The organism is Pantoea hericii, assembly GCF_014155795.1.
Lineage (GTDB): Bacteria > Pseudomonadota > Gammaproteobacteria > Enterobacterales > Enterobacteriaceae > Pantoea > Pantoea eucalypti.
Genome location: NZ_SCKV01000008.1, coordinates 1 through 56,159 on the forward strand (window position 1 = coordinate 1; position 56,159 = coordinate 56,159).

Consider the following 56,159-nt stretch of genomic DNA (forward strand, 5'->3'; position numbering starts at 1 on the left):
ACCACGGCCAGAGATTGAGAATACGTCTTCGATTGGCAGCAGGAACGGCATGTCGATCGCACGCTGTGGTTCTGGGATGTAGTTATCCAGATGCTCAGCCAGTTCGATGATTTTCGCTTCCCACTCAGCTTCGCCTTCCAGCGCTTTCAGAGCAGAACCACGAACGATTGGAGTGTCGTCGCCTGGGAAGTCATATGCTGACAGCAGGTCACGAACTTCCATTTCTACCAGTTCCAGCAGCTCTTCATCATCAACCATGTCACACTTGTTCAGGAACACGATGATGTAAGGAACGCCAACCTGACGACCCAGCAGGATGTGCTCACGGGTCTGTGGCATTGGGCCATCAGTCGCAGCAACAACCAGGATCGCGCCGTCCATCTGCGCAGCACCGGTGATCATGTTTTTCACATAGTCGGCGTGGCCTGGGCAGTCAACGTGCGCATAGTGGCGGGTTGGGGTTTCATACTCAACGTGTGAAGTGTTGATGGTGATACCACGTGCTTTCTCTTCTGGTGCGTTATCGATCTGATCGAATGCACGAGCCTGGCCGCCGTAAGTTTTAGACAGTACGGTGGTGATAGCTGCAGTCAGGGTGGTTTTACCGTGGTCGACGTGACCGATGGTGCCCACGTTTACGTGCAGTTTGTTACGCTGAAATTGCTCTTTCGCCATGGCGATAATTCCTTACGTTGTGCCTTCACCCTTTAGGTGAAGGCATCAGTTCAAATTTAAACCGTAGCTTATTTGCTACGAGCTTCAATAACGGCCTGCGCTACGTTGTTCGGCGCATCGTCATACTTCAGGAACTCCATGGAGTAAGAAGCACGACCTTTGGTCAGAGAACGCAGCTGAGTTGCGTATCCGAACATCTCAGACAACGGAACTTCAGCGTGAATCTGAACGCCAGTAGCGTTAGATTCCTGCCCTTTAAGCATACCACGACGACGGCTAAGGTCACCGATGACATCACCCGTGTTCTCTTCTGGCGTTTCAACTTCAACCTTCATGATAGGCTCAAGCAGGACTGGTGTCGCTTGTTTAAAGCCTTGTTTGAAGGCAATAGACGCGGCCAGTTTGAACGCCAGTTCTGAGGAGTCAACATCGTGGTAAGAACCGAAGTGCAGACGCACGCCCAGATCCACAACCGGATAGCCGGCCAGAGGGCCTGATTTCAGCTGTTCCTGAATACCTTTGTCAACCGCAGGGATGTATTCACCAGGAATCACACCACCTTTGATATCGTTGACGAATTCGTAACCTTTCGGGTTAGAACCTGGCTCCAGTGGGTACATGTCGATAACAACATGACCGTACTGACCACGACCACCAGACTGCTTGGCGTGTTTACCTTCAACATCGGTAACTTTGTTACGAATCGCTTCACGATAAGCAACCTGTGGTTTACCCACGTTCGCTTCAACGTTGAACTCACGCTTCATACGGTCAACGATGATGTCGAGGTGCAATTCACCCATACCAGCGATGATGGTCTGGTTAGATTCTTCATCAGTCCATACGCGGAATGATGGGTCTTCTTTCGCCAGACGGCCCAGAGCCAGACCCATTTTTTCCTGGTCAGCTTTGGTTTTCGGTTCAACGGCGATAGAGATTACCGGCTCCGGGAACTCCATGCGCTCAAGGATGATGACGTTATCTGGGTCACACAGGGTGTCACCAGTGGTCACATCTTTCAGGCCGATCGCAGCTGCGATATCACCCGCACGAACTTCTTTAATCTCTTCACGCTTGTTAGCGTGCATCTGAACGATACGGCCCAGACGCTCACGGTTTGATTTAACCGGGTTGAATACGGTATCACCCGTGTTAACAACACCAGAGTAAACGCGGAAGAACGTCAGGTTACCCACGAATGGGTCGGTAGCGATTTTGAACGCCAGTGCAGCAAACGGCTCGTTGTCATCAGAGTGACGAACAGCCGGCGTGTCTTTACCGTCGTCCAGCATACCGTTAATCGCGGTAACGTCAGTCGGTGCTGGCAGATATTCAACAACTGCATCCAGCATCGCCTGAACACCTTTGTTCTTAAATGCAGAACCACAGGTTACCAGGATGATTTCGTTGTTCAGAACACGCTTACGCAGAGATGTTTTGATCTCTTCTTCAGTCAGTTCTTCACCACCGAAGAATTTCTCCATCAGCTCATCAGAGCCTTCAGCAGCGGCTTCAACCAGCTTCGCATGCCATTCTTCAGCCAGTTCCTGCATATCAGCTGGGATATCTTCGTAGTCGAAGGTTACACCCTGATCTGCGTCGTTCCAGTTGATTGCTTTCATTTTCACCAGGTCAACAACACCGGTGAATTTCTCTTCTGCGCCGATAGCCAGCTGCAGAGGAACTGGAGTCGCGCCCAGACGAACTTCCATCTGTTTAACAACTTTCAGGAAGTTAGCACCCATGCGGTCCATTTTGTTAACGAACGCAATGCGTGGAACTTTATATTTGTTAGCCTGACGCCATACGGTCTCAGACTGTGGCTGAACGCCACCAACTGCACAGTAAACCATTACCGCGCCATCAAGCACACGCATAGAACGTTCAACTTCGATGGTGAAGTCAACGTGTCCTGGGGTGTCGATGATGTTGATGTGGTGTGGTTCGAACTGCTTTGCCATACCAGACCAGTAACAGGTGGTCGCAGCGGAAGTGATGGTAATACCACGTTCCTGTTCCTGCTCCATCCAGTCCATGGTTGCTGCGCCGTCATGTACTTCACCGATTTTGTGGTTTACACCGGTGTAGAACAGAACGCGTTCGGTAGTGGTAGTCTTACCGGCGTCGATGTGCGCACTGATACCGATGTTACGGTAGCGGGCAATGGGTGTTTTACGAGCCATTTGATTCCTCTGATTCTCGGGCGTTCAAGGTAAGTCGACCCCAGCGGGTTGGCTGATTGAGCGCCCGCTGGTTTAACTACGTGGTAATTACCAACGGTAGTGTGCGAACGCCTTGTTGGCTTCTGCCATGCGGTGAACGTCTTCACGTTTCTTCACTGCAGTACCTTTGTTCTCTGCAGCATCAGAAAGTTCGTTCGCCAGGCGAAGAGCCATTGATTTATCACCGCGTTTACGAGCAGCATCTACGATCCAGCGCATTGCCAGAGCATTACGACGAACCGGGCGGACTTCAACTGGTACCTGATAAGTAGAACCACCAACGCGACGTGACTTAACTTCGACAGTCGGACGCACGTTTTCCAGGGCTACTTCAAAAGATTCCAGTGCGTTTTTACCTGAACGCTGAGCCAGGGTCTCGAGCGCGGTATAAACGATTGATTCTGCAGTAGATTTTTTACCATCTACCATCAGGATATTTACAAATTTGGCCAGCAGCTCTGATCCGAACTTAGGATCTGGCAGAATTTTACGCTGACCAATGACGCGACGACGTGGCATGGAAATACTCCGTTGTTAATTCAGGATTGTCCAAAACTCTATGAGTTTATTATGACATTTAATTTAAAACGTTTGGCCTTACTTAACGGAGAACCATTAAGCCTTTGGCTTCTTCACGCCGTACTTGGAGCGAGCCTGCTTACGGTCTTTAACACCTGAGCAGTCAAGCGCGCCACGAACGGTGTGGTAACGCACACCTGGCAGGTCTTTTACACGACCGCCACGGATCAGGATCACGGAGTGTTCCTGCAGGTTATGACCTTCACCACCAATGTAGGAGGTAACTTCAAAACCGTTGGTCAAACGCACACGGCAGACTTTACGCAGTGCGGAGTTTGGTTTCTTAGGAGTGGTGGTGTACACACGAGTACAAACGCCACGTTTTTGCGGGCAAGCTTCCAGCGCCGGCACGTTGCTCTTTGCAACTTTGCGGACGCGTGGTTTGCGAACCAGCTGGTTAACTGTTGCCATTAAATAGCTCCTGGATTTGCTTTTGCTTCGTAAACACGTAATAAATCGCCTCGTAGAATTACGAGGAGGCAGAATTTTAGGGCTGAGTCAAAGGGGTGTCAAGAAATAACCAGGTTTTAGCCGATTACCACACGATTTGTTGCTGATGCCTGATCGTTAGCGTGACAAAGCCATTATAGTCTATTGACTGTACGCTGCTCGAAATTTGTCCAGCGAGACCGCGAGCCTGAACATCTTCGTCCAGCACCCACAGCGTCAGGCCGCTCTCTGAGAGCCGCATTAATGCACGGCTTCCGGTTAAGGCGGCCAGCACTCCATCCTGCAACAGCAGCAGGTCATCTCCGGCGCCCGCCATTAAAAGCAGAGTATCAAGATCACTGTAGGCCGGTGAGTGCATTAAAGTGTGCAGCATTAACGTCTCTTAGAAAGTAAGAATGCGATCGTAGCTGGCCAGCATCTGCCGCAGTGCCGGCGCGTCCAACAGGGTAACATCCAGCAACCGGTCAGCGTCAACCTTTAACCCTCGCGCAATCAGGGAGTCCTGGCAGAGATAGCACTGTTCAATGTCATACAGCGGCAGCACGCCAAAGGTCGCGGCATAGTGACGGCTCTTAATCGTCTCTGGTTGCTGATGAAGATTAAGCTGCAATACGCCATCACCAATAAAAAACAGGCCGATATCGTCACTGAGCGCGCCCGTGGCCAGCGCGGCATCCAGCCCTTCGCGCCCTGCACTGCTGCCGTGCGGCGCACGGGTAAAAACAAATGCGACACGATTCATCAGAACTGCACCATGCGTTCACAGCTCAGCGCGGCTTCCGCCAGCGCACCCAACCCACTCAGGGTAAAACCCGGCTGCAGGTTACTGCCCGCCAGCTGGAGCCGGTCCGCTTCCTGCGAATCGCTGACGCCGCGACGCAGCGCGGCCGCGACACAGATGTTCAATGCCACACCGTGCTCCTGATGCAAGGCCTGCCACGCACGTACAAGGTCAAATTCATCACTGGCAGGCGCGGTGAGCTGGTTAGCATTCAGCACCCCTTCGCGATAGAAGAACACGCTGTCGAGTTGATGGCCCGCCGTCAGCAGTGCACGGGCGAACAGGTATGCACTGGTCGCCTGTTGCGTCCCATAAGCCGGGCCGGTCACCATCAGGGTGTAGCGCATTACCGATCCTGTCCCACAAAGTCGCCATTTTTAAACTGACGGATGTAGAGATAGACAGTGTGTTTCGAAATGTTCAGCCGATCCGCAACCTGGTTGATGGCATCTTTGATGTCGAAGATCCCCTTCTCATACAGGTTCAGCACAATCTGACGATTCTTGGCGTTGTTCGATACATTGCGGTCAGCACTCACCTCTTCAATGGTGAACTCCAGCGTCTGCATCACCAGATCATCAACCGAACTGGCGAAGTTGACATTGGAGTCAACCTGCTGCATCTCGGGTGGCATAAAGGTCGACATGATTTGTGAAAACGGCACATCAAGGTTCATGTTGATGCAGAGCAGGCCAATGACCCGTTGCTGACGGTTGCGAATCGCAATGGTGACAGACTTCATCAGCACGCCGCTTTTGGCGCGCGTAAAATAGGCACGGGAGACATTGCTGTCCGCGCCATGCATGTCGTGCAGCATACGCAGGGCTAAATCAGTGATAGGCGAACCGACTTTACGACCGGTGTGTTCTCCATTGGCGATACGTACGGCCGAACACTTAAGATCTTCAAGCGAATGCAGGACAATTTCACAATGCGAGCCGATCAGCATCGCCAGGCCATCCACGACAGCCTCGTACGATTTCAGAATATCGTAATCGGATTGTTCGAACGGGCGCTGCTCCAGAAGATCGAAGTCGCTCAGTTCACCCGGATTGAATGGATTAGACATTGAAGAGTATCACCCTGAATGGCTGGAGCCTGTCACAGCGGCTTATGGGCAGACTCAATATTGGGATAATTAGGCAGGCATTAGTCTGGCAAATGTCGTCGGCTTATGCCAGAGGTTTGTCGTGAAGCTAAAATGAAACCGCCGCCCGGAGGCGGCGGTCAGCAGATTACTGCGCTTTTTCTGCCGCAACAGGCGCAGGCGCCTGTGCTTTTTCATCTGCTTTAGGCGCTGGTTTGATATCAAGCAGTTCAACATCAAATACCAGGGTGGAGTTAGCCGGGATGCCCGGAACGCCATTTTTGCCGTAAGCCAGATTTGGTGGGATCACCAGCTTGATCTTGCCGCCTTTCTTCACATGCTTCAGACCTTCGGTCCAGCCTGGGATAACACCATCCAGACGGAACGAGAGTGGCTCACCACGGGTATAAGAGTTGTCGAATTCAGTACCATCAATCAGCGTACCTTTGTAGTTCACCACTACGGTATCGCTGTCTTTAGGTGCGTCGCCGGTCCCTTCTTTCTCAACTTTATACAGCAGGCCGCTTTCGGTTTTCTTCACGCCACTCTCTTTAGCAAATTTGGTCGCGAACGCTTCACCCTTTTCAGAGTTCTCTTTCGCATCTTTTTCCATTTTCGCTGAGGCTGCGCCTTTCACGCGGCCTTCAAAGGATTGCAGCGTCTGCTCAATCTCTTCATCAGACAGTTTGCTCTTACCACCAAATGCATCCTGAACACCAGCAATCAGCTGCTGCTTATCCAGTTTGATGCCCAGTTTTTCCTGCTCCTTCAGGGAGTTGTCCATGTAGCGACCCAGTGAAGCACCCAGTGCGTAGGCAGACTGCTGGTCTTCATCTTTGAAAGCAGCATTCTTAGGTGCCTGTGGCGCGGACTGTGGCGCAGCAGCGGGTGCAGCCTGTGGGGCCGCAGCGGTATCTGCCGCCATTGCCAGCGGAGCATTCAGTGCAACAGCCATGGTGGTAGCTAACAATGTGACTTTAAACAGTGATTTCATCCATTCTCCAAAACCGAAGCGTCTAACCTCGGGAAACATTGCGGACTTCAGGGTCCACACTATAACTTTACGTGGCAGTGGCGAACACTCCCACAATGTAATTACCCGGTCTACCTCCGACCTTTATAACATCGGGAAGTTTCATCAGAGATGATGCCGCGCAGCCTTTTTTCAAGCGCAACGCTGGAGGTAGTGAAAAAAACAGGTGATTCCTGGCATTCAGGTCGTAGAATCACGCCCCGAGTCGCACCTTAACAGAGGAACAGGTCATGCAACAATCTGAGTGGGAACAGCGTCTGGAGACGTTAGAGAGTAAACTGGCCTTTCAGGAGATGACGATCGATCAGCTAAACAGCGCAGTGGTTCAGCATGAGCTTGAGATGAATAAAATGCGTGAACAGATGCGCATTTTAACTGACAAGCTCAAAGCGAATGCGCCCTCGATGGTCGCCTCACAGTCTGAAGAGACGCCGCCCCCGCACTACTGATCGCGGGCCATCTGGCCCCGGTTCAGCCGGGCTGAACCAGAGTAACGACCAAAAGAAAGGCCACCCGGAGGTGGCCTTTAAAGGACTGTTGAGACTTAGTGGCTGCAACCGCAACCGCCAGTTCCGCAACCGCCTTTACCGTGATCATGGTCGTGGTCGTGATCATGGCCGTGATCGTGGTCATGATGATGGCCATCTGCACCGTGAACATGGCCATGAGCCAGTTCTTCTGGTGTGGCTTCACGGATAGCAACCACTTCAACGTTGAAGTTCAGGTTCTGACCCGCCAGCATGTGGTTACCATCAACCACGACGTGTTCATCTTCAACTTCAGTGATTTCTACTGGCACCGGACCCTGATCGGTCTCTGCCAGGAAACGCATGCCAACCTGCAGTTCATCAACACCCATGAACACGTCTTTAGGAACGCGCTGCACCAGGTTGTCGTCATACTGACCGTAAGCATCGTTTGCCGGGATATGCACGTCAAACTTGTCGCCGGCAATGTGGTTTTCCAGCGCATTTTCCAGACCAGAAATCAGGGAACCATGACCGTGCAGGTAGTCTAACGGTGCACTCACCGGTGACTCGTCAACTAACACGCCGTCTTCTGTACGTACCTGATAGGCCAGGCTTACCACCAGGTCTTTTGCTACTTTCATGATATCTCCTAACCGTTGAGAGCTGAGATCCCGTCTCATTGGTCTATTCTTGCGTGCAATAACACCAACCAGAAAGGTTCGGGGCTGAGTACAAGAGGGATTTCACATTCTCTTGCGACTTAAGCCTTAATGGCGGTAATTGTAACGGAATTCAATCCCGCTGTAAGTTCAAGCGTAAAAAAAGCTGCCCGATTCCGCTACTCAGGATGGAAAATGCCAATAACCTGTTCATTTGAGCGAACCTGATCGCGCGCCTGCTTATCCGCCTCGCGCATCTGATGACCACACTTCACGCACTCCACCACATCAACATTATTTTCACGCCACATCGCCAGCGTGTCCTTTTCCTGACAGTGCGGGCATGTCGCACCGGCAATAAAACGTTTACGCATTAGCTTCTGCCTGTTTTAAGAGATTATTGGTCATCGTCCCAGCCGTCGAACTGCCGCTTCTCGTGCTGCATTTCGCGCTGGAAGATATCTTCCAGTTCACGCCGTGCTTCACGGACTCGTGAAGCCTGCGCCGCACTTTCAGAGAGATTAGGCATCAGCTCACGCAACATCCGCATATCAAGCCGGCGGAAATGTTGCTGGGCGCGGTGCGCCTGATGCGGATGCATCCCCAGCGTCATCAATGTTTTACGTCCCAGCTCCAGCGCACTGGAAAAGGTCTCGCGCGAGAACTGCGTGACGCCTGCCTGTAACAGCTCATGGGCTTCGACGCGGCCACGGGCGCGCGCCTGAATCTGCAGCTGCGGAAAATGCTGCTGGCACAGATGCACGATCGTCATCACATCTTCCGGTTCATTGCAGGTGATGACAATTGACTGCGCGTTGGCTGCACCGGCTGCCCGAAGTAACTCCAGTTCGGTCGCATCGCCGTAATAGACCTTATAGCCATATTTCCGCATCAGACTTACCACACTGATGTCGCGCTCCAGCACGGTGATGCGTTTATTGTTCGCCATCAACAAGCGTCCCACCACCTGACCGAAGCGACCAAAGCCCACCACAATCACCTGTGGCTGATCATCTTCAACAAAGTGTTTTTCTGCATCTTCATCCGTCTCGTTGAAGCGGCGTGCCAGCAGACGATCGACTCCCTTCATCAGCAGTGGCGTGGTCATCATCGACAGCGTCACCGTCACCAGCAGCATCGGCAGTTGCTCGCCTGAGAAGAGCTTTGCCGAGGATGCCGCTGAAAATAGCACAAAGGCGAACTCACCACCCTGACTCAGCACACCCGCGAACTGCTGTCGCTCTGAACTGCGCAGGCCATAAATGCGCGCCAGCACATAGAGCACCCCTGTTTTCACCGCCACCAGCGTCACCACACCCAGCAGGATGGTCACAATATGGGTATAGAGCACACCGAGATTGAGCGCCATGCCTACCGAAATAAAGAACAGGCCCAGCAGTAAACCTTTGAACGGGTCGATAGCCACTTCCAGCTCATGGCGGTATTCGCTCTCCGCCAGCAGGATCCCGGCAATAAACGTACCCAGCGCCATCGACAGGCCCAGCGCATCCATAAACAGCGCGGAACCCAGCACCAGCAGCAGCGACGCCGCGGTAAAGACCTCGCGCACGCCCGATGCGGCGATGTAACGGAAGATTGGTCGCAGCAGATAGCGTCCGCCTACCAGCATGCCGGCAAACGCCAGCACTTTCATGCCAACCTTCATCCAGTCGATATGGCCGCTGTCGGTCCCGGCCAGCAGCGGGATCAGCGCCAAGGCAGGAATAACCGCGATATCCTGGAACAGCAGCACCGAAAAGCCCAGCTGACCCGCTTCGCTGCGGTTCATGCCTTTATCCATCATCAGCTGCAGCGCCATGGCGGTCGAGGACATCGCCAGGCCAATCCCGCCGATGATCGCCGCCTGCCAGCTAAAATGGGTCAGCCACAATAAGCCGCCGAGAATGGCTGCGGAGAAGATGACCTGCGCCGCGCCAACCCCAAAAATGGAGCGGCGCAGCGCCCACAGCTTTGCCGGGTTCAGCTCCAGCCCGATAATAAACATCAGGAAAACCACGCCGAGCTCAGAGAAGTGAAGAATCTCGTCGACGTCGCTGATAAAACCTAATCCCCACGGGCCGATGGCGATACCCGCCACCAGATAACCCAGAACTGCACCAATACCGAGGCGAGCCGCCACCGGTACAATCAAGACCGCCGCGACCAGATAAATCACCCCCGCGGTCAGCAGCGTTTGCCCTTCCATCTATACCCCTCCATTCAGCAGCGGTGCCGCGAGCCAGTCACCATAAGCGCGGGCGTAATTTTTCAATAATTCAGGACTCTGACGACGTGCCATGTAAACAATCATCGGCGGCATCCAGTGCATACGGCACATCCGGGCGGTCAGCTCAAAAGGCCGCATAATGTCATTGAGCGAATAGCGGTTCAGACCCTGCTGCTTAAAGGCACTTTCCGGTTCGCCGGTCGTCACCACGCTGCGCCAGTATTTACCTTCAAGTGCATTGCCATCCACGCCATTGGCGAAGCCGCGGGACAGAACCCGATCCAGCCACTCTTTCAGCAATGCCGGACAGCTGTAGGTATAGAGCGGATGCTGAAAAATGATCACGTCATGTTCGCGCAGTAACTGTTGTTCATGATGAATATCGATAAAAAAATCCGGATAGGCCGCGTACAGATCGTGCACGGTGACGTGTTCCAGTGCCTGAGCCGGCTGTAACAAAATCCGATTCGCGATCGAATCCTGTGATTCCGGATGAGCATAAAGCAGCAAAACCCTGGGTGGCTGCGACATCCTTTCCCTCCAAAGCGTCGTCATTGGTGCGGTTTTCAGCTACCATGCACGACGCAGCAAAATCTCATTATGTTGCCAGTAAATTAACATATTCTGACGATACGGCGCTTACATGATTGTCTTCTCAGCCTTACAAATTCGCCGCGGCATCCGCGTCCTGCTCGACAATGCCACCGCCACCATTAATCCCGGTCAGAAGGTCGGGCTGGTGGGTAAAAACGGCTGTGGCAAATCCACGCTGCTGTCGCTGTTAAAAGGTGAAATCACCAGCGATGCCGGCACCGTCACGTTCCCCGCTCACTGGGCGCTGGCCTGGGTGAATCAGGAAACGCCAGCGCTGGATAAAGCCGCGCTGGAGTACGTGATTGATGGCGATCGCCAGTTTCGTCAGCTTGAAGCCGAGCTGGCGGACGCCAATCTGCGTGACGATGGCAATGCCATTGCGCTGCTGCATGGCCAGCTGGACGCGGTGCAGGCGTGGAGCATTCATGCGCGCGCCTCAAGCCTGTTGCACGGCCTGGGCTTCAGTCAGGAGCAGTTGCAACGACCGGTCAGCGACTTTTCTGGTGGCTGGCGCATGCGCCTCAATCTGGCACAGGCGCTGATTTGCCGTTCCGATCTGCTGTTGCTGGATGAACCGACCAACCATCTCGATCTCGATGCGGTGATCTGGCTGGAGCGCTGGCTGAAAAGTTATGAAGGCACACTGATCCTGATCTCGCACGATCGTGACTTCCTCGATCCGGTCATCGACAAAATTATTCATATCGAACAGGAGTCGATGTTCGAATATACCGGCAACTACAGCTCCTTTGAACGGCAGCGCGTCGCCAAGCTGGCTCAGCAGCAGGCGCTGTATGAGAGTCAGCAGGAGAAAGTCGCGCATTTGCACAGCTACATTGATCGCTTCCGCGCCCAGGCGACCAAGGCGAAGCAGGCACAGAGCCGCATCAAGATGCTGGAGCGCATGGAGATGATTGCGCCCGCCCATGTTGATAATCCATTCAGCTTCACCTTCCGCAAGCCGGAAAACCTGCCTAATCCACTGATGAAGATGGAGAAGGTCACCGCAGGTTATGGCGATCGCATCATTCTCGACGCGATCAAGCTCAACCTGGTGCCAGGCTCACGCATCGGCCTGCTGGGACGTAACGGAGCCGGTAAATCCACCCTGATTAAGCTGCTGGCAGGTGAGCTGGAGGCGATGCATGGCAAGATGGGGCTGGCGAAAGGGATCAAGCTTGGTTACTTCGCCCAGCATCAGCTGGAGTACCTGCGGGCCGATGAGTCACCGCTGCAGCATCTGTCGCGCATTGCGCCTGACGTGCTGGAACAGCAGCTGCGCGACTATCTGGGCGGCTTCGATTTCCGCGGCGACAAAGTCACGGAGAACACTGAGCGCTTCTCCGGCGGTGAGAAAGCGCGACTGGTGCTGGCGCTGATTGTCTGGCAACGCCCTAACCTGCTGTTGCTCGATGAACCAACCAACCACCTGGATCTTGATATGCGCCAGGCGCTGACCGAAGCGCTGATCGACTTCGAAGGTGCACTGGTGGTGGTCTCGCATGACCGTCACCTGCTGCGCGCGACCACGGACGATCTCTATCTGGTGCATGATGGCAAAGTGGATGTGTTTGAGGGCGACCTCGAAGATTATCAGCAGTGGCTGAGCGATCTGCAGAAACAGCAGGCGCAACAGGATGCCGCGCCGAAACTGGATAACGGTAACAGCGCCCAGGCGCGTAAAGATCAAAAGCGACGTGATGCCGAACTGCGCACCCAGACCCAGCCGCTGCGCAAAGAGATAGAGAAGCTGGAAAAGCAGATGAGCAAATGGCAGAGCCAGCTGGCCGATGCCGAAGCGCAGCTCGCAGACAGTGCGATTTATGATCAGAGCCGAAAAGCGGACCTGACCACTGCACTCAAGCGGCAGGCGGAAAGTAAATCTGCGCTGGAAGAGGTTGAGATGGCGTGGCTGGAAGCACAGGAACAGCTCGAACAGATTATGGCCTCATAAAAAATCTCCCCGCTTGCGGGGAGATGCTTTTTAACGGGGTTTGTCGCCCAGTACCGTTGCCCGCTGCATGATCCGACGGGCCGGATAATAGTCGGCATTGGCATAATGCTGCGTGACCCGATTATCCCAGATAGCCAGATCGTCTGGCTGCCAGCGCCAGCGCACCTGAAACTCCGGTTTGGTAGCGTGCGCAAACAGGAAGCCCAGCACCGCATCACTCTCCTTCTCGCTTAAATCCAGGATCCGCGTGGTAAAGCCTTCATTCACAAACAGCGCTTTTTTGCCGCTGACCGGATGCGTGCGGATTACCGGATGCTGCACGGGTGGATGTTTTGCCACCGCCTGCTGCCAGCGCAGATGTTCTTCCTCCGTTTTGCGGTACTTATACTCCTGGAATGATTTTTTAAAATCATGCTCGGCGCGGAGACCCTCCAGCAACTGCTTAAAAGGCACTGACAGCGCCTCGTAAGCGGCGATGCCACTGGTCCAGAGCGTGTCACCGCCCGCATCCGGTAAGACTTTGGAGGCCAGCAGCGCGACAGCCGGCGGTGTTTCGATAAAGGTGACATCGGTGTGCCAGTTGTCATTATCCGGCGGATTATCCTGATGGGTATCGAGCACGATAATCTCTTCGACGCCCTCCGCATGGGGATAGACCGGATGGATATGCAGGTCGCCAAAACGGATCGCCAGTGCGCGATGCTGTTCCGGCGTTATTTTCTGGTCCCGCAGAAACAGCACCTGATGACGCAGCAAGCCATGATACAGCTGCTCAAACTGCGCATCACTCAATGGCCGTGAGACATCCAGGTTTGAGACCTGCGCGCCTATGTAAGGGCCAAGCGGGGTAAAACTCAGACGTTCATTCATGATTGTTCTCCACTCCAGGGCGTCAGACGGCGCTGCAACGCACGAAGCCCGAGTTCTAAGCTAAAAGCGATAAAAGCAATCACGGCGATACCCGCCAGCACCACATCGGTGGCGAGGAATTCTCCCGCTGACTGCACCATAAAACCGAGGCCACGCGTGGCGGCAATCAGCTCCGCCGCCACCAGCGTTGACCAGCCCACCCCGAGCCCAATGCGCAGGCCGGTCAGAATCTCCGGCAGCGCGCCCGGCAGAATCACCCAGCGCAGCAGCTGCCAGCGGTTAGCTCCCAGCGAGCGCGCCGCACGAATCCGTACCTGCTGGGTGTTACGCACCCCGGCCAGCGTGGAGAGCGTCACCGGCGCGAAGATGGCCAGGGTGATCAGCAGGATTTTCGACGTCTCACCAATGCCAAACCAGATCACCATCAGCGGCAGATAGGCAAGTGGCGGAATCGGGCGATAAAGCTCAATAAGCGGATCAAGCAGACCGCGAGCTACCGGGCTGAGGCCCATCAGAATCCCCACCGGAATGCCGATGACGGCCGCCGCGGTCAGCGCAATCAGCATCCGCGTCAGGCTGGCGGCCAGATGCTGCCACAGCGTGGCATCCATAAAGCCCTGGGCGCTGGCAATCAGCAGCAGCTTGCTGAACACCTGCTGTGGCGACGGCAGGAACAGCGGAGCAATCAGGCCCAGCGCGGTCACGCCCCACCAGAGCAGCAACAGCAGAGAGAGACTCAGCATGCTCAGCGTGAACGTGGTTGAAAATGGCCAGCGCAAACGACGGCGCACCGGCAGAGACTTGTCGTGGATTAACGCGCTCATGCAAACGCCTCCCGCTGGTCAAATACGCGGCTCAGCACATATTCGCGCTGGGCGATAAACTGCGGATCGGATTTTATGCTGCGGCACGACTCACCTGCGGCAAAGCGCTGACCAAAGCCGGGCCGCAAGCGTTCCACGATGCGGCCGGGTCCTGGCGACAGCAGAATCAGTTCGCTGGCCAGGAAAATAGCCTCTTCTATATCGTGCGTAATCAGCAGGATCTGTTTACCGCTGTCGCGCCACAGCGTCAGCAGCAGGGTCTGCATCTGCTCGCGGGTAAAGGCATCCAGTGCGCCAAATGGCTCGTCAAGCAGCAGCAGTTGCGGATCGGTCGCCAGCGCGCGTGCAATGCCGACCCGCTGCCGCTGACCGCCTGACAACTGCCAGATGGCGCGCTTCTCCGCCCCTTCCAGCCCCACCTGCCTGATGAGCTTCCGTGCGATGGCCTCGCGCGCCGGGCGCGACATCCCCGCCAGCTGCAGACCAAAGGCAACGTTATCCAGCACGTTACGCCATGGCAGTAAGCCTTCATGCTGAAACACCACGCCGCGCTCCGCACCAGGCCCCGTCACTGGCTGGTTATCCAGCGTGATGCTGCCCGACTCCACCGGCAGAAATCCGGCAACCAGATTAAGCAGCGTGGTTTTGCCGCAGCCGGAGGGGCCGAGCACCACCAGCAGTTCATGGCTATCCAGCTGCAAATTGATATCCTGCAACACCGGTTGTCCGGCATAACGGGCATGAAGATGAGCGATACGCAGCATCGTGCCTCCTTAGGGTTTAACTAATGGTGCGACGAAACGGGAGGTCACATAGCTGCTGTAGTCGTTATCCGCCTGCGGCACCCGGCCCTGTGCTTTCAGAAACTGCGCAGTATCGACGATCGCTTTATTGACCGGTTTGCCCAGCTGCTCAACCTGCTGCTGCGCCGTGAGGTAGGTATTGCCCTTCACCAGATCCGGCACCTGCGCTTCCGGCACACCGCTAAGGCGGGAGAGTTTGCTGAGATTATCGGGCTGCTTCAGCCAGCTATCGGGGCTGTTAAGATAGGCCTGCTGCGCATCAAGCGCGCTGCGGGCAAATGCGGTCACGATCTCCGGATGCTGCTCAGCGAAATCTTTGCGGACCACCCAGACATCCAGCGTCGGCGATCCCCAGCTCCCCACTGCCGCCGAGTCGGTCAGCACTTTGCCCTGTTTTTCCAGTTCATTCACCGCAGGCGCCCAGACGTAAGCGCCATCAATGTCGCCACGCTGCCACGCCGCGATAATCGCAGGCGGCTGCAGATTAACCAGCTGTACCTGCGACGGCTTGATGCCCCAGTGTTTCAGTGCAGCAAGCAGGCTGTAGTGGGTGGTAGAGATGAACGGCACCGCGATGCGCTTGCCGATGAGATCGTTGGGAGTGATGATGTTCTTCTTTACAACCAGCGCTTCAGAGTTGCCCAGCTGTGAGGCAAGCAGAAAGGCTTCGATTGGCAGCTTTTGCGCCGCTGCGACCGCTAACGGACTGGAGCCGATATTGCCAATCTGGACGTCGCCGGACGCCAGCGCGCGCAATACGCCTGCACCGCTGTCAAACTTACGCCAGTCGACGCTGGCCCCGCTTTCTTTGGCAAAACTGTCATCAGCCTGTGCCACTTTCGCCGGTTCGGCAGAGGTCTGGTACGCGACGGTGACATTGACTGCATCAGCCCGAAACGCCAGCAGTGCCATCGCTGCGGCTAAGAAAGTTAAACGTGTTGCTGCCATGATCACTACCCCACCGGTTTTATCGTGGAGGCAGTGTCTCTGCACGCAATAGTTTCATAAAGGAATTAAAAATTATCCCTAATAGAAATAAGTTCTTAGATCACTATCTGCAAAACTAAGCTGAAAATCGCAAATGCTGAAAATAGCTAAAGTAAGCAAAAATGTCAGGCGCTCACATTGTGCCTGTGTTATTGATATGCGTTCCCAATTATTGCCTGTTAAGGTCTTTGAATCCGATGTCGATCGAGAAAGTCGCTCAGCTGGCTGGCGTTTCCAAAGCCACGGTATCGCGGGTTCTCAACGCGCATCCCGGCGTAAAGCCCGATACGCGTGAGAAAGTTCTGGCGGCAATCTCTGCCTGCGACTATCAGCCCAACTTACTGGCGCGTCAGCTGCGGACGGCGCAAAGCCACATGCTGCTGGTGCTGATCTCGGATATTACCAACCCCTTCTGTTCGCGCGTGGTTCAGGGCATTGAAGCCGAAGCAGAACTGCACGGCTATCACATTCTGCTTTGCAACTCCGCCTCGCAGCTTCAGCGTGAAGCCGCCTATCTTTCGCTGCTGACCGGAAAAGTGGTGGATGGCGTTATTACCATGGATGCTGCTTCAGGCTTACCGGATTTACAGGCGCTGATCGCCGGTGCGCCCTGGGTGCAGTGCTGTGAATTTGATCCGGATATCCCCGCCTCCTCAGTCAGCATTGATCACCAGGAGGCAGCCCGCGACACCGTCCATTATCTCGCCGGGAAAGGGCGTAAACGCATCGGGCTGGTCAATGGCGATATGCGTTACCTGTACTCACATCATCGGGAAAAGGGTTACCGGCAGGCAATTGAGGAGCTGGGATATGCATGGTCCGGCATCTCCTATACCTACGAGATCTCCTGTGAGGCGGGCAGCCAGGCACTGAGAGAACTCATGGCGCTACCGGAACCGCCGGACGCAGTGTTTGCGGTGTCAGACGTGCTGGCGGTGGGCGTGGTGCATGCGGCGCTGGAAGCCGGTCTGCGCGTGCCGGAAGATCTGGCGGTGGTCGGGTTTGATGGTGTGTCGTTTACCCGCAGCCTCAATCCGCCACTGACCACCATCGAGCAACCGATGAACCAACTGGGCGCGCGCAGTGTGCAGCTGCTGCTGCAGAAGATCCGCAACCCGAACGCGCCGGTGATGCGTGAGGTGCTGCCCTGGACGCGCGTTGAACGCGCATCCAGCTGACTCAGTGCCAGATTAATAGCACGCAGGCAGCGGTCAGCAGCCCCATGGCGAGGTTAAATATTCTCCAGGCGCGGCGACTGCGCAGAATGCGACCAATCATCGCGCCAAATCCCATCCAGATGACGCCCGACACCAGATTAACCAGAAACATACCGACGCTTATGGCCATCACGGAATGACGATACGCATCACCGGCCAGACTGAAGCTGGCGACCGCGCCCAGCGCCATCAGCCAGGCTTTGGGGTTGATCAGCTGTAGCAGCCCGCCCTGCCAGAACGGCATTGGCGCATCCGGTGCCTGGTCAGTTTCCAGCTTTGCATAGCTGGCGGTGGCTATCTTCCACGCCAGCCAGAGCAGATAGAGGCTACCGGCGATTTTCAGCATCAGATGCAGCGAGGGATAGAGCAGGATCAAACCGCCTACGCCAAAGGCCACCATCAGCAGCATCACCTGCATGCCGATCATGATGCCGATCATCAGCGGAATCGTGCGCAGAAAGCCAAAATTAGCGCCCGAGGCGGTGAGTAACATATTATTGGGGCCTGGCGTAATGGCCGCGACCCACAGAAATCCCAACATTGATAAGAAAAGACTCAGTTCCATGGCAATCGGGTACTCCTTACCCTGCAATAAAAAACTTATCGAAGCTAACAGTGTGATATGGAACAGACAAGCTTTTACCACATGAAATTTACCGGCCCGGAAAACGAGCAGTTCAGACCACCTGACACGCTGCGTAACGCGCATCTGCAGACGATGCTGCCGCGCCTGTTACGTCGCCGTATCACCTTCGCTCCTCACTGGCAGCGTCTCGATCTGCCCGATGGCGATTTCGTCGATCTCGCCTGGAGCGAAGATCCGCAGCTGGCGCAGCATAAACCGCGCGTGGTGCTGTTTCATGGACTGGAGGGCAGCTTTCAGAGTCCCTATATTCATGGCCTGATGGCGATCTGCCGCGCACGCGGCTGGCTGGCAGTAGTGATGCATTTTCGCGGCTGCAGCGGCGAACCTAACCGGCTGAACCGCATCTATCACTCCGGCGAAACTGAAGATGCCCGCTTCTTCCTGCGCTGGCTGCGCACCCGCTGGGGTCATGTGCCTACCGCCGCCGTGGGTTTCTCGCTGGGCGGCAACATGCTGGGCTGCCTGCTCGGCCAGCAGGGTGCCGCAGCGGAGGTAGATGCCGCCGTGATTGTCTCCGCCCCGCTGCTGCTGGAACCGTGCAGCGTGAAACTGGAACGCGGCTTCTCGCGCTTCTATCAGTACTACCTGCTGGCGCAGCTCAAGAAAAATGCCCGCCGCAAACTGCATGCCTGGCCGGACACCCTGCCGGTTAATCTGGCACAGCTCAAAGCGATGCGGCGACTGCGCGATTTTGATGATGCGATTACAGCCCGCGCCCACGGTTTTGTCGATGCAGCAGATTACTATCATCGTGCCAGCGCCATGCCCTGGCTGAAACACACAGAGAAACCGCTGCTGATTATCCACGCCAAAGACGATCCCTTTATGAGTGATGAGGTGATCCCGCACAGCAGCCAATTATCTGCCACTATTACTTATCAACTGACACCCTACGGCGGCCACGTCGGTTTTGTCGGCGGAACGCTACGCCAGCCTGAAATGTGGCTGGAACAGCGCATCCCGCAGTGGATCGCCCCTTTTCTGGATAACTGATCTTGTGATTATTCCCTGGCAACAGGTCTCACCTGAGACCCTTGAAAATCTGATTGAAACCTTTGTGCTGCGTGAAGGCACAGACTATGGCGAGCAGGAACGCAGCCTCCTGGACAAGGTAGCTGATGTGCGACGCCAGCTGGAAACCGGTGAAGTGGTGCTGGTGTGGTCGGAACTGCATGAATCGGTCAATATCATGCCGCGCAAAGAATTTCGTGGCTGATGCACCCGGCATCATTTCATGATAACAATGCTCATCGCCCGACCTCACAGGGAGCTTTTCTATGTCTGCACGTCATCCCATTATCGCGGTGACCGGTTCCAGCGGTGCAGGAACCACCACCACCAGCCTCGCGTTTCGTAAAATCTTTCAGCAGCTCGATCTTCATGCTGCTGAGCTTGAAGGCGACAGCTTTCACCGCTTTACCCGCCCTGAAATGGATATGGCGATTCGTAAGGCGCGCGATTTAGGACGTCATGTCAGCTACTTTGGCCCGGAAGCCAATGACTTTGGTCTGCTGGAGCAGAGCTTTAAAGAGTATGGTCAAAGCGGACAGGGCCAGTCGCGTAAATATCTGCACACCTACGATGAAGCCGTACCGTGGAATCAGGTGCCCGGCACCTTTACGCCCTGGCAGCCGCTGCCGCAGAACACTGACATTCTGTTCTATGAAGGACTGCACGGCGGCGTGGTGACGGCGCAGCATAACGTGGCGGAACAGGTTGATTTGCTGGTGGGCGTTGTGCCCATTGTTAACCTGGAGTGGATTCAGAAGCTGGTGCGCGACACCGGCGAGCGCGGTCATTCACGCGAAGCAGTGATGGATTCCGTGGTGCGTTCGATGGAAGATTACATCAATTTCATCACGCCACAGTTCTCGCGCACCCACATCAACTTTCAGCGCGTCCCGACCGTCGACACCTCAAACCCGTTCGCTGCCCGCGCCATTCCGTCACTGGATGAGAGCTTTGTGGTGATTCATTTCCAGGCGCTGGAAGATATCGACTTCCCCTACCTGCTGGCGATGCTGCAGGGTTCGTTTATCTCGCACATCAATACGCTGGTCGTGCCCGGCGGCAAAATGGGTCTGGCGATGGAGCTGATCATGGGTCCGCTGGTGAAGCGGCTGATGGAAGGTAAGCGGATAGAGTAAGAGGTCAGCAAAAAAAACGCAGAGAGCAGAGGCCTTTCGCAAAGATGTAAAACTGGCATTTCTGCGGGGAAAGGCTTACTGCTGAGCTGGCTTCAGGGAGCATACACCTTTCGCAAAGACGCAAAACCGCCATCCCTGGCAGGCTCAGCGCGGGCCATCCCTGGCCCGCTATGCTTTGCTACAGGCATATGCTCCCTTCGCTTCACGTCCGGCAACCACATCCGTTTTCAGAAAGGTCGCCACTGAAAAAACCTGGTGACAAAGAATCTGACAGCAACACCTAAGCTCAACACGCCGGGAACAGGGTCAGAAGAGGAAAGCGTCCCGCGACTGGGACAAAAACGCCGGGAGCGTTTTTGAACAACGCAAAGCGTTGGCCCGGTATGGGCGCACCTCAGGGATGAGGTGCGTAATAACGCGGGCACAGTCTTAAAGCGGACTCTCTATGCAGGAACGGCACGACACCAGACCGACTCCGAATTGGCCCGCGACTTTAAAATGCCCTTCAGCCTGTTACAGCTCAATCACTTCATAGCTATGCGTAATCGTCACACCTTTACCCAGCATGATGGCCACCGAACAATATTTTTCAGCAGAAAGATCCACCGCGCGTGAGACCGCTTTATCCTGGAGCGCTTTACCACTCACGATAAAATGCAGGTTGATGTGCGTAAAGATTCGCGGCGCCTCTTCACGACGTTCTGAGGTCAGTTTTACTTCACAATCAGCCACATCGTTACGGCCTTTTTGCAGAATTGATACCACGTCAATCGCGCTGCATCCGCCGGCCGCCATCAGCACCATCTCCATTGGGCTGGGCGCTTTATCGCCCGAATTTCCATCCATCAGTATCTGATGGCCGGATGAGGATTCTCCGAGGAATGTCAGTCCTTCTACCCACTTCACTCTTGCCTGCATGATTTTTGCTCCGGAATACGCTGTTTTGTCGCCAGAGTACGCTTTCGCCTGGTAAACAGCAATCCAGAGAAATCCGCCCGTAGCTGAAGCGAGACAACACAAGACAGTCGGCAAAAGCTGTGCTACAAACAGTGCTGAAAATATTTTTCGTCACCCGATGGCGAAGCCGGGAAGAATGATGCGCACTGCGCCTGATGCGGCCCGAATAATTTCCTGAAAGGGAAACGCTTGAAGCTTTCACCGCCTGACAGGGAAAACTGCCCCCTGTATTTTGGGCACGATTACAACAGAGGATAATAGCGAATGGTTCTCGGCAAACCGCAAACAGACCCTACACTCGAATGGTTCCTGTCCCATTGCCATATTCACAAGTATCCATCCAAAAGTACGCTGATTCACCAAGGTGAAAAAGCAGAAACGCTTTACTACATCGTGAAAGGTTCCGTCGCGGTTCTGATTAAAGATGAAGAAGGCAAAGAGATGATTCTTTCCTACCTGAATCAGGGCGATTTCATTGGTGAGCTTGGCCTGTTCGAAGAAGGCCAGGAGCGCAGCGCCTGGGTACGTGCGAAAAGCGCGTGCGAAGTGGCGGAGATTTCTTACAAGAAATTCCGTCAGCTGATTCAGGTTAATCCCGACATCCTGATGCGACTCTCCTCGCAGATGGCGCGTCGCCTGCAGGTCACGTCTGAAAAAGTGGGTAACCTCGCTTTCCTCAACGTCACCGGACGCATTGCACAGACCCTGCTCAACCTGGCGAAGCAGCCAGATGCCATGACGCATCCCGACGGCATGCAAATTAAAATCACTCGTCAGGAAATTGGCCAGATTGTGGGTTGTTCACGCGAAACCGTGGGCCGTATTTTGAAGATGCTGGAAGATCAGAACCTGATCTCCGCACACGGCAAAACCATCGTCGTTTACGGCACCCGCTAATTCCTGTCACCCACGGCGTGATGGCAACATCACGCCGTTATTGTTTGTGTTGGGCCGATGTGGCGTCGAATTATTTACCATCCTGAAGTCAACTACGCCTTGCGGCAAACGCTGGTGCTTTGTCTGCCCGTCGCGCTGGGCTGGCTGGCTGGCGACCTGCAAAAAGGTCTGCTGTTCTCGTTAGTGCCTGCCTGCTGCAATATTGCCGGTCTGGATACCCCGCATAAACGCTTTTTCAAACGCCTGATTGTGGGTGGCAGCCTGTTTGCCCTCGGCAGCTTCCTGATTCAGTGGCTCACACTGCATGCCATTCCGCTACCGCTCATCCTGTTCGCCATGCCCCTGCTGCTCGGCGTGACGGGTGAGATCAGCCCGCTGCATGGTCGTCTGCTGCCCGGCACGCTTATCGCCGCCATTTTTACCCTGAGCCTCATTGGCCGCATGCCCATCTATGTTACCCCGCTGCTCTACATCGGCGGCACGCTCTGGTATGGGCTGTTTAACTGGTTTTGGTTCTGGCTGTGGAAAGAGCAGCCGATGCGCGAAAGCCTCAGCCTGATCTACCGCGAGCTGGCTAACTACTGCGACGCCAAATACACCCTGCTGACGCAGCTGACCGACCCGGAAAAGGCACTGCCGCCGCTGCTGGCGCGTCAGCAGAAAGTGGTCGATCTGATTAACACCTGCTATCAGCAGATGCACATGCTGTCGGCAAGCCGCGATCACAGCCATAAGCGGCTGACGCGCGCCTTTCAGGTGGCGCTGGATCTGCAGGAACACATCTCGGTTAGTCTGCATCGGCCGGAAGAGGTGCAGAAGCTGGTCGAACAGAGCCATGCCGAAGCGGTGATCCGCTGGAATGCCAAAACCATTTCGGCCCGGCTACGGGTGCTGGCGGATAACATCCTTTATCACCAGCTACCCGATCGCTTTGCGATGGACAAACAGCTTGGCGCGCTGGAGAAGATCGCCCATCAGCATCCCGACAATCCGGTGGGTAACTTCTGTCTTTACCACTTCAACCGCATTGCGCGGGTGCTGCGCACGCAGAAACCGCTGTATCAGCGTGATCTGATGGCGGATCGTCAGCGCCGTCTGCCGCTGTTACCGGCGCTGCGCAGTTATCTCTCTTTTCGCTCGTCAGCGCTGCGCACCGCCGGACGCTTTGCGGTAATGCTGATGCTGGGCAGTGCACTGGCGCTGTTCTTCAACATCCCCAAACCTTACTGGATCCTGATGACCATCATGTTCGTCAGCCAGAACGGTTACAGCGCTACGCGTGTTCGCATCCAGCACCGTGCGCTGGGCACCTTTGCCGGTCTGGTGATTGCGGCCGCCACGCTGCGGCTGGCGGTGCCGGAGTCGCTGGTGCTGCTGATCATGCTGGCAATAACCTTTATCAGCTATCGCTTTACGCGCCAGTTCTATGGCTGGTCAATGATTGGCTTTACGGTCACGGCGGTTTACTCGCTGCAATTGCTGTCGCTGAATGGCGCGCAGTTTCTGCTGCCGCGACTGATGGATACGCTGATGGGCTGTCTGATCGCCTTTGGCGGGATGCTGTGGCTGTGGCCTCAGTGGCAGAGTGGCTTACTGCGACAGAACGCCCATGATGCGCTGGAAGCCGATCAGGACGCACTGAGATTGTTGCTGGGTAACGAACAGTCACCTGAGAAACTGGCGTATCAGCGCGTGAAGGTGAATCAGGCGCACAATGCGCTGTTTAACTCGCTGAATCAGGCGATGCAGGAACCCGCGTTTAACTCCCGCTATCTGAGTGATATGCGGCTCTGGGTCACGCACAGTCAGTTTATTGTTGAGCACATTAATGCCATAACGATTCTGGCGCGGGAGCACACTATGCTGACCGACTCGCTGGCAGAACGCTATCTGCAATCCTGTGAAATCGCGCTACAGCGGTGTCAGCAGCGGCTGGAATATGATGGTGAAAGCTCACAGGTTAATCTGCTGGATGATCTTGAGAACATCAGTGAGGGACCTGTCACGGTGGTGGAACAGCATGTGCGACGTATTCTTGACCATCTGAGCGTGATGTACACCATCTCCTCACTGGCATGGAACCAGCGACCACAACATGGCCGCTGGCTGATCAGACGCTTACGTAAAAACTAGCCTAGCCGTTAAGCACCTTGCCGACGGCGGTGGCGAAGCGGCGCATGCCCTCTTCGATATCGGCCGGTTCGATAATCAGTGACGGCGCAAAACGCATCACGTCGGTGCCGGCAACCAGCACCATCACGCCCTCAGCGGCGGCGGCATTCAGTATGTCGCGTGACTTCCCGGCATGCTGAGGTTTAAGCGCGGCGCCAATCAGCAACCCCTTGCCGCGAATGTCACTGAACAAGTCATACTTCGCATCAATGGCCTGCAGCGCTGTGACAAAGTGCTCACGCCGCATATCGACACCCGCCAGCACGTCCGGCGTATTGATAATATCCAGCGCCGTTTCAGCGATGGCGCAGGCCAGCGGATTGCCGCCATACGTGGTCCCATGCACGCCTGGTGCCATGGTCGAGGCGATCTCGTTAGTGGTCAGCATGGCGCTGACCGGGAAACCGCCGCCCAGCGCTTTGGCTGAGGTCAGAATATCGGGCTGGACGCCATAATGCTCATAGGCGAACAGTTTGCCGCTGCGTCCCATGCCACTCTGCACTTCATCCAGCACCAGCAGCGCCTGATGCTGATCGCAAAGCTCGCGCAGTCCCTGCATAAATTCCTGCGTCGCGGGCACTACGCCGCCTTCGCCCTGAATCGGTTCAACCACGATGGCGCAGGTGTGGTCGTCGATTACCGCTTTCACTGCATCAAGGTCATTAAACGGCACGTGGACGATATCCGCCGGTTTCGGCCCGAACCCGTCGGAATATTTTGGCTGTCCGCCGACCGTAACGGTAAACAGCGTCCGGCCATGAAAGGCGTTATGGAAGGCGATGATTTTACTTTTAAACGGGCTGTGACGTTTGCAGGCGTAGTAGCGCGCCAGCTTAAACGCGGCTTCGTTGGCTTCGGCACCGGAGTTGGCAAAGAAGACGCGATCGGCAAAGGTCGCCTGGATTAACTTACTGGCAAGGCGCAGCGCCGGTTCGTTGGTGAAGACGTTGCTGGTGTGCCACAGCGTCTCGCCCTGGCTTTTCAGCGTCTCCACCAGCGCAGGATGGCAGTGTCCAAGTGCGGTGACGGCGATACCACCCGAGAAATCGATATACTCTTTGCCCTGCTGATCCCATACACGGCTGCCCTTGCCTTTTACCGGCACGAACTGCGCAGGTGCATAAACAGGCAAAATAACGTTATCGAACGTCTCCCGCGTGACCGCAATTTTTTCCGCTGCCATTGATGACCCCATTTAAATGATTATTGTGCAAACATGAAATAATAATCACAAAATATGCATAAAAAATCACTCAAAGGCAACTTATTGCTCAAGGAAATTGCGCAGCAGCAGATGTCCCTGCTCGCTGAGAATGCTCTCGGGATGGAACTGTACGCCTTCCAGCGCCAGAGTTTTGTGGCGGAATCCCATAATTTCGTCAGGCTCGCCGTCACGCATCGTCCAGGCCGTCACCTCGAACGCCTCGGGCAGAGTATCGCGCTGCACAATCAGCGAGTGATAGCGGGTCACGGTAAGGGGATTATTGAGATTGCGAAACACGCCCTGGCCGGTGTGCTGAATGGCAGAGGTTTTGCCGTGCATCACCTGACGCGCACGTACCACCTGCGCGCCATACGCCTGCGCAATCGCCTGATGGCCCAGGCAGACGCCCAGCACCGGCAGCTGTCCGGCGAAGTGCCGGATTGCCGCCAGCGAGATGCCTGATTCCGACGGCGTGCAGGGGCCAGGCGAGATGACCAGATGGGTCAGTGGCAGCGCCGCCATCTGCTCCAGCGTGATGGCATCATTGCGCACCACCTGAACCTGCGCGCCCAGCTCGCAGAAATATTGATAGAGATTCCAGGTAAAGGAGTCGTAATTGTCGATAAGCAGCAGCATGACGTGTCCAGAATGATAAACCGCGCCGCTATTCTACGCGGTCAGGCCGCCTCACTCACCACTTTCGCAAAGACCTGCTCCAGCGGGACCAAATCTCCGGCTACACCGGCCTGATTCGCCGCTTTCCAGCTTTCAGCATCCGTCTCTTCCCAGTTCAGCAGATATCCGGCATGCAGTGCAAGCTGTTCAAAGAAAATCCGCTGCGCCCGACCATTTCCGTGGCGGAAAGGATGCAGCATATTGATTTCGCAATAGTAGTGAGCGAGGCGCTGAATAAATTCGTCACGCGGCAAATCAGCTAACCCCTTCTCTTCTTCCAGCGCGGCCATCAGGGCATTGCCTTCCTTTTCGATATATTCGAAATGACAGAACGGCGTCTCATCACGCCAGATATCAATGGTGCGCAGTTCCCCCGCCCAGCTGTAGACATCCTGGAACAGCGTGCGATGGATCTGGCGCAGGTAAGGCAGCCCGGGATTACGCGGGCCCAGCTCCAGCGTAGCGGCGCGTGCCGCACTAAAGCTCAGCTCTGCCTTGCGCAGCTGCGCAGCGTCATGAATATCGGGCAGGTTTTTCAGCACGTTGTCGTGCTGCCACAGGTAGGGATCCTGGCTGACGGCGGTATTAGAGTCCATATTGCCTCCTCAGTGACGCCAGACGTGCGGCTGCATCATCGCTGTTAACACTGGTTTCATTTGGCATGAAACCTTCCAGCCGACAGCTGGCCTGATAGCTGGCGCTACGTCGCTGTTGCCACAGGGTGACCTTCTGTTTTTCGGTGAGTTTGTTCGCCATGCCGCCTCCTGCTCAGGTTTTTGCCCTAAGTATAAGAGCAATTTCTGGCTTTGCCGGAGGCGACAGACGGTCGCCATCCGCAGATGGCGACGAAAAGCGTTAAGGCAGAACTTTAGCGGAGAGGATAACTACCGGTTTGGACGGAACATTCTGGTAAGGACCCACATCTTTGGTCGGAACCTGAGAAATTTTTTCAACCACATCCTGACCTTTCACAATCTTGCCAAATACGGCATAGCCAAAATCGCGCTGTCCGTGGTCGAGGAAGGCATTATCCGCGACGTTGAGGAAGAACTGGCTGGTCGCACTGTCTTTATCGGCGGTACGCGCCATAGAGATGGTGCCGCGCAGGTTACGCAGGCCATTGTCCGCTTCGTTTTTAATTGGCGCGTTGGTCTGCTTCTGCTGCATGTCTGTGGTGAAGCCCCCACCCTGCACCATAAAGCCCGGGATCACGCGGTGAAAAATGGTGTTGTTGTAAAAACCATTGTTGACGTAATCAACGAAGTTTTTCACAGAAACCGGCGCTTTTTGGTTATTCAGTTCGAGTTCAATATTGCCGGCGGAGGTGGTGAGCAGAACGTGGGTGTCACCTTTTGCGGCCAGCGCCTGGGCGGAAACGGAAGAGAGCGCTAACAGGGTGATGGCCGCTGTTAAAGTACGTTTAAACATGAAAGATTCCTTACCTGGGAGAGCGGGCACAAAAACGTGATTGATTGTAAAGAGACTCTATTCCATGAGCCAGCGTTTTACCTATATTTACGCTGTTGCAGCAAAAGGTCTGAGCAAACGTTAAACACCCGCAATTGCGTGATTAAAATCACACAATACATGAAATATGGATCTGTAGTTTCACTGCTTGTTTATTAAGATCACAGTTCCGTTTACACTTTCTGACACTTTTTGCCACCCGGTTCTCAACAGGTTCAGAACATGACAAACCGTAATCGTATTGGCCTCACCTGGATAAGCTTCTTCTCCTATGCACTGACCGGCGCGCTGGTGATCGTTACCGGCATGGTAATGGGCGATATCGCAAAAGATTTCCAGATCCCCATCTCCAGCATGAGTAATACCTTCACCTTCCTCAACAGCGGCATTTTAGCTGCGGTCTTCCTGAACGCCTGGCTGATGGTCATTGTGCCGCTGAAGCGCCAGCTTATTTTCGGCTTCGTCCTGATGGTGCTGGCGATAATCGGATTGATGACCAGCCGCGATCTCACTGTCTTCTCGCTCTGCATGTTTGTACTGGGTGTGGTGAGCGGCATTACCATGTCGATCGGCACCTTCCTGATTACCCACATGTATGAAGGTCGTCAGCGTGGTTCACGCCTGCTGTTCACCGACTCCTTCTTCAGCATGGCGGGCACACTGTTTCCGGTGCTGGCAGGGATTCTGCTGGCGCGTCAGTTGCCGTGGTACTGGGTCTACGTCTGCATCGGCTTTATCTACGTCGCCATCTTCATCATGACGCTGTTTGTTGAGTTCCCGGTGCTGCGTAAGCCTGAAAACAGCCCGACGGTTGAGAAAGAAAAATGGGGTGTGGGCGTGCTGCTGCTGGCAGTGGCGGCACTCTGCTACATTCTGGGCCAGCTCGGCTTTATCTCCTGGGTGCCGGAATATGCCACCAAAGTCATGGGCATGAACATCAATGACGCAGGACAACTGGTGGGCAGCTTCTGGACGGCGTATATGGTGGGTATGTGGGCCTTCAGCTTCCTGCTGCGTTTCTTCGATCTGCAACGCATTCTGATGGTGCTGGCAGGCCTGGCGACCGTGCTGATGTACTGGTTCGTCAGCAGCAGCGATGCTGGCATGCTGAAGTGGATCATCATGATTCTTGGTTTCAGCTCAAGTGCTATCTACACCACCATTATCACTCTGGGTTCACTACAGACCAAAGTGGCTTCACCGAAGCTGGTGAACTTCATCCTGACCTGCGGCACCGTCGGCACCATGCTGACCTTTGTGGTCACGGCACCTATCGTTGAGAAAAGTGGTGTGCATACCGCACTGGCGACGGCTAACGCGCTCTACGCCGTGGTGTTTGTAATGTGTGCCCTGCTCGGCTTTGTCAGCCGTCATCGTACTCACGGTCACGTCACGCATTAATCCTTCAGAGCGGCGAGTCATCGCCGCTCTGCTTTCTACCGCCGGAAGTCGATGCGCTCCCGTTCCCGCCAGTAAATCTCGCTTTCTGCGGGCTTTGTCTCTGCCACCACGACACCACGACGCAATGAATAGCGCACCGGCACCTGCCTTCTGACCGCATCAAAACCGCTTTCCGCTGGCAGAATGATCAGGCTGGCCTCGTTGCCGCTCTGAATGCCATAACCTGACAGCTGCATCGTCTTCGCGCTGTTATGCGTAATCAAATCCAGACCCGCATCAATCTGCTCATAGCCCATCAGCTGACAGACATGTAATCCCATATGCAACACCTGGAGCATATTGGCGGTGCCCAGCGGATACCAGGGATCAAACACATCGTCGTGGCCGAAGCAGACGTTAATCTCTGCCTCCAGCATCTCTTTTACGCGCGTTATCCCGCGCCGCTTAGGATAGGTGTCAAAGCGACCCTGCAGATGAATATTGACCAGCGGATTGGCAACAAAGTTAATGCCCGACAGTTTAAGCAGCCGGAACAGCCGTGAGGCGTACGCGCCATTGTAAGAGTGCATTGCGGTGGTATGACTGGCCGTCACACGTGCGCCGTTGCCATCGCGATGTGCCAGCGCCGCCACGGTTTCCACAAAACGCGACTGTTCATCATCAATCTCATCGCAGTGAACATCGATCAGCCGGTCGTAGCGGTTAGCCAGCGCAAAGGTTTTATGCAGCGACTCGACGCCATATTCGCGGGTGAATTCGTAGTGCGGAATGGCGCCGACCACATCCGCGCCCAGCCGTAACGCCTCCTCCAGCAATGCTTCGCCGTTGGGATAAGAGAGAATGCCCTCCTGAGGAAACGCGACAATCTGAAGGGTGATCCATGGGGCCATCTCCGCTTTCAGCTCCAGCATCGCTTTCAGCGCCGTCAGTGACGGATCGGACACGTCAACGTGAGTGCGGACAAACTGGATACCGTTGGCGATCTGCCACTTCAGCGTCTGCAACGCCCGCTGTTTAACATCTTCGTGGCTGAGCAGCGCCTTGCGTTCGGCCCAGCGCTCAATGCCTTCAAACAGCGTCCCGGACTGATTCCATGCCGGTTCACCCGCCGTCTGGGTGGTATCCAGATGAATATGAGGCTCAATAAAGGGCGCGCAGGCTATGCCGCCCTCACCGTCCAGTGATTGATCCGCGGGTGAAGGCTGCTGCGGCTGAGCTGAAATGCGGGCAATTTTTCCGTCGGCGATTTCGATTTGCCACAATCCTTCCCGCCAGGGTAAACGCACGTTATTGATCCACTTGGGTGACAACATGGCTGATTCCTTATCCGGTTAACCTGAGTGGTTAAAACTAGCACGATTCATACCACGCACGGCAATGCAGGATATTCAGCAGGTTAGCCTCACCAGATAAACTTAATTAAAATCAAAAACATACCTCTTAATAGGTATATAGGACCGTGGTTGATGTATATCAATAAGCGTCAGAAATGGCGCGCTATTGTAGCCGCAGATATCGCAAATTTGAGGCAAAAATGAGCAAGCACAATGTCGTCGTTATTGGTAACGGCATGGTCGGCCAGCCGGAGAGGTGACCAGTCCCAGCCTGATGATCATCGGCAGCGTGGTGAGTCTGCGTGAAAGCCTGCGCTGGTTTTAAATCCTGCAAATAAAAACGGCGGGCACAAAGCCCGCCGCGTTGTTTGTCTGCTCAGCCATTATGGCATCGCGACAAAGCCTACCGCCTGATAAACCTTCTTCAGCGTTTCCTGCGCCTGTGCGCGTGCTTTGGCCGCGCCATCACGCATTACCTGCTCCAGCAGGGCTTCATCGTTGCGGAAGCGATGATAACGCTCCTGAAGCTCAGAGAGCATGCCCGACACAGCATCGGCTACCGCGCCTTTCAGATGACCATACATTTTGCCTTCGAACTCCTGCTCCAGCTCAGCAATGGTTTTACCGGTCACGCCTGACAGAATATCCAGCAGGTTAGACACGCCCGCTTTCTCTTTGATGTCGTAGCGCACCACTGGCGGCTCTTCAGAATCAGTAACGGCACGTTTGATCTTCTTCACGACCGCTTTCGGATCTTCCAGCAGGCCGATAACGTTATTGCGGTTATCGTCAGACTTGGACATTTTTTTGGTCGGTTCCAGCAGCGACATGACGCGCGCACCCGATTTCGGAATGAACGGCTCTGGCACTCTGAATATGTCGCCATAGATCGCATTGAAGCGATGTGCGATATCGCGGCTCAGCTCCAGATGCTGCTTCTGATCTTCACCCACCGGCACCTGATTGGTCTGATAAAGCAGAATGTCCGCCGCCATCAGCACCGGATAATCGAACAGACCAGCGTTGATGTTCTCTTCGTAGCGCGCTGATTTATCTTTGAACTGCGTCATGCGGCTCAGTTCACCGAAGTAGGCGTAGCAGTTCAGGATCCAGCTCAGCTGCGTGTGTTCTGGCACATGCGACTGAACAAAGATGGTGCTTTTTTCCGGGTCGATACCACAGGCCAGATAAAGCGCCAGCGTGTCCAGCGTCGCTTTGCGCAGTGCTGCAGGATCCTGACGCACGGTGATTGCGTGCAGATCAACGATGCAGTAAATGCAGTGAAAATCATCCTGCATCTGCACCCACTGACGCAGCGCTCCCATATAGTTGCCAATGGTCAGTTCGCCGGACGGCTGTGCGCCGCTGAAAACGATGGGTTTCATACTTAAGTCCTGATATTTACAGCCCCAGAGCGGGCAAAAGTTCGTCGAAAGAGTCGAGGGTTAAATCGGGCTGGCTGGTCACAATCGGCTCGCCATAATTATAACCAAAGGTCATACCCACATTCGGTACGCCTGCCGCCTGCGCCGCCTGAATATCATTGCGAGAGTCGCCAACAAACAGCAACTCATTCTGCAATACGCCGAAGGTGCCCAGCACCATAAAGATCGCTGCAGGGTGCGGTTTTTTAACCGGCACATCGTCGCCACCAATAATCAGCGAAAACGCATCGGCAATGCCCAGCGATTCCAGCAACGGTGCCACAAACGGCGTCGGCTTGTTCGTCACAATCGCCATCGGCAATCCGGAAGCCTTTAATGCCTCCAGCGTCTGCTTTACCTGTGGAAACAGCGTGCTACCCGCCTCTACCGTATCGGCGTAGTGCCGGTCAAACAACGCCCGCGCATCACGCTGCTCTTCAGGCTGCGGTTCGCGACCCAGCGCGAAGGTCAGCGCGCGGGCCATCATGATATCGGCACCGTTGCCGATCCAGGTGGAGACCCGCTCAAGGCCCGCCTGCGGCAGGCGGAGATCGCTCAGCGTACGGTCGATCGCATCAGCAAGGCCTGGCGCGCTATCCACCAGCGTGCCATCGAGATCAAACGCCAGCGCACGAATCTCAGTGAAATGAGCCATTGGCTTTCTCCAGTTCATTGCGCATATCGTCGATCACTTTTTTATAGTCAGGATGACCGAAGATGGCAGAACCGGCGACAAACATGTCAGCACCGGCAGCCGCTATCTCGCGGATATTGTCGATCTTCACGCCGCCATCCACTTCAAGGCGAATGTTGTAACCGCTCTGATCGATGCGTCTGCGCGCTTCACGCAGTTTATCCAGGGTGCCGGGAATAAATGACTGACCGCCAAAACCAGGGTTCACTGACATCAGCAGAATGATATCCAGCTTATCCATGACGTAATCCAGATAGCTAAGCGGGGTCGCCGGGTTAAACACCAGACCTGCTTTACAGCCATGCTCTTTAATCAATTGCAGGGTGCGGTCAACATGTTCGCTGGCTTCGGGATGAAAGGTGATGTAAGTGGCGCCGGCTTTGGCGAACTCAGGGATCAGCGCATCTACCGGCTTCACCATCAGATGCACATCGATGGGAGCGGTGATGCCATAGTCCCGCAGTGCTTTTAGCACCATCGGACCCATGGTCAGATTAGGGACGTAGTGGTTATCCATCACGTCGAAGTGCACCACGTCACCTCCGGCCGCCAGCGCTTTGGCTGTGTCTTCGCCCAGACGGGCAAAGTCCGCCGAAAGGATTGAAGGGGCCAGCAAATATTGTTTCATCCGATTCTCCCACTGTTGTGCGCCAGCCCGGAGGCTGGCGTGATGCGTTGGTCGCGGACGAAACAGACTAGCGATAAAGTGCCAGCAGTTCGTCGACCTTGGTGCGACCCGTTATGCTTCGGCTGATAGAACGCCGGGCTTTGACCACATGTAACACTGCATCCTGATACCACAAACGCGTCAGTGCAGTGTCGTGGTTAGAAATCAGAACCGGAATACGGTTCTCCGACGAAGCGAGCTGTGCCGCTAACGCCGCCAGATTCTCCTGCTCGCGAAGACTGAAGCTGTTGGTGTGATAAGCCGTGAAATTAGCCGTTGCCGACAGCGGGGCATAAGGCGGATCGCAATAGACCACAGAGCCCTTGCCAGCATTGGTCAGCGTAACATCGTACGATTCACAGACAAACGTCGCTTTTTGCGCGCGCTCGGCAAACCATAACAGTTCTGCTTCCGGAAAGTAGGGTTTGCGATAGCGGCCAAACGGCACGTTGAACTCACCACGCAGGTTATAGCGACAGAGGCCGTTGTAACAGTGACGGTTCAGATAGAGGAACAGCAGCGCGCGCTGGTAGGCGTCGGTGCTGGTGTTGAATTCGGTGCGCCGCTGGTAATAACAGATCTCGTTGTTACCTTCCGGCGTAAACAGCAGCTGCGCGTCACGAATGAAATCCGCCGTGCGCGTTTTAACAATGTTGTAGAGATTAATCAGGTCACTGTTGATATCTGCAAGATGGTAGCGATCAAACTCCGTGTTCAGAAACACTGAACCTGCACCCACAAAGGGCTCGACCAGACAGTCGCCTTGCGGCAGGTGACGATGGATCTCTTCTACTAAGGGAAATTTTCCCCCTGCCCATTTCAGGAAAGCGCGATTTTTTTTCATGCTGTCGTGGTTATTACATCTTATTGTGAGGCTGTGGCTTTACCGACAGCAGATCTGCGCTTAAAACGGGGCCAGAACATGGCCCCACATCCGCTATTGGCTGGCTTCTTTCTTCACCTGGCTAACGGGTTTTACCCAGGGGTTTTTTGCACGTACTTCCGCAGGCAGCGACGCGACAGCGCGTTTGGCATCCGCCGGTGTGGCATAAGATCCACTCACCAGCACATACCACGGCTGACCGTTACGGGTGGTTTTGTAGACGTGATACCCGCTCAGATTCTGTTGTTTAGCCCAGGCATTCAGGCTTTCCGCCTTCGATGCACCGCTCAGCTGCAGCGTATAGCTGCCGCCTGGCACGGATTTGCTGGCTGAACTGCTGCCGGTGGACGCAGTGGCCGGAGCAGAACTGGCTGGGGAATGCGCTGGCGTGGTATGCGTTTTGCTGTCACGGGTTGCAGGTTTCGACGCCGTTTTATGCGATGAATCATGCGCCGGACGTGCAGAAGCATTGGATTTGTTGGGCGTCTGACGTGAAGGTGCGGCGACAGGATTGGCTGCCGTTCCTGCATTACCGCTGACCGTCGCGGGCGCCGTCGGCAGTGAACTGCCACCCTGCGTTCCCATCGCAGCGTTATCGACCTGCTGCTGCTGATTCGTCAGCGCGCTGTTCAGATCGCCTGGCAGCGTGACGCGCTGCTGATTTGCTGGCGCGTCAACCGGCGCGGCCTGGGTAGGCGTTGACGCCACAGGCGGCATGGAAACGTCACGCTGAGGAGCAGAGGCACCCTCACCGCTGGTCGATGCGTTATTTGCGTCAGCCGCTGGCGTGGTTTGACCTGACGGAGGAGTCTGCCCGGCTGACATGGAAGAGGAGCCGCCCAGATCGATATTCTTCTCGCTACCGGAACCGCCACTGGCGGCAGGAGTCGTGCCCGCAGTCGCTGGCTTTTTCTCATCCGGGCCATTCAGCGCTGAACCAATACCCAGTACCAGTAACAGCAGAACCAGAATCCCGACACCCATCATGATGCGCTGGCGCGACGCCGGTACTTTGGCTGCGGCAGACGGCTTACGCGGGCGCGAGGGACGGCGGTCGCTGGCGTCAGGTTTTAACTCGTCTTCCGGTTTAAACTCATCCATTTTGCCTCCTCCGTAAAGCGGCATTCCGCACTGCGCACCCTGCGCGCCGCGTCACCACTCAACTGCTTAATCTCAGGGTTGCTGACAATCATTAATCGCAGCCAGCACCATATCATGTGCCACGCCACCACGCACTTCAGAGCGACCAATCGACAGCGGGAGTATCAGCCGCAGTTCGCCCGCCAGAACTTTTTTATCGCGCATCATGTGCGGCAGATACATCTCCGCACTCATCGCCTGCGGCCCATGCACCGGTAAACCGGCACGGCGGAACAGCGCAATAATGCGGTCGGTCTCCTGCGCCTGGAACTGCCCCAGACGTTCAGCCGTTCGTGCTGCCATCACCATGCCTGTCGCAATGGCTTCACCATGCAGCCAGTTGCCATAGCCCATATGTGCTTCAATCGCATGACCAAAAGTATGGCCCAGATTAAGCAACGCCCGCTGACCGTTTTCACGCTCATCGGCCGAAACAACCTCGGCTTTCAGCTCACAGCAGCGACGAATGCAGTACGCCAGCGCCTGTTCATCCAGCGCCAGCAGAGCATCAAGATTCTGCTCCAGCCACTCAAAAAATATCCCGTCGAGAATGATGCCGTACTTAATGACTTCCGCCAGACCCGACGCCAGTTCGCGCGCGGGCAGTGTCTTCAGACAGGCCGTATCAATCACCACCGACGCGGGTTGATAAAACGCGCCGATCATGTTTTTGCCCAGCGGATGGTTAACGGCCGTTTTACCGCCAACCGAAGAATCAACCTGCGACAGTAAGGTGGTCGGTACCTGAATAAAGCGTACGCCACGCTGATAACTGGCCGCAGCAAAACCGGTAAGATCGCCAATGACGCCACCGCCTAAGGCGATAAGCGTCGTATCACGACCGTGCGGCTTTTGCAGAAGTGCGGTAAAAACCTGATCCATTACGGCCAGCGTCTTGTATTGCTCGCCGTCGGGTAAGATCACCTGATCCACTTTTACACCAGCCGCCTTCAGCAGCGCTGTAAGCGGGTCAAGATAAAGCGGAGCCAGCGTCTGGTTTGTCACCACCATGGCGTTTTCGCCCGCGCGTAGCGGCCAAAAAGAAGCCGGATCGTTAAACAGTCCGGCGGCGATAGTGATGGGGTAACTGCGTTCCCCTAGTGAGACGGTGATCTTCTCCATGATGCTCGATACCTGTTAAAGAGCCTTCGAACGTTGGATCAACTTTTTTCCAACATGTGGATAATCTGATTCGCCACCACTTTCGCACTCTGATCATCTGTGCGAATGGTTACATCGGCGATCTCTTCGTAGAGCGGGTTACGTTCGCCAGCCAGCGCTTCGAGCACTTCACGCGGCGGTGAATCCACCTGCAGCAACGGACGTTTTTTGTCACGTTGGGTGCGCGCCAGTTGCTTCTCGATGGTGGTTTCAAGATAAACCACAACACCGCGAGCGGAGAGCCGATTACGCGTTTCCCGGGATTTGACGGAACCCCCGCCTGTCGCCAGGACGATGCCTTGCTTCTCGGTCAGTTCGTTGATGATTTTTTCTTCGCGATCGCGAAAGCCAGCTTCGCCTTCGACATCAAAAACCCAGCCCACATCCGCTCCGGTGCGTCGCTCAATTTCCTGATCGGAATCGAAGAACTCCATGTTGAGTTGCTGAGCCAACTGACGGCCAATAGTGCTTTTGCCGGCACCCATCGGCCCAACCAGAAAGATATTGCGTTTCTCTGCCATTTTGTCGGTATTACTAAGAATTCGTTAATGATACCCCGCGTTCAGCATTCGCTGGCGGGACAGGAACTGAGACCTCATGAGCGTTAGCAAGAGTCAGATGAAAAATTATCTCAACACTCAAGGCTGTTTGGCAACCGATTATATTGCCTTCAGCACATCCATTTCTGAATTGGCCTGTGTTCGCGAAACTGTAACGCGCCAGCGCTGCGTCTTTTACAACGCTGCTTACAGAGAAGTTTTCTGATCTGTTTGCCGGGATTTACCCAGCCTAGACGGTTACACCGTATTGAAAATCGCTAAACCTTGTAAGCTAATTCCTCTCCTGCGTCAACGCAGATGGCCTTAAGGGACGCATTTTCCGTTTTATCCAGCCGTAAGCGCTGCTTCCCTGACCAATCGTGGCGTAATGAAGATCACCAGCTCTCTTTTTTTGCGCTGCTCAGATTGCTGGCGAAATAACCCGCCAATCAGCGGCACATTTCCCAGTAGCGGCACCTTATTCTCGCCACGACTACGCTGCTGCTGAAAGATACCCCCTAACGCCAGTGTTTGCCCGTCACTGACCGTGACCTGAGTCTCAATTTCCTGTTTATCAATGGATAATATGTTGCTGTCACCGGTTCTGATGCTGCGACCCGGCATATTCTGGCTGATACGAATTTTCAGCTGGATGCGGCCATTACCGGAAAGGGTCGGTGTCACCTCCATGCCCAGCACCGCTTCTTTAAACTCAATACTGGTTGCCCCGCTGTTTCCTGCTGACACTTCATAAGGAATCTCCGTGCCCTGCTTAATCGATGCGGTCTGCTGATGTGAGGTAAAGAGGCGCGGACTGGCGATGATTTCAATCTGGTTTTCCTGTTCCAGCGCGCTTAACTCCAGATCCAGAAGCTGGCCGCCTATACGCGCCAGCGCCATCCCCACGCTGATGCCGGGTGAACTCAACGCCAGCGGGATATCCAGACGGGGATGGTGCAGAATGTCAGTCACTGCGGCGTCACCCGCCTGCAATCCCCACTTCACCCCCAACTCCTGCAAATGCTCTTCGCTGATGGTAACGATATGCGCTGAGAGCTCAATCTGCTCCAGTGGCAGATCCAGCGCCCGTATCCAGCGTTCTGTCTCTTTTAAAGCCGCTGCGGTATCGCGCAGTAACAGCGCATTGGTCCGTTTATCGACTGTCACGCTGCCGCGCGCCGTCATCAGCGACTGCCGCTCACTCAGCAGACTGGCATGCACCTCGCTGGCGCTGGCATAACGCAATGTGACCGCGCGCTGCTGCAAAGGTACTTGCTGCAACTGCGCCTGCTGCTCAGCCGCACGAGCCTGCTGTTGCGCCTGTTGCCAGCTTTCCGGATAGACCAGCAGGACATTATCCTGTTCAATCAGCGTCAGCTTTGCCATGCGCGCCACCAGCTCCAGCGCCTGATGCCACGGCAGGTTATCCAGCCGCAGCGATAACGAACCTTCCACCTCTGGCGCAATCATCAGATTGATCTGCTGATAATCAGCCAGCGCCTGCAAAATACGCTCTACCGGTGCATTATCAAATGTCAGGCTGAGCGGTTCCTCATCAGCGGCGTAAACCGGCAGCAGGCAGCTGATGACCAGCAGCAGAGTGGCTATCCAAACCATACGAACGTCCTTTTAAATAGAATGTAGTCTGTTGTGCGGTGCAGCTGTTTTGCACCGCTAAGGTGATGCTGCGGCGGGTCATGTCAGTGAGTTGCCAGGGCGCTACAGGAAAAGGTTTGCCGATGCGGGCGATGACAATCTCTTTATGCGGACCAATCAGCCAGGCATGGAAATGCGCCTCCCGGCCAATGATCCCCTGCAGACGCCAGCCAGTGAGCGGTTCCACTGACGCTTCACACACTGAACCGGCAACCGGCCTGAACGGATCACGCGCCACCACACTGCTACAGCACAGCAGTAAAATCAGCAGGCTATGGCGCATCGTCAGATTCCAGCCAGAGTTGAGCGATCAGGAACTGCGGCTGCGCCAGCAGCAGGAAATGCACCGGAAACGGTGCGGAGGCATCGGCAAGCTCGGCAAAAAGCGACTGGAATGCCGGCCACTGCAGATGCAGCGTCAGCACGCGGGAGGGTGCATCCGGCTGCCACTCTTCCAGTTGGTTACGACGTGCCGCCAGAATCGCTTCCAGTGCCAGGCCTGATGTGCCAGATACAGACCGGGCACGCTGAATTTCCGCCAGTTGCACCTGCAACACCTCATTATCAGGATGCTGACGCCACTGCTGCTGGCGCTGCTGCAGGGTACGGGTCAACTGCAACAGCGCCACCTTTTCAGTTGTCAGCGCCTGCTGCTGTGGCCGCAGCCAGAGAATCCACGAGAGCAGGAGCAGGCAGAATGCGAGGGCGGCGAGCAAGCCGTAACGCGGAAGCGCGGCCATCTGCCACCACCGCTCCCACCACTCATTCATCAGCCACCGCCTGGACCGTTGCCCGCAGTGAAAAACGATAACTGCCATCGGCCTGCCGCTTTACACCGCCCTGCTTAACCTGATCCAGCAGGGCGACCGTAGTTAACTGCTGGCGGAATTGCCGGACCGAGGCCATATCCTGCGCCTGGCCCTCCAGAGTCAGATGATTGTCACGCTTCTCCAGACGGGTCAGCCAGGCGGAATCGGGCATCAACACGGGTAAATTGAGCCAGAACTGCTGCCAGGCAGCCAGTTGCACGGCCTGCTGACGCTGCTTTGCCTGCTGTTTTTGTACGACGGCGAGCCGGGCGAGTAACTGCTTTTGCTGCGCGAGTTGTTGTCCCAGAGCGTCCAGCGCCTGCTGCTGTAAACTGCGCGTCTGCGCCACCTGCTGACGCGCCTGATGGATCTGCCAGGTTTGTTGCACAACAACCAGAAACAACGTACCCAGCATCAGTAACAGCATCACCAGACTCTGCCGCTGCTGCTGTTGCCGACGGTGCTGCCGCCAGGGCAGCAGATTAACCGCCACCATTATTCATCTCCATCACGTAGCGCCAGCCCGGCCGCCAGCGCAAAGGCTCCCGGGTTTTCCGGCAAAGGAGGTTGCTTATAGCGAAAGAGATCAAAAGGGGAAAAGCGGGTGGCTTCGGCGGGCAGTACACCCGGCTCTGCGGCGCACCAGGCAACAAAACTGGCGTCGGGGAAAGCCTGCTGCCGCAGGGCCGCCAGTGTGGCGACTTCGCCGATGTCAGCCGCTGAGTGCGCATCGCTCCAGAGCCAGCGGTTATCCTGCTGCAGAACCAGTACCGCGCCGGATTTCAGTGCTGCCTGCCGGGCTAATCGCTTCAACGCATTAGTGGTCAGTTCAAACACCTGCGGCTTTAATCCTGACTGTAACAGTGGCGCTGCCCACTGATCGATAATCTCCAGCCGCGCTGCCGTGACGCAGAGTTGATCACGCTTTGCATCCGGCCGGTAATCCAGCGCCAGCGCAGTGGGCTCCAGAGGAAAGAGACGGCGCGCGGCCGCCTGCACGTAATGCCCCAGCGCGGGTTCGTTCAGCGCCTGCGCAGGCAGGGGAAGCTGGCGCTGTAACACCAGCCGGGCGGGCAGTGCGACACGCAGCGAATAACGACGCGGCAACCGCTGACGCCATGCCGTTAAGGCCGCCAGTAATTCAGGCGAAGATTGCAGCACGCCGTTTCTTAACGTATCTTGCGGCAGCCGCTGCTGCCACCAGTGGCGTAGCTGCCAGCCATCACGACGAGGCTGGAGGGCAAGGGCACAAATCTGCCTATTCTGAATATCCAGCCCAATTTGCCAGGTATGAAAAGCCATGCGCGCGATCTCCTTATCGTCCGGGAAAATGGACATATCAAAGCGTCTGGCTTGCCTTTATACTACCGCGCGGTTGTTTATAAACTGCTCAAACGACAACAGATGGGAAATTCCAGGTGAAGTTCGTAAAGTATTTATTAATCCTTACAGTGTGTTGCATCCTGTTGGGAGCTGGCTCGATTTATGGTTTATACAAATATATAGAGCCACAGCTGCCCGACGTTAACACGCTGAAAGATGTGCGTCTGCAAACCCCTATGCAGGTTTACAGCGCCGATGGCGACCTGATCGCCCAGTATGGCGAAATGCGCCGTATCCCTTTGACTCTGCAGCAAGTGCCACCTGTCATGGTGAAAGCGTTTATTGCGACCGAGGACAGCCGTTTTTATGAGCACCATGGTGTTGATCCGGTGGGTATTTTCCGTGCGGCCAGCATTGCACTGGTCTCCGGTCATGCTTCACAGGGTGCAAGTACCATCACTCAACAGCTGGCCCGTAACTTCTTCCTGAGTCCGGAACGCACCCTGATGCGTAAAATAAAGGAAGCTTTCCTGGCGATCCGCATTGAGCAGTTGCTGAATAAAGATGAAATCCTTGAGCTCTACCTGAATAAGATCTACCTGGGCTATCGCGCTTATGGCGTCGGTGCAGCCTCACAGGTCTATTTCGGTAAGCCCGTTGACCAGCTGTCGCTGAGTGAGATGGCGATGATTGCCGGTCTGCCGAAAGCGCCGTCTACCTTTAACCCGCTTTACTCGCCGAGCCGCGCCCTGTCGCGCCGCAACGTGGTACTGGCGCGTATGCTGGATCAGCATTACATCACGCAGCAGCAATATGACGAGGCCCGTAATACACCGCTGGTGGCGAAGTATCATGGCCCGGAAATCGCCTTCTCTGCCCCTTATCTCAGCGAGATGGTGCGTCAGGAGATGGTGAAACGCTACGGCAATAATGCCTACACCGACGGTTACAAGGTGTACACCACCGTGACTCGTCGTCTGCAGGAAGCCGCGCAGACCTCGGTGCGCAATAACGTCATGGCCTACGATATGCGTCATGGTTATCGCGGCCCGACAAGCGTGCTGTGGAAAGTGGGTGAACCGGCCTGGGATCAGACGAAGATCGAGAAAGCGCTGAAGGTGCTGCCGGTTTATGGCCCGCTCCACCCGGCCGTCGTGACAGAAGCACGCAGCGATGAAGCGACCGTTATGATGCAGGATGGCAGCAATGTGTCGCTGTCATTAGCCGGTGTGCGCTGGGCGCGTGCTTATAAGTCTGACACCGTGCAGGGCCCGACGCCGAAAAGCGTGACGCAGGTCCTGCAGGCTGGCCAGCAGATTTGGGTGCGTAAAGTGGGTGACGACTGGTGGCTGGGTCAGGTGCCGGATGTGAACTCGGCACTGGTCTCACTGGATCCAAATGATGGTGCGGTGCGCGCGCTGGTAGGTGGTTTTGCCTTTAACCAGAGCATGTTTAACCGTGCGACCCAGGCACTGCGCCAGGTCGGCTCTAACATCAAGCCTTTCCTTTATACCGCCGCCATGGATCGCGGGTTGACGCTCGCCTCCATCCTGAACGATGTGCCGATTTCACGCTGGGATGCAGGTGCGGGTGCAGACTGGCGTCCGAAAAACTCACCGCCAACTTACGATGGTCCGATTCGTCTGCGTCAGGGATTAGGTCAGTCGAAAAACGTCGTGATGGTGCGTGCGATGCGTGCGATGGGCGTGGATTATGCCGCAGAGTATCTGCAGCGCTTTGGTTTCCCGGCGCAGAACATTGTTCACACCGAGTCGCTGGCACTGGGTGCGGCCTCATTCACCCCATTACAGGTGGTGCGTGGCTACTCCGTGATGGCGAATGGCGGCTTCCTGGTTGATCCTTACTTCATTACGAAGATTGAGAACGAACAGGGCGGCACCGTCTTTGAAGAGAAACCGAAGATCGCCTGTCCGCAGTGCAATCTGCCGGTGATTTATGGTGAGACCAAAAAAGCGCTGGCGCTGAATGAAGAGAGTGTTGAGAACGTTGCTGCCTCAAATAACAACCAGAATCAGGCAGTTCCTCAGCCTGAACTGGAGCAGGTTCCTGCTCAGGCTCAGCAGGGCGATCAGCAATATGCACCTCACGTGATCAATACGCCGCTCAGCTTCCTCATCAGGAGCGCGCTGAACAGTAATATCTTTGGCGAACCGGGCTGGATGGGAACGGGCTGGCGTGCCGGACGTGACCTTAAACGTAATGATATCGGCGGGAAAACCGGTACCACCAACAGCTCGAAAGATGCCTGGTTCTCGGGTTACGGCCCTGGCGTAGTGACCTCCGTCTGGATCGGTTTTGATGATGCGCGCCGTAATCTGGGCCGCAGTACGCTTTCCGGCGCGATTCCCGATCAGATATCGGGCTATGAAGGTGGCGCGAAGAGTGCGCAACCGGCATGGGATGAGTTCATGAAGAGCGCGCTGGACGGTGTACCGGTGCAGCCATTGACACCGCCGGATGGCGTCGTCACGGTGACAATCGATCGCAGTACCGGCAAGCTGGCAAATGGCGGCGGTAACACGCGTCAGGAGTACTTCATCAATGGTACCCAGCCGACCGAATATTCGGTTCACGATGTGGGTACCACTATTATGGATAACGGCGAGAGTCACGAACTGTTCTGATGTGATCCCTGTTATTGCACGATAAAAAAAGCCGACATCTGTCGGCTTTTTTATTCATTAAAGCATCCTGTTCAGTAACGCAGCCGTCCCTGTTTCACCAGCCATTCGCGCGCCATAAACAGTGCACTGACATTACGCGCCTCGCGGAAATCGGGTTCGTCCAGCAGCGACAGCATATCGCTGAGCGGCCAGCGGTGGATAATCAGCGGCTCCGGCTCATCACCCTCCAGCTTTTCAGCATAGAGACCTTCCGCGATCACAATATTCATTTTGCTGGAAAAGTAAGAAGGTGCCATGGTGAGCTTGCCCAGCGTGGTCAGCTGATCTGCACCAAAGCCGACTTCTTCTTTCAGTTCGCGCACCGCCGCTTCATTCACGGTTTCGCCTGCATCGATCAGCCCTTTCGGGAAGCCGAGTTCATAGGTTTCCAGTCCGACGGCGTACTCCTGAATCAGGATCAGATGATCATCAATAATCGGCACAATCATCACCGCTTCGCGCTCTGAAGGCTTCATCCGCTCATAGACGCGATGTGCACCATTGCTGAAAGCCAGATCAACCGACTCAATAGTGAATAACCGTGAACGTGCCACGGCGGTGATATTGAGGATGTCAGGTTTTTTTGGAATTTTCATATCAGCCTCAAATTATTCTGCGCCGGCTATCAGTAGCGAATTAGCATACCTAACCGCAGGCAATTGTGCGACAGTCAGACAGTGACGTTATCGTTGCACAGATTCAGTCGGTTGAATAACAGGCTTTAGTTATCAGTTAAGACTAAATTTGCATTAGTCAATACGCTGCGATAAGTTTCAGATAATACCGATATTTAATCCAGTCTGTGCCGGTTACCATTCGGACAAGGCAGGGTTTAACAAATGCCAATCAGATATACGCTGGCACTATTTCATCGGGTGTCTGACTCCTCAGGGTTATATAATCTTTCGGAATGTCTCTTTTATAGTGAGCATAACCGGGAGCGAAAGTTTAAAGTGAAGGCAGCATTTTGGCTGAATTGAGCAGAGCATGAGCACAATCTTGATGATCCTGGCCATAGTGCTGACCTGTTCAATCCTGGCAGGCATGGGGTTTTGGTACGCTATGCGGCATCGTCCGCCGTTGGCGAAACCACTGCCATTCATCAGTCCGCCCTGCCGTAAGCTCTCTCCGCAGGAACGTGAGGCTGTCGATAAGTATGTCGCCGCGCTGGAAAAACAACTCAGTACGCCTGTCACTACCCATAAGCGAAGCGCGTCTGAACGGCTGACGCTGACAGCGCAGAGCAACAATGTCTATCCGGTTACCCGCGCAATTACCCGTTACGGCCTCTCCACAGACGATCCCCATAAATGGCGCTATTACCTGGATGAGGTTGAAGTTCATCTGCCGCCGCTGTGGGAACAGTACATTACCGACGAAAACTATGTGGAGTTAATCCGCACCCAATCTATTCCGCTGGTGATCTCGCTGAACGGCCACTCGCTGGTTGATTACGCTGTGGATCAGCAATCGCTGCCTGTGCTCATGCGTCCTGTGTCCACCAACGCCTCAATCCGCAAAGCAGAAACAGAAAATGTTGAGCTGCTGCAGGTGCGTAAAGAGACGCCAGAAGAGTATCGTCTGTCGCGGCCAGACGGCACGCGTGAAGCGGTGACGATCTCTCTGGCCTTCTTACTGTTCTTCTTCAGCCTGTTAGTGCCTGCCACGCTGATGATCTGGCTGGTGTTGACGGGGACATTAATGATTGGCGCCAGCCTCTGGCTGCTTTATCGCATTCCCGGCGAACGCGGGCTGCGTGATATACACTGCCTGCGCGGCGCACCAAAACGCTGGGGTCTGTTCAGTGAATCGAACCAGGAGCAGAGCAATATCACGCTGGGCATTATTGACCTTGCCTATCCGCCACATTGGCAGCCTTACGTCGCACACGATCTCGGTCAGGTAACGGATGTCGAGATCTACCTTAATCGTCAGGTGGTGCGTCAGGGTCGCTTCCTGTCGCTACAGGATGAGGTCAAAAACTTCCCTATCCAGCGCTGGCGGAAAAACGTGGTGCTGGCGTGTGGTTCACTGTTGGTGCTGACTATGCTGGTCACCTGGATCCCGCTCACGATGCCGATTAAACTGAGTCTGGCCTGGGCAAGAGGCACCGACAGCCTGGAGGTCAGCAGCGTTGATAAGCTCAGCAACGTGGCACTGAACATTGGCGACAACCTCAAAGTGAGTGGCACCGGTATGTGTTCAGTGCCGGACAACTATCAGAGCAACCGCAGCTACGCCTACATGCCGTTCGACTGTTCGGCGATCTACTGGAATAACGCGACGCCACTGCCGCAGCCGCAATCGGACATTATTGATAAAGCGGCGGCGCTGCTGGAGACCACCACAAAGCAGCTGCATCCCGAAACCAATACTGACCCTAAACTGAACCCACAGCTGGCTTCCGCGATTCAAAAGTCCGGAATGATTCTGCTGGATGACTTCTCAGATCTGGTGATGAAAACGCAGGATCTCTGCAATCAGCCGCAGGATTGTATGCGGCTGAAAAACGCCCTGGTAAACCTTGGCAATGCCAAAGACTGGGAAGCTTTGATGCGTCGGGCAGATTCCGGTCAGTTAAACGGCATGAATGTGCTGCTGCGCCCGGTGAGTGCGGAAGCGCTGGAAAACCTGGTTAATACCGCTACATCCACCTTCTTTTTCCGCGAAACCCGTCGGGCGGCAGAAAATCTTAACAGCCCGCCTCCAGGGGGATTCCTGATCGTCAGCGACGAAGGTCGCCAGTTAGTGAATCAGCCGCAGCCCACCGTATCGCTGTTTGATCTCGATCCGCCTTCTCAGTGGCGTGAGCTGCAACGACTCTCCACCGTACTGCTGCATACACCTTTCAGCGCCAGCGGCATCATCACCAGCATTTCAACGGATGCCAACGGCACGCGTCACATTGTCCTGCACAATGAACCGGATGCCATGGCGCAGTGGCGCTATCTCGGCACCGTATTGCTGCTTCTGATGCTGCTGACCTGTGGGATAATTAACGGCTTACTGGCGCTTCGCCGCATGCACCGTAATCGCCAGCGCATGATCGATATCCAGCAGTATTACGAAAAGTGTTTCAACCATAACCTTGGCACTTTGCAGGGTGTGCGCTCGATATTCTGAGTCCTGCCCTTCTGTGCTACCCTGTCGCCCGGTTTTTTCACAGGGTGAACCTGGATGCTCAACTGGTCTGAGATTGATACCGTGCTGCTCGACATGGATGGCACGCTGCTGGATTTGGCGTTTGATCGTCACTTCTGGCTGGAGCATGTGCCTGAACAGCTCAGCCAGCAACGCGGCATCAGCCGGGCGGAAGCCGACGCGATCATTGCGGAAAAATATCAGGCCGTCGCCCATACGCTAAACTGGTATTGTCTGGATTACTGGGCAGACGCGCTGAAGCTTGATATCCGTGCCATGACGCTGGCGATGCGCAGCCTAATTGCCCTGCGTGACGATACGCTGCCTTTTTTGCAGGCGCTGCGTCGCGCGGGCAAGTCCACCATCCTGCTGACCAACGCGCATCCTTACAATCTGGACGTCAAACTGGCGCAGACAGGTTTAGCGCCGCACCTTGATTTATTACTTTCCATCCATACCTTTGGGTATCCGAAAGAAGACCAACGTTTATGGCAGGCGGTACAACAGCACACCGGCTTTTCTGCGGCGCGCACGCTGTTTATCGATGACAACGAAGTGATTCTGGATGCTGCAACGTTATGGGGCATCGGCTGGTGCTTAGGCGTGAAGAACCCTGATTCGGGTCGTCCTGAGCAAATCTTTCAGCGTCACCGGGCCACTGGCGATTACCGGACGCTGATCTGAGTCAGGAGCAGCAATGAAAGAGAAAAGCAGCGAAGAGGTCCGCCTCGACAAGTGGCTGTGGGCCGCGCGCTTCTACAAAACCCGGGCGATTGCGCGGGAGATGATTGAAGGCGGCAAAGTCCATTACAACGGCCAGCGCAGCAAACCCGGCAAAGTGGTGGAACTGAATGCGGAACTGACACTGCGTCAGGGCAATGATGAACGCACCGTGATCGTGGCGGATATCAGCGCCCAGCGCCGTCCCGCCAGTGAGGCCCAGCAGCTCTATCGCGAAACCGATGCCAGTATTGAAAAACGCGAAAAAATGGCGCAGGCGCGCAAACTCAATGCGCTGACTATGCCCCATCCCGATCGGCGACCTGACAAAAAAGAGCGTCGCGATTTGATGAAGTTTAAATTATCGGGCGATGAATAACGCCGTCTTCGCTGACGCACCGTCGCCCCGTTCCAGTGAGAGAAAAAATATGTCAGTCCAGGATCAACTGCACCGTTATCTGTTTGAAAATGCCGCCGTGCGCGGCGAGCTGGTGAACGTCTCTGACACCTGGCGTGAAACCGTGAAAAATCACGACTATCCGGCACCGGTTAAAACGCTGCTGGGTGAGATGCTGGTAGCGACCAGCTTGCTGACCGCCACGCTGAAGTTTGATGGCGAAATCACCGTACAGCTGCAGGGTGACGGTCCGCTGTCGCTGGCCGTGATTAACGGCAACAACAATCAGGAGCTGCGGGGCGTAGCGCGTATCAAAGGCGACATCCCGGACGACAGCACCCTGAAAAGCATGGTCGGCAACGGTTATCTGGTAATCACGATTTCGCCTGAAAAGGGTGAACGTTACCAGGGTGTGGTCGGGCTGGAAGGTGAAACCCTGGCTGCGTGCCTGGAAGATTACTTCATGCGCTCAGAGCAGCTGCCAACGCGTCTGTTTATCCGCACCAGCGACAAAGGCGCCGCCGGTATTCTGCTGCAGGTGCTGCCCGCGCAGGACACAGAGAAAGAGGTCTTCGAGCACCTTGCGACGCTGACCGAAACCATTAAAACAGAAGAGCTGATCGATCTGCCGGCGAATGAAGCGCTCTGGCGTCTCTATCATCAGGAAGAGGTCACCCTCTACGATCCGCAGCCGGTGATCTACAAATGCACCTGCTCGCGTGAACGTTGTGGCGAAGTGCTGACTACGCTGCCACAGGAAGAAGTGGACGAGATCATCGCGGAAGATGGCAAAATCGACATGCACTGTGACTATTGCGGTTCAAACTACGTGTTTGATGCTGTCGATATCGCCGGTATTCGCAGCCACTCCCTTGAGAATGATGACCGTCTGCATTGATTTGATTGTTCGGGCGGCGTCTGCCGCCCCTTCTCCTCTCCCCCTTTCCTATCCCCATAATTTTCCAGACAAATTATCTTTTTTTACTTTCATAACATCTTTTAAACGTTCGAAACATAGCCTTAACGCGCCCTGAGTCGCATTTTTAGATCACTGCCCTTTTTCCCGTAACGCAGAAGAGTAAACTGCGCGCGATCGTGCAAACGCCCGGAAGCCAGAGGCAGATGCCCTGAAAAGTCCGGTTCTCTTTGCAGGCTGTCGTGACGAAGCGCAGTGGACTGTCAGTGATTCGCCGCACCTGATGCAACAGCCGGTTGGCACGATCCCAACCTATCTCTGCTTTGCAGAACAGACACCGATTTAAGGAGCAGTAAAATGCGCGTTAACGGCCTGACCTCGCAAGACCTTGCCGCTTTGGGCATCGTGGATACCACGGAAGTGGTTTACAACCCTGATTACGACACACTATTTCAGGAAGAGACGCGCCCGGACCTCGAAGGTTTTGCTCGTGGCACCCTGACGCAGAGCGGCGCGATTGCAGTAGACACCGGGATTTTCACCGGGCGATCGCCTAAGGATAAGTACATTGTGCGTGATGACACCACGCGCGATACCCTGTGGTGGAACGACCAGGGCACCGGCAAAAACGACAATCAGCCTCTGTCGCAGGAGACCTGGAACGCACTGAAAAGCTGCGTCACCCGCCAGCTTTCCGGCAAGCGTCTGTTTGTTGTGGATGCGTTCTGCGGGGCCAATGCCGATTCACGTCTGAGCGTACGTTTCGTCACCGAGGTCGCCTGGCAGGCGCACTTCGTGAAGAATATGTTCATCCAGCCTGACGATGCTGAGCTGGCCGACTTCAAACCTGACTTTGTGGTGATGAACGGAGCTAAATGCACCAATCCTGACTGGCAGGCGCAGGGTCTTAACTCAGAGAACTTTGTCGCTTTCAATCTGACTGAGCGTATGCAGCTGATTGGCGGAACCTGGTACGGCGGCGAGATGAAGAAAGGTCTGTTCGCCATCATGAACTACCTGCTGCCGCTGAAAGGCATCGCCTCCATGCACTGCTCTGCTAACGTGGGTAAAGCAGGTGATGTGGCGGTCTTCTTTGGCCTTTCGGGTACCGGCAAAACCACCCTCTCCACCGATCCTGATCGCCAGTTGATTGGCGATGATGAACACGGCTGGGACGATGATGGCGTGTTTAACTTTGAAGGCGGTTGCTACGCCAAAACCATCAACCTCTCTGAGCAGGCTGAGCCGGAGATCTACCGCGCCATTCGCCGCAACGCGCTGCTGGAAAATGTGGTGGTACGCGAAGATGGCAGCGTTGATTACGCAGATGGCAGCAAAACGGAAAACACCCGCGTCTCCTATCCGATCAATCACATCGACAATATCGTGCAGCCGGTCTCAAAAGCGGGCCACGCGAAGAAAGTGATTTTCCTTACCGCCGATGCGTTTGGCGTGTTGCCACCGGTTTCACGTCTGACGCCGGAGCAGACACAGTATCATTTCCTGTCAGGATTTACGGCCAAACTGGCCGGTACCGAGCGTGGCGTGACGGCACCCACCCCAACCTTCTCCGCCTGTTTCGGCGCGGCATTTCTGACGCTGCATCCGACGCAGTACGCTGAAGTGCTGGTGAAGCGAATGGAAGCGTCCGGTGCGCAGGCTTACCTGGTGAACACTGGCTGGAACGGCAGCGGCAAACGCATCTCACTGAAGAATACCCGCGCCATCATCAATGCGATCCTGGCGGGTGAGCTGGATGATGCGCCAACGGAAACGCTGCCGATCTTTAATCTGCAGATGCCGGTTGCGCTGGGCGAGCTGGATAGTGACACGCTGGATCCGCGTCGTAGCTGGGAGAGTGAAGAGAAGTGGACCGCTGCTGCCGAGGGTCTGGCACAGCGCTTTATTGATAACTTCGACAAGTACACCGATAACGCCGCAGGTGCTGCGCTGGTGAAAGCGGGCCCGCAACGCTAAAAGAACCGGCGCGGCAATAACAGTGCCGCGCCGTTTTTTTATCCCGACACGCTGTTGCTGCCGTTGTTGTGGCTCAGCGCCATGCTTTCCACTAACGGCAACCAGGCACGAATACGCAAACCTCCGCGCTCGCTCTCGCCAATCTCCAGCGAGCCCTGATGAGCATCGATAATACGCTGTACAATCGCCAGACCGAGACCGGTACCGCTGGTGCTGCGGGCACTGTCGCCCCGCACAAACGGCTGGAACAGATGCGCCAGCTGATCCGGCTTGATGCCAGGGCCATCATCTTCTACCTGAAACCACGCGCGATGCAGTTCCCGTCCGCTGCTGACCTTGATCCAGCCATTGCCATATCGCGCGGCATTAACCACCAGGTTAGCCAGCGCCCGTTTAATCGACAGCGGGTTGATATCCAGCATAAGCTCTTCCGGCATCACTGCATTTTCGATTTCACGTTCATAGCCACTTTCAGCCGCCACCACTTCGCCCAGCACGCTGTTCAGATCCGCGCGCTCGGTCTGCATCTCCTGACCAGTGCGCAGATAGTCGATGAACTGCTCAATGATGGCGTTGCACTCTTCGATATCTTTATTAATCGATTCGGCAAGATAGCCATCCTGCTCGCTCATCATCTCGGTGGCGAGGCGAATACGGGTCAGCGGCGTTCGCAAATCGTGGCTGACGCCCGCCATTAACAGCGTGCGGTCATCCGCCAGCTGCTTCACCCCCGCTGCCATCTGGTTAAAGGCACGGGTCACCGATCGCACTTCTGACGCGCCATACTCGCGCAGCGGCGGCGGAATAATCCCGCGCCCGACCTGCAGGGCGGCGTGCTCCAGATCCACCAGGGGTCGGTTCTGGATACGGATAAACAGCCAGGCACCGCCTATCGCCAGTAGCATAATCGCCAGGGTATAGCGGAACAGCGGGGAGAAGTCGCCCTGATGAATCTCAGTCAGCGGCACCCGCACCCAGATGTCGGGCGACAGCCAGGTTTTCAGCCAGACCACCGGCGAGTTTTTGTTAACCTCAACCCGGACATCGGTCGGACCGCCAAGCTGCTGTCCCATCTGCTCGCTCAGGAATTCATAATGCTGCGCCCAGCGCAATCCGCTCTCTTCTGCTGCTGCATTGGTGTAGAGCGAGATCCCCAGTTCGCGATAGATTTCCCGGCGAAACGCCGGTGGCACTTCCAGCTGCGTGCCATCCTCCAGCTGCAACCGGTCGGTCATCAGCATACGAACTTCGTAAGCGAGCACCTTATTGAACTGTTGCAGACTGGGAAGAATGGCGAAGTTCAGCACCACCAGATAGGTCGTTACCAGGCTGACGAACAGCAGGGTAACGATCAGCAGCAGGGTGCGGGCAAACGAACTCCGTGGCGAGAAGCGCAGTCGCTTCATGCTTTACTGCCGTCCGGCACAAAGACGTAGCCCAGACCCCAGACGGTCTGAATATAACGCGGATGCGCAGGATCCTCTTCCACCATGCGACGCAGGCGGGAGATCTGAACGTCAATCGAACGTTCCATGGCGCTGTATTCACGGCCACGCGCCAGGTTCATCAGCTTGTCGCGAGACAGCGGCTCACGCGGGTGGCTTACCAGTGCTTTCAGCACGGCAAACTCACCGCTGGTCAGCGGCATCGGCTCATCTTCACGGAACATCTCGCGAGTGCCGAGGTTCAGTTTGAATTTGCCAAAGGCAATAATCGCCTCTTCCTGCGAAGGTGCGCCTGGCAGTTCATTGGCCTGACGACGCAGTACCGCCCGGATACGCGCCAGCAGCTCACGCGGGTTAAACGGTTTGGGAATATAGTCGTCAGCGCCGATCTCCAGCCCCACGATACGATCCACTTCTTCACCCTTAGCCGTCACCATAATGATTGGCATCGGGTTGCTCTGGCTGCGCAGACGACGGCAGATAGAGAGGCCATCTTCACCTGGCAACATCAGGTCGAGCACCATCAGATGGAAGGATTCACGGGTTAACAGGCGATCCATCTGCTCAGCATTAGCGACACTGCGCACCTGAAAGCCCTGCTCGGTGAGATAGCGTTCAAGCAGTGCACGCAGACGCATATCGTCATCGACGACCAGAATTTTGTAGTTCTCTTGCATTTTCAACTCCCAAAGGCGCTATTGCCTGAACCAACATTGTTAAAAAAAGATGCCTTATAGTGACAGTCATTATTGGTTTATATTCTAGCCAAAATTGTTACAAAGCATATTAAACAGGGGCTTATATTTGATTTAAGGCGTTTCAGGGTCAGTTTTAGCGCTTTTAACCCCGCCCGACAGCCGATACGGCAAATCTGAAAAAACGGCCTTGTTTCTTTGAATCGCTGGCGTTGGAAGCGTGCCAGCTTTTAATCAATGTATTAATTCAGTGAGTTAGCAGATAATTTGACTTAATGATCAGCCATCACTGTGAATATGCTCCAGATAATCTACCTCAACCACAGCCAGACAGCATAATATTCCAGCAACCCCGCATAATGCCCGACGCTCCTCTCGGATTAGTTTCAGTCGTGCCATCAGCAAGGCCAGTTGTAATTAAAGTCCTTTAAATCAATCAGTAAAGCCAACTTTTCGCCTTCCCCGTTTTAAACCAGACTGCTCAGGCAACATTCGATGTCTCAACGGGGATTACATACAATGAAAAAAACAATTTTACTGCTGAGCGCGCTGGCATTAGGCAGCGTCAGCCCAGGTTATGCAGCCACTGCAACCGGTGAAGCGGCCGGCGCAGCAGCGACAACAACAGCACAAGGTAACTCTAACGCCATCGGTGTTGGCGCAGTCGCAGCCCTGCTGGGCGTAGCACTGGCCACCATGGGCGGCGGCGGCGGTGACGGTCACAGCACCGGCACATCGACCACCACGGCGACCCACGCCGGAAAATAAGTTTACGCACGCTTTTTCGCCGGCTTCAGATGACTGGCTCTATTTCAATCACAGCACCAACCCTTTCGCCGCCGGGGAAATCAACGTGGGTTTTTAACCTTTAAAAACCCTTTCCCCGACTCTTTTTTGCCGCGCCCTCTTTGCCTTACACTGTCGCTCTTGAGATCTCTCTGGCCGGTATAGCATGAAAACCCGACTCATTACCCGCGAAGGCTTCGACAAACTGAAAGCGGAACTCGACTATTTATGGCGTGAAGAGCGACCGGAAGTGACAAAGAAAGTCACCTGGGCTGCCAGCCTTGGCGATCGCAGTGAAAATGCCGACTACCAGTACAACAAAAAACGGCTGCGTGAAATTGATCGCCGCGTACGCTATCTGACCAAAAGCCTTGAGCAGCTGCGAATCGTTGATTACTCACCCCAGCAGGATGGCAAAGTATTCTTTGGTGCCTGGGTGGAAATTGAAAACGATGAGGGCGACCTCAAACGCTTCCGCATTGTGGGCTACGACGAGATTTTTGGCCGCAAAGATTACATTTCCATCGACTCACCTATGGCGCGGGCACTGCTGAAAAAAGAGGTCGGTGATGCCGCCACTGTTGAGACCCCAGTGGGTCCGGCGCTGTGGTATGTCAACGCCATTGACTACCCGCAATAACGATTCAGATTATCGCTGAAAGCCGCCCGCTTCTCTGGCAATTTTAACCATCAATCCGTATAACTGTCCGCTATTTCTCAACCCGGAAAGCAAGACAGTCCTGATGATGAAAGTTCTGAGCCAGATAATTGCCAGTGAGCTACAGGCGCGACCAGAGCAGGTTGACGCCGCCGTTCGCCTGTTAGATGAAGGGAATACCGTGCCGTTTATCGCACGCTATCGTAAAGAGGTAACCGGCGGGCTGGATGACACCCAACTGCGTCAGCTGGAAACCCGTCTCAGCTATCTGCGCGAACTTGAAGATCGACGCCAGTCGATTCTGAAGTCGATTGACGATCAGGGAAAACTCACTGACGACCTCGCCCGCGCCATCAACACCACCCTCAGCAAAACCGAGCTTGAAGACCTCTACCTGCCCTACAAACAGAAACGCCGGACGCGTGGACAGATCGCTATTGAAGCCGGTCTGGAACCGCTGGCGGAAACGCTCTGGCAGGAGCCCTCTCACATCCCTGAGCAGCTTGCTGAGCAGTATGTCGATGCGGACAAAGGCGTTGCTGACGTCCGTGCCGCGCTGGATGGTGCCCGCTATATTCTGATGGAGCGTTTCGCCGAGGATGCGGCGCTGCTGGCCAAAGTGCGTAACTATCTGTGGAAAAATGCCCATCTGGTGTCACGCGTGGTGGAAGGCAAAGAGGAAGCGGGCGCGAAGTTCCGTGACTACTTTGACCACCACGAAGCGCTGAGCAACGTGCCGTCACACCGTGCGCTGGCGATGCTGCGTGGCCGTAACGAAGGTGTACTGCAACTGTCGCTGAATGCCGATCCGCAGTTTGATGAAGCACCACGTGAAAGCCACGGCGAAACGCTGATCGCTGAACACCTGAATCTGCGCCTGAACAACGCGCCAGCCGACAGCTGGCGTAAAGCGGTGGTGAGCTGGACGTGGCGCATCAAGGTGATGCTGCATCTGGAAACGGAGTTGATGGGTACAGTGCGCGAACGCGCAGAAGATGAAGCCATTAACGTCTTTGCCCGCAACCTGCACGATTTGCTGATGGCGGCGCCGGCGGGCATGCGCGCCACTATGGGACTGGATCCCGGCCTGCGCACCGGCGTTAAAGTCGCGGTGGTCGATGCCACCGGTAAAGTCGTGGCGACCGATACCGTCTATCCGCACACCGGCCAGACCGCCAAAGCCGCCGCTGCCGTCGCCGCGCTCTGCATTAAGCATCAGGTTGAGCTGGTGGCGATTGGCAACGGAACCGCCTCACGTGAAACCGAGCGCTTCTTCCTGGATCTGCAGCAGCAGTTCCCGCAGGTGACGGCGCAGAAAGTGATTGTCAGTGAAGCCGGCGCCTCCGTTTACTCGGCCTCTGAACTGGCGGCGCTGGAGTTCCCGGATCTCGATGTTTCACTACGTGGCGCGGTGTCTATCGCACGACGTCTGCAGGATCCGCTGGCTGAGCTGGTGAAAATCGACCCGAAATCCATCGGTGTCGGTCAGTACCAGCATGACGTCAGTCAGAGCCAGCTGGCGAAGAAACTCGACGCCGTGGTAGAGGATTGCGTGAACGCCGTCGGCGTTGACCTCAACACCGCCTCGGTGCCGCTGCTGACCCGCGTCGCGGGCCTGACGCGCATGATGGCGCAGAACATTGTCGGCTGGCGTGACGAGAATGGCCGCTTCCAGAACCGCCAGCAGTTGCTGAAAGTGAGTCGTCTTGGGCCAAAAGCCTTTGAACAGTGTGCGGGCTTCCTGCGCATCAACCACGGTGATAACCCGCTGGATGCCTCAACGGTTCACCCGGAAGCGTATCCGGTCGTCGAACGTATTCTGGCCGCCACCGAGCAGGCCCTCAGCGATCTAATGGGTAATGCTGGCAGCCTGCGTAACCTCAGCCCGCGCGATTTTATTGATGAGCGTTTTGGTCTGCCGACCGTTACCGACATCATGAAAGAGCTGGAGAAACCGGGTCGCGATCCGCGTCCTGAGTTTAAGACTGCGCAGTTTGCGGAAGGCGTTGAAACACTGAACGATCTGACGCCGGGCTTGATCCTTGAAGGTGCCGTCACCAACGTCACTAACTTCGGTGCGTTTGTGGATATCGGCGTGCATCAGGATGGCCT

The 56,159-nt window shown here is 55.3% G+C and carries 58 protein-coding genes (1 of these 58 running past the window's edge); 18 read left to right on the forward strand and 40 right to left on the reverse strand.

Translation table 11 applies throughout. The features are described 5' to 3' along the window. The 9 genes from H7K52_RS16515 to fkpA all read right to left on the reverse strand — a co-directional run. Positions 1–675 (reverse strand): GTP-binding protein (locus H7K52_RS16515; protein WP_182630235.1); only part of this gene is annotated, 675 nt, incomplete at its 3' end. Between the two features lie 68 nt (positions 676–743). After that, positions 744–2,858 (reverse strand): elongation factor G, encoded by a 2,115-nt coding sequence (gene fusA, locus H7K52_RS16520; protein WP_003852908.1) that lies wholly within the window; start codon positions 2,856–2,858, stop codon positions 744–746. Positions 2,859–2,945: 87 nt separating this feature from the next. Then, positions 2,946–3,416 (reverse strand): 30S ribosomal protein S7, encoded by a 471-nt coding sequence (gene rpsG, locus H7K52_RS16525; RefSeq protein WP_003852909.1) that lies wholly within the window; start codon positions 3,414–3,416, stop codon positions 2,946–2,948. A gap of 96 nt (positions 3,417–3,512) precedes the next feature. Then, positions 3,513–3,887 (reverse strand): 30S ribosomal protein S12, encoded by a 375-nt coding sequence (gene rpsL / locus H7K52_RS16530; protein WP_003852912.1) that lies wholly within the window; start codon positions 3,885–3,887, stop codon positions 3,513–3,515. Positions 3,888–4,011: 124 nt separating this feature from the next. Continuing rightward, on the reverse strand, positions 4,012–4,299 hold the full coding sequence (gene tusB / locus H7K52_RS16535) for a sulfurtransferase complex subunit TusB (protein ID WP_003852914.1): 288 nt from the start codon (positions 4,297–4,299) through the stop codon (positions 4,012–4,014). Positions 4,300–4,308: 9 nt separating this feature from the next. Next, positions 4,309–4,668, reverse strand: a complete 360-nt coding sequence (gene tusC / locus H7K52_RS16540; RefSeq protein WP_008926258.1) for a sulfurtransferase complex subunit TusC — start codon at positions 4,666–4,668, stop codon at positions 4,309–4,311. After that, positions 4,668–5,054 carry a sulfurtransferase complex subunit TusD gene (gene tusD, locus H7K52_RS16545; protein ID WP_008926259.1) on the reverse strand — a complete coding sequence of 129 codons (387 nt, stop codon included), beginning with the start codon at positions 5,052–5,054 and terminating at the stop codon, positions 4,668–4,670. Before tusD ends, tusC begins: the two co-directional genes overlap by 1 nt. Continuing rightward, positions 5,054–5,776, reverse strand: a complete 723-nt coding sequence (locus H7K52_RS16550) for a helix-turn-helix transcriptional regulator (protein WP_003852919.1) — start codon at positions 5,774–5,776, stop codon at positions 5,054–5,056. The genes tusD and H7K52_RS16550 overlap by 1 nt, the downstream gene beginning before the upstream one ends. A gap of 166 nt (positions 5,777–5,942) precedes the next feature. Continuing rightward, entirely contained in the window at positions 5,943–6,788 is an 846-nt protein-coding gene (gene fkpA / locus H7K52_RS16555; protein ID WP_182630236.1) for an FKBP-type peptidyl-prolyl cis-trans isomerase, read from the reverse strand. Positions 6,789–7,057: 269 nt separating this feature from the next. Between fkpA and H7K52_RS16560 the strand changes: the two genes are divergently transcribed. After that, positions 7,058–7,276, forward strand: a complete 219-nt coding sequence (locus H7K52_RS16560) for a SlyX family protein (RefSeq protein ID WP_003852923.1) — start codon at positions 7,058–7,060, stop codon at positions 7,274–7,276. 95 nt (positions 7,277–7,371) lie between these two features. Here H7K52_RS16560 and slyD read toward each other — a convergent pair whose 3' ends face one another. From slyD to kefG, 4 genes are all read right to left on the reverse strand, one after another. Next, entirely contained in the window at positions 7,372–7,938 is a 567-nt protein-coding gene (gene slyD / locus H7K52_RS16565) for a peptidylprolyl isomerase (RefSeq protein WP_003852924.1), read from the reverse strand. Positions 7,939–8,135: 197 nt separating this feature from the next. After that, positions 8,136–8,330 (reverse strand): YheV family putative zinc ribbon protein, encoded by a 195-nt coding sequence (locus H7K52_RS16570; protein ID WP_003852926.1) that lies wholly within the window; start codon positions 8,328–8,330, stop codon positions 8,136–8,138. Positions 8,331–8,353: 23 nt separating this feature from the next. After that, positions 8,354–10,162, reverse strand: coding sequence for a glutathione-regulated potassium-efflux system protein KefB (kefB, locus tag H7K52_RS16575; RefSeq protein WP_003852928.1), 1,809 nt, complete (start codon positions 10,160–10,162; stop codon positions 8,354–8,356). Beyond that, complete coding sequence (kefG, locus tag H7K52_RS16580; RefSeq protein ID WP_003852930.1) at positions 10,163–10,714, reverse strand: glutathione-regulated potassium-efflux system ancillary protein KefG; 552 nt, start codon at positions 10,712–10,714, stop codon at positions 10,163–10,165. A gap of 112 nt (positions 10,715–10,826) precedes the next feature. On the opposite strand from kefG, the gene H7K52_RS16585 reads away from it, so the two are divergent. Next, a complete protein-coding gene (locus tag H7K52_RS16585) occupies positions 10,827–12,731 on the forward strand; it encodes an ABC transporter ATP-binding protein (RefSeq protein WP_003852931.1) in 1,905 nt (634 codons plus the stop codon). 30 nt (positions 12,732–12,761) lie between these two features. Here the strand turns inward: H7K52_RS16585 and tauD are convergent, their stop codons facing one another. From tauD to tauA, 4 genes are read right to left on the reverse strand one after another with little or no spacing between them, the layout of a single operon-like run. After that, positions 12,762–13,601: a taurine dioxygenase gene (tauD, locus tag H7K52_RS16590; RefSeq protein WP_039660808.1), complete on the reverse strand. Its 840-nt coding sequence runs from the start codon at positions 13,599–13,601 to the stop codon at positions 12,762–12,764. Continuing rightward, positions 13,598–14,425, reverse strand: coding sequence for a taurine ABC transporter permease TauC (tauC, locus tag H7K52_RS16595; RefSeq protein WP_182630237.1), 828 nt, complete (start codon positions 14,423–14,425; stop codon positions 13,598–13,600). Before tauC ends, tauD begins: the two co-directional genes overlap by 4 nt. Then, positions 14,422–15,189 (reverse strand): taurine ABC transporter ATP-binding subunit, encoded by a 768-nt coding sequence (tauB, locus tag H7K52_RS16600; protein WP_039660809.1) that lies wholly within the window; start codon positions 15,187–15,189, stop codon positions 14,422–14,424. The genes tauC and tauB overlap by 4 nt, the downstream gene beginning before the upstream one ends. A 9-nt stretch (positions 15,190–15,198) precedes the next feature. Further along, the gene (gene tauA, locus H7K52_RS16605) at positions 15,199–16,176 is read right to left on the reverse strand and encodes a taurine ABC transporter substrate-binding protein (RefSeq protein ID WP_154926858.1); all 978 of its coding nucleotides are present in this window, start codon (positions 16,174–16,176) and stop codon (positions 15,199–15,201) included. Between the two features lie 236 nt (positions 16,177–16,412). Here tauA and H7K52_RS16610 point away from each other — a divergent pair, with 236 nt between their 5' ends. After that, on the forward strand, positions 16,413–17,393 hold the full coding sequence (locus H7K52_RS16610) for a LacI family DNA-binding transcriptional regulator (protein WP_003852940.1): 981 nt from the start codon (positions 16,413–16,415) through the stop codon (positions 17,391–17,393). Position 17,394: 1 nt separating this feature from the next. Here the strand turns inward: H7K52_RS16610 and H7K52_RS16615 are convergent, their stop codons facing one another. After that, positions 17,395–17,997 carry a LysE family translocator gene (locus H7K52_RS16615; protein ID WP_003852942.1) on the reverse strand — a complete coding sequence of 201 codons (603 nt, stop codon included), beginning with the start codon at positions 17,995–17,997 and terminating at the stop codon, positions 17,395–17,397. A gap of 57 nt (positions 17,998–18,054) precedes the next feature. Here H7K52_RS16615 and H7K52_RS16620 point away from each other — a divergent pair, with 57 nt between their 5' ends. From H7K52_RS16620 to H7K52_RS16630, 3 genes are all read left to right on the forward strand, one after another. Further along, entirely contained in the window at positions 18,055–19,071 is a 1,017-nt protein-coding gene (locus tag H7K52_RS16620; protein WP_033762842.1) for a hydrolase, read from the forward strand. A gap of 4 nt (positions 19,072–19,075) precedes the next feature. Continuing rightward, positions 19,076–19,294 (forward strand): YheU family protein, encoded by a 219-nt coding sequence (locus H7K52_RS16625; RefSeq protein WP_003852945.1) that lies wholly within the window; start codon positions 19,076–19,078, stop codon positions 19,292–19,294. A gap of 61 nt (positions 19,295–19,355) precedes the next feature. After that, positions 19,356–20,225 carry a phosphoribulokinase gene (locus H7K52_RS16630; RefSeq protein WP_003852946.1) on the forward strand — a complete coding sequence of 290 codons (870 nt, stop codon included), beginning with the start codon at positions 19,356–19,358 and terminating at the stop codon, positions 20,223–20,225. A gap of 513 nt (positions 20,226–20,738) precedes the next feature. Here H7K52_RS16630 and H7K52_RS16635 read toward each other — a convergent pair. Further along, the gene (locus H7K52_RS16635; protein ID WP_003852949.1) at positions 20,739–21,143 is read right to left on the reverse strand and encodes an OsmC family protein; all 405 of its coding nucleotides are present in this window, start codon (positions 21,141–21,143) and stop codon (positions 20,739–20,741) included. A gap of 303 nt (positions 21,144–21,446) precedes the next feature. Between H7K52_RS16635 and crp the strand changes: the two genes are divergently transcribed. Continuing rightward, positions 21,447–22,079: a cAMP-activated global transcriptional regulator CRP gene (gene crp / locus H7K52_RS16640; RefSeq protein ID WP_182630238.1), complete on the forward strand. Its 633-nt coding sequence runs from the start codon at positions 21,447–21,449 to the stop codon at positions 22,077–22,079. 57 nt (positions 22,080–22,136) lie between these two features. After that, the gene (locus H7K52_RS16645) at positions 22,137–24,212 is read left to right on the forward strand and encodes a YccS/YhfK family putative transporter (RefSeq protein WP_003852957.1); all 2,076 of its coding nucleotides are present in this window, start codon (positions 22,137–22,139) and stop codon (positions 24,210–24,212) included. Position 24,213: 1 nt separating this feature from the next. Here the strand turns inward: H7K52_RS16645 and argD are convergent, their stop codons facing one another. The 5 genes from argD to ppiA all read right to left on the reverse strand — a co-directional run bounded on the left by argD (position 24,214) and on the right by ppiA (position 27,558). Beyond that, on the reverse strand, positions 24,214–25,434 hold the full coding sequence (gene argD / locus H7K52_RS16650) for a bifunctional acetylornithine/succinyldiaminopimelate transaminase (RefSeq protein WP_003852959.1): 1,221 nt from the start codon (positions 25,432–25,434) through the stop codon (positions 24,214–24,216). An 81-nt stretch (positions 25,435–25,515) separates the two neighbouring features. After that, positions 25,516–26,091, reverse strand: a complete 576-nt coding sequence (locus H7K52_RS16655; protein ID WP_008926263.1) for an aminodeoxychorismate/anthranilate synthase component II — start codon at positions 26,089–26,091, stop codon at positions 25,516–25,518. A gap of 41 nt (positions 26,092–26,132) precedes the next feature. Further along, positions 26,133–26,726, reverse strand: coding sequence for a putative adenosine monophosphate-protein transferase Fic (locus tag H7K52_RS16660; RefSeq protein WP_003852963.1), 594 nt, complete (start codon positions 26,724–26,726; stop codon positions 26,133–26,135). Then, the gene (locus H7K52_RS16665; RefSeq protein ID WP_003852968.1) at positions 26,716–26,886 is read right to left on the reverse strand and encodes a YhfG family protein; all 171 of its coding nucleotides are present in this window, start codon (positions 26,884–26,886) and stop codon (positions 26,716–26,718) included. Before H7K52_RS16665 ends, H7K52_RS16660 begins: the two co-directional genes overlap by 11 nt. 99 nt (positions 26,887–26,985) lie before the next feature. Beyond that, complete coding sequence (ppiA, locus tag H7K52_RS16670; protein ID WP_003852970.1) at positions 26,986–27,558, reverse strand: peptidylprolyl isomerase A; 573 nt, start codon at positions 27,556–27,558, stop codon at positions 26,986–26,988. A 261-nt stretch (positions 27,559–27,819) separates the two neighbouring features. Between ppiA and tsgA the strand changes: the two genes are divergently transcribed. Then, positions 27,820–28,998, forward strand: coding sequence for an MFS transporter TsgA (tsgA, locus tag H7K52_RS16675; RefSeq protein WP_003852972.1), 1,179 nt, complete (start codon positions 27,820–27,822; stop codon positions 28,996–28,998). A gap of 35 nt (positions 28,999–29,033) precedes the next feature. Here the strand turns inward: tsgA and H7K52_RS16680 are convergent, their stop codons facing one another. The 13 genes from H7K52_RS16680 to pilM all read right to left on the reverse strand — a co-directional run bounded on the left by H7K52_RS16680 (position 29,034) and on the right by pilM (position 40,607). Beyond that, positions 29,034–30,311 (reverse strand): cytosine deaminase, encoded by a 1,278-nt coding sequence (locus H7K52_RS16680; protein WP_039660817.1) that lies wholly within the window; start codon positions 30,309–30,311, stop codon positions 29,034–29,036. 404 nt (positions 30,312–30,715) lie between these two features. Continuing rightward, complete coding sequence (gene trpS / locus H7K52_RS16685) at positions 30,716–31,717, reverse strand: tryptophan--tRNA ligase (protein ID WP_003852975.1); 1,002 nt, start codon at positions 31,715–31,717, stop codon at positions 30,716–30,718. 16 nt (positions 31,718–31,733) lie between these two features. Continuing rightward, a complete protein-coding gene (locus H7K52_RS16690; RefSeq protein ID WP_039660818.1) occupies positions 31,734–32,411 on the reverse strand; it encodes a phosphoglycolate phosphatase in 678 nt (225 codons plus the stop codon). Further along, positions 32,395–33,078 carry a ribulose-phosphate 3-epimerase gene (rpe, locus tag H7K52_RS16695; protein WP_003852981.1) on the reverse strand — a complete coding sequence of 228 codons (684 nt, stop codon included), beginning with the start codon at positions 33,076–33,078 and terminating at the stop codon, positions 32,395–32,397. The genes H7K52_RS16690 and rpe overlap by 17 nt, the downstream gene beginning before the upstream one ends. Before the next feature lie 67 nt (positions 33,079–33,145). Then, positions 33,146–33,961 (reverse strand): adenine-specific DNA-methyltransferase, encoded by an 816-nt coding sequence (gene dam / locus H7K52_RS16700; protein ID WP_039660819.1) that lies wholly within the window; start codon positions 33,959–33,961, stop codon positions 33,146–33,148. A gap of 93 nt (positions 33,962–34,054) precedes the next feature. Beyond that, the gene (locus tag H7K52_RS16705; RefSeq protein WP_182630239.1) at positions 34,055–35,101 is read right to left on the reverse strand and encodes an SPOR domain-containing protein; all 1,047 of its coding nucleotides are present in this window, start codon (positions 35,099–35,101) and stop codon (positions 34,055–34,057) included. 72 nt (positions 35,102–35,173) lie between these two features. After that, positions 35,174–36,262 (reverse strand): 3-dehydroquinate synthase, encoded by a 1,089-nt coding sequence (gene aroB / locus H7K52_RS16710; protein WP_182630240.1) that lies wholly within the window; start codon positions 36,260–36,262, stop codon positions 35,174–35,176. A 38-nt stretch (positions 36,263–36,300) separates the two neighbouring features. Next, positions 36,301–36,822, reverse strand: coding sequence for a shikimate kinase AroK (aroK, locus tag H7K52_RS16715; protein WP_003852989.1), 522 nt, complete (start codon positions 36,820–36,822; stop codon positions 36,301–36,303). Between the two features lie 363 nt (positions 36,823–37,185). Further along, the gene (gene hofQ / locus H7K52_RS16720; protein ID WP_078805146.1) at positions 37,186–38,457 is read right to left on the reverse strand and encodes a DNA uptake porin HofQ; all 1,272 of its coding nucleotides are present in this window, start codon (positions 38,455–38,457) and stop codon (positions 37,186–37,188) included. Next, positions 38,396–38,779 carry a HofP DNA utilization family protein gene (locus H7K52_RS16725; RefSeq protein WP_003852993.1) on the reverse strand — a complete coding sequence of 128 codons (384 nt, stop codon included), beginning with the start codon at positions 38,777–38,779 and terminating at the stop codon, positions 38,396–38,398. The genes hofQ and H7K52_RS16725 overlap by 62 nt, the downstream gene beginning before the upstream one ends. Continuing rightward, positions 38,769–39,266 carry a HofO family protein gene (locus H7K52_RS16730; RefSeq protein WP_008926267.1) on the reverse strand — a complete coding sequence of 166 codons (498 nt, stop codon included), beginning with the start codon at positions 39,264–39,266 and terminating at the stop codon, positions 38,769–38,771. Before H7K52_RS16730 ends, H7K52_RS16725 begins: the two co-directional genes overlap by 11 nt. Further along, a complete protein-coding gene (locus H7K52_RS16735) occupies positions 39,259–39,801 on the reverse strand; it encodes a PilN domain-containing protein (protein WP_003852996.1) in 543 nt (180 codons plus the stop codon). The genes H7K52_RS16730 and H7K52_RS16735 overlap by 8 nt, the downstream gene beginning before the upstream one ends. Continuing rightward, a complete protein-coding gene (gene pilM, locus H7K52_RS16740; protein WP_140916367.1) occupies positions 39,801–40,607 on the reverse strand; it encodes a pilus assembly protein PilM in 807 nt (268 codons plus the stop codon). Before pilM ends, H7K52_RS16735 begins: the two co-directional genes overlap by 1 nt. A gap of 116 nt (positions 40,608–40,723) precedes the next feature. Between pilM and mrcA the strand changes: the two genes are divergently transcribed. After that, positions 40,724–43,273 carry a peptidoglycan glycosyltransferase/peptidoglycan DD-transpeptidase MrcA gene (mrcA, locus tag H7K52_RS16745; protein WP_008926270.1) on the forward strand — a complete coding sequence of 850 codons (2,550 nt, stop codon included), beginning with the start codon at positions 40,724–40,726 and terminating at the stop codon, positions 43,271–43,273. A 71-nt stretch (positions 43,274–43,344) separates the two neighbouring features. On the opposite strand, the gene nudE is transcribed toward mrcA, so the two are convergent. Next, entirely contained in the window at positions 43,345–43,908 is a 564-nt protein-coding gene (nudE, locus tag H7K52_RS16750) for an ADP compounds hydrolase NudE (RefSeq protein WP_003853003.1), read from the reverse strand. 391 nt (positions 43,909–44,299) lie between these two features. On the opposite strand from nudE, the gene H7K52_RS16755 reads away from it, so the two are divergent. The 5 genes from H7K52_RS16755 to pckA all read left to right on the forward strand — a co-directional run bounded on the left by H7K52_RS16755 (position 44,300) and on the right by pckA (position 50,463). Then, positions 44,300–46,435, forward strand: a complete 2,136-nt coding sequence (locus tag H7K52_RS16755; RefSeq protein ID WP_033743308.1) for an intracellular growth attenuator family protein — start codon at positions 44,300–44,302, stop codon at positions 46,433–46,435. 54 nt (positions 46,436–46,489) lie between these two features. After that, entirely contained in the window at positions 46,490–47,137 is a 648-nt protein-coding gene (gene yrfG, locus H7K52_RS16760) for a GMP/IMP nucleotidase (protein ID WP_182630241.1), read from the forward strand. A gap of 13 nt (positions 47,138–47,150) precedes the next feature. Further along, on the forward strand, positions 47,151–47,552 hold the full coding sequence (gene hslR, locus H7K52_RS16765) for a ribosome-associated heat shock protein Hsp15 (protein ID WP_003853009.1): 402 nt from the start codon (positions 47,151–47,153) through the stop codon (positions 47,550–47,552). 49 nt (positions 47,553–47,601) lie between these two features. Next, positions 47,602–48,468, forward strand: coding sequence for an Hsp33 family molecular chaperone HslO (gene hslO / locus H7K52_RS16770; protein ID WP_003853011.1), 867 nt, complete (start codon positions 47,602–47,604; stop codon positions 48,466–48,468). Positions 48,469–48,843: 375 nt separating this feature from the next. Next, positions 48,844–50,463, forward strand: a complete 1,620-nt coding sequence (gene pckA, locus H7K52_RS16775) for a phosphoenolpyruvate carboxykinase (ATP) (protein ID WP_003853012.1) — start codon at positions 48,844–48,846, stop codon at positions 50,461–50,463. A gap of 38 nt (positions 50,464–50,501) precedes the next feature. On the opposite strand, the gene envZ is transcribed toward pckA, so the two are convergent. Continuing rightward, on the reverse strand, positions 50,502–51,869 hold the full coding sequence (gene envZ, locus H7K52_RS16780) for a two-component system sensor histidine kinase EnvZ (protein WP_003853013.1): 1,368 nt from the start codon (positions 51,867–51,869) through the stop codon (positions 50,502–50,504). Then, positions 51,866–52,585, reverse strand: a complete 720-nt coding sequence (ompR, locus tag H7K52_RS16785; RefSeq protein ID WP_003853014.1) for an osmolarity response regulator transcription factor OmpR — start codon at positions 52,583–52,585, stop codon at positions 51,866–51,868. The genes envZ and ompR overlap by 4 nt, the downstream gene beginning before the upstream one ends. 537 nt (positions 52,586–53,122) lie before the next feature. Between ompR and yjbE the strand changes: the two genes are divergently transcribed. The 3 genes from yjbE to H7K52_RS16800 all read left to right on the forward strand — a co-directional run. Beyond that, entirely contained in the window at positions 53,123–53,371 is a 249-nt protein-coding gene (gene yjbE / locus H7K52_RS16790) for an exopolysaccharide production protein YjbE (RefSeq protein ID WP_003853015.1), read from the forward strand. A gap of 184 nt (positions 53,372–53,555) precedes the next feature. Further along, positions 53,556–54,029, forward strand: a complete 474-nt coding sequence (gene greB / locus H7K52_RS16795; protein WP_003853016.1) for a transcription elongation factor GreB — start codon at positions 53,556–53,558, stop codon at positions 54,027–54,029. Positions 54,030–54,132: 103 nt separating this feature from the next. After that, on the forward strand, positions 54,133–56,159 hold the 5' portion of the coding sequence (locus tag H7K52_RS16800) for a Tex family protein (RefSeq protein ID WP_182630242.1). Its footprint extends 301 nt past the window's final position; only the first 2,027 of its 2,328 coding nucleotides appear in the window; the start codon lies at positions 54,133–54,135; the stop codon falls past the right edge of the window.

Bases quoted from the DNA above. Each gene is read 5' to 3' on its own strand.
- H7K52_RS16550 (WP_003852919.1), bottom strand. From the start codon at position 5,776: ATGTCTAATCCATTCAATCCGGGTGAACTGAGCGACTTCGATCTTCTG.
- tauD (WP_039660808.1), bottom strand. From the start codon at position 13,601: ATGAATGAACGTCTGAGTTTTACCCCGCTTGGCCCTTACATAGGCGCG.
- ppiA (WP_003852970.1), bottom strand. From the start codon at position 27,558: ATGTTTAAACGTACTTTAACAGCGGCCATCACCCTGTTAGCGCTCTCT.
- argD (WP_003852959.1), bottom strand. From the start codon at position 25,434: ATGGCAGCGGAAAAAATTGCGGTCACGCGGGAGACGTTCGATAACGTT.
- H7K52_RS16725 (WP_003852993.1), bottom strand. From the start codon at position 38,779: ATGCGCCATAGCCTGCTGATTTTACTGCTGTGCTGTAGCAGTGTGGTG.
- hslO (WP_003853011.1), top strand. From the start codon at position 47,602: ATGTCAGTCCAGGATCAACTGCACCGTTATCTGTTTGAAAATGCCGCC.
- tsgA (WP_003852972.1), top strand. From the start codon at position 27,820: ATGACAAACCGTAATCGTATTGGCCTCACCTGGATAAGCTTCTTCTCC.
- tusC (WP_008926258.1), bottom strand. From the start codon at position 4,668: ATGAATCGTGTCGCATTTGTTTTTACCCGTGCGCCGCACGGCAGCAGT.
- H7K52_RS16610 (WP_003852940.1), top strand. From the start codon at position 16,413: ATGTCGATCGAGAAAGTCGCTCAGCTGGCTGGCGTTTCCAAAGCCACG.
- rpsG (WP_003852909.1), bottom strand. From the start codon at position 3,416: ATGCCACGTCGTCGCGTCATTGGTCAGCGTAAAATTCTGCCAGATCCT.
- H7K52_RS16730 (WP_008926267.1), bottom strand. From the start codon at position 39,266: ATGAATGAGTGGTGGGAGCGGTGGTGGCAGATGGCCGCGCTTCCGCGT.
- fusA (WP_003852908.1), bottom strand. From the start codon at position 2,858: ATGGCTCGTAAAACACCCATTGCCCGCTACCGTAACATCGGTATCAGT.
- hofQ (WP_078805146.1), bottom strand. From the start codon at position 38,457: ATGGTTTGGATAGCCACTCTGCTGCTGGTCATCAGCTGCCTGCTGCCG.
- tusB (WP_003852914.1), bottom strand. From the start codon at position 4,299: ATGCTGCACACTTTAATGCACTCACCGGCCTACAGTGATCTTGATACT.
- fkpA (WP_182630236.1), bottom strand. From the start codon at position 6,788: ATGAAATCACTGTTTAAAGTCACATTGTTAGCTACCACCATGGCTGTT.
- slyD (WP_003852924.1), bottom strand. From the start codon at position 7,938: ATGAAAGTAGCAAAAGACCTGGTGGTAAGCCTGGCCTATCAGGTACGT.
- tauC (WP_182630237.1), bottom strand. From the start codon at position 14,425: ATGAGCGCGTTAATCCACGACAAGTCTCTGCCGGTGCGCCGTCGTTTG.
- H7K52_RS16665 (WP_003852968.1), bottom strand. From the start codon at position 26,886: ATGGCGAACAAACTCACCGAAAAACAGAAGGTCACCCTGTGGCAACAG.
- ompR (WP_003853014.1), bottom strand. From the start codon at position 52,585: ATGCAAGAGAACTACAAAATTCTGGTCGTCGATGACGATATGCGTCTG.
- H7K52_RS16660 (WP_003852963.1), bottom strand. From the start codon at position 26,726: ATGGACTCTAATACCGCCGTCAGCCAGGATCCCTACCTGTGGCAGCAC.
- rpsL (WP_003852912.1), bottom strand. From the start codon at position 3,887: ATGGCAACAGTTAACCAGCTGGTTCGCAAACCACGCGTCCGCAAAGTT.
- dam (WP_039660819.1), bottom strand. From the start codon at position 33,961: ATGAAAAAAAATCGCGCTTTCCTGAAATGGGCAGGGGGAAAATTTCCC.
- H7K52_RS16570 (WP_003852926.1), bottom strand. From the start codon at position 8,330: ATGCGTAAACGTTTTATTGCCGGTGCGACATGCCCGCACTGTCAGGAA.
- H7K52_RS16645 (WP_003852957.1), top strand. From the start codon at position 22,137: ATGTGGCGTCGAATTATTTACCATCCTGAAGTCAACTACGCCTTGCGG.
- hslR (WP_003853009.1), top strand. From the start codon at position 47,151: ATGAAAGAGAAAAGCAGCGAAGAGGTCCGCCTCGACAAGTGGCTGTGG.
- nudE (WP_003853003.1), bottom strand. From the start codon at position 43,908: ATGAAAATTCCAAAAAAACCTGACATCCTCAATATCACCGCCGTGGCA.
- H7K52_RS16680 (WP_039660817.1), bottom strand. From the start codon at position 30,311: ATGTTGTCACCCAAGTGGATCAATAACGTGCGTTTACCCTGGCGGGAA.
- tusD (WP_008926259.1), bottom strand. From the start codon at position 5,054: ATGCGCTACACCCTGATGGTGACCGGCCCGGCTTATGGGACGCAACAG.
- H7K52_RS16620 (WP_033762842.1), top strand. From the start codon at position 18,055: ATGGAACAGACAAGCTTTTACCACATGAAATTTACCGGCCCGGAAAAC.
- kefB (WP_003852928.1), bottom strand. From the start codon at position 10,162: ATGGAAGGGCAAACGCTGCTGACCGCGGGGGTGATTTATCTGGTCGCG.
- tauB (WP_039660809.1), bottom strand. From the start codon at position 15,189: ATGCTGCGTATCGCTCATCTTCATGCCCGTTATGCCGGACAACCGGTG.
- envZ (WP_003853013.1), bottom strand. From the start codon at position 51,869: ATGAAGCGACTGCGCTTCTCGCCACGGAGTTCGTTTGCCCGCACCCTG.
- pilM (WP_140916367.1), bottom strand. From the start codon at position 40,607: ATGGCTTTTCATACCTGGCAAATTGGGCTGGATATTCAGAATAGGCAG.
- tauA (WP_154926858.1), bottom strand. From the start codon at position 16,176: ATGGCAGCAACACGTTTAACTTTCTTAGCCGCAGCGATGGCACTGCTG.
- H7K52_RS16690 (WP_039660818.1), bottom strand. From the start codon at position 32,411: ATGGCTCATTTCACTGAGATTCGTGCGCTGGCGTTTGATCTCGATGGC.
- crp (WP_182630238.1), top strand. From the start codon at position 21,447: ATGGTTCTCGGCAAACCGCAAACAGACCCTACACTCGAATGGTTCCTG.
- greB (WP_003853016.1), top strand. From the start codon at position 53,556: ATGAAAACCCGACTCATTACCCGCGAAGGCTTCGACAAACTGAAAGCG.
- H7K52_RS16615 (WP_003852942.1), bottom strand. From the start codon at position 17,997: ATGGAACTGAGTCTTTTCTTATCAATGTTGGGATTTCTGTGGGTCGCG.
- H7K52_RS16585 (WP_003852931.1), top strand. From the start codon at position 10,827: ATGATTGTCTTCTCAGCCTTACAAATTCGCCGCGGCATCCGCGTCCTG.
- yrfG (WP_182630241.1), top strand. From the start codon at position 46,490: ATGCTCAACTGGTCTGAGATTGATACCGTGCTGCTCGACATGGATGGC.
- H7K52_RS16755 (WP_033743308.1), top strand. From the start codon at position 44,300: ATGAGCACAATCTTGATGATCCTGGCCATAGTGCTGACCTGTTCAATC.
- aroB (WP_182630240.1), bottom strand. From the start codon at position 36,262: ATGGAGAAGATCACCGTCTCACTAGGGGAACGCAGTTACCCCATCACT.
- kefG (WP_003852930.1), bottom strand. From the start codon at position 10,714: ATGTCGCAGCCACCCAGGGTTTTGCTGCTTTATGCTCATCCGGAATCA.
- H7K52_RS16630 (WP_003852946.1), top strand. From the start codon at position 19,356: ATGTCTGCACGTCATCCCATTATCGCGGTGACCGGTTCCAGCGGTGCA.
- trpS (WP_003852975.1), bottom strand. From the start codon at position 31,717: ATGAAACCCATCGTTTTCAGCGGCGCACAGCCGTCCGGCGAACTGACC.
- H7K52_RS16635 (WP_003852949.1), bottom strand. From the start codon at position 21,143: ATGCAGGCAAGAGTGAAGTGGGTAGAAGGACTGACATTCCTCGGAGAA.
- H7K52_RS16560 (WP_003852923.1), top strand. From the start codon at position 7,058: ATGCAACAATCTGAGTGGGAACAGCGTCTGGAGACGTTAGAGAGTAAA.
- H7K52_RS16655 (WP_008926263.1), bottom strand. From the start codon at position 26,091: ATGCTGCTGCTTATCGACAATTACGACTCCTTTACCTGGAATCTCTAT.
- aroK (WP_003852989.1), bottom strand. From the start codon at position 36,822: ATGGCAGAGAAACGCAATATCTTTCTGGTTGGGCCGATGGGTGCCGGC.
- rpe (WP_003852981.1), bottom strand. From the start codon at position 33,078: ATGAAACAATATTTGCTGGCCCCTTCAATCCTTTCGGCGGACTTTGCC.
- H7K52_RS16735 (WP_003852996.1), bottom strand. From the start codon at position 39,801: ATGGTGGCGGTTAATCTGCTGCCCTGGCGGCAGCACCGTCGGCAACAG.
- yjbE (WP_003853015.1), top strand. From the start codon at position 53,123: ATGAAAAAAACAATTTTACTGCTGAGCGCGCTGGCATTAGGCAGCGTC.
- H7K52_RS16705 (WP_182630239.1), bottom strand. From the start codon at position 35,101: ATGGATGAGTTTAAACCGGAAGACGAGTTAAAACCTGACGCCAGCGAC.
- pckA (WP_003853012.1), top strand. From the start codon at position 48,844: ATGCGCGTTAACGGCCTGACCTCGCAAGACCTTGCCGCTTTGGGCATC.